The sequence below is a fragment of the Streptomyces sp. NPDC001700 genome (assembly GCF_053596435.1).
In genome coordinates this window covers 112,107-167,095 of sequence record NZ_JBSFGE010000001.1, presented here as the reverse complement: position 1 = coordinate 167,095, position 54,989 = coordinate 112,107, and the positions used below count along the sequence as shown (strand labels likewise).

Here is a 54,989-nt window from a genome sequence, read left to right as displayed (position 1 = left end):
CTGGGCGAGGCGCGCGCCCGGGTCCTGGACGAGCTGGTCACGCTGTGCTCGGGCGACGAGGCGAAGGCGGCCGAGGTGCTGGGCCTGAGCGCGGGACTGCGCGGCGAGGTCGCCAAGAACGCGGCGCTGTGGTCGGCCGGGACGCGTCCCGCCGGGGAGATCTACACCGGTGTGCTGTACGACGCGCTCGGCCTCGCCACCCTCCCTGACGCCGCCCGGCGCCGCGCCGAACGCTCGCTGCTGGTCTTCTCGGGCCTGTGGGGCGCGGTACGGATCGACGACCGCATCCCCTCCTACCGCTGCTCGATGGGCGTCAAGCTCCCGGGCCTCGGCGCGCTCGGCGCCTACTGGCGTACGCCGATGGCCACCGCCCTCCCGGAGGCCGCCGGGAACGGCCTGGTCCTGGACCTGCGGTCGGCGGCGTACGCGTCGGCGTGGAAGCCGAAGGGCGAGGTCGCGGAGCGCACGGCGACGGTGCGGGTGCTGCAGTCGAAGATCGTGGACGGGGTCGAGAAGCGGTCCGTGGTGAGCCACTTCAACAAGGCGACGAAGGGCCGGATGGTACGCGACCTCCTGACGGCCGGGGTCGACCCGAACAGCCCCGAGGAGCTGACGGAGACGCTGCGAGGCTTCGGGTACGTGGTGGAAACGACGCCCCCGCAGCGATCGGCCCGGCCGTGGGCCCTGGACGTGGTGGTGACGGAGCTGTAGCCCCGGTCCGGGCCGGAGCCGGGGAATGGGTGGCATGTGGGCGGGCGAACGCGCCCGCCCCGGCCCGAGAGCGCGGCATGCCGGGTGGGAGTGCCAGCGCGGTTGGCCCGGATGACCGGGGGCGGCCGGGCACGCGGCAGGGGCCGCCGACAGGCGGACGCGTCGAGCCGGGCCGGTCGGGCAGCGGGGCGGGCGGCGGCGCGCAGAGCACGGCCGACCGTCTGCGGCGTACGTCATTGCATCCTCCGCAACGTGCGTTGCGGGTTATGTCGCGCGCCCGCAGAATGGTCGCCGTGACAGACGACAACGCGCCCTCCCCCTCCCTCCTCGACCTCGCCCCCGTCATCCCCGTCGTCGTCATCGACGACGCGGCCGACGCCGTGCCGATGGCCCGGGCCCTCGTCGCGGGGGGTCTTCCCGCGATCGAGGTCACCTTCCGTACCCCGGCCGCCGCCGATGCCATCCGGGCGATCGCGGCCGAGGTGCCGGAGGCGGTCGTCGGGGCGGGGACGGTGCTGGGCCCCGGCCACGTGGACACCGCAGTCGCCGCCGGGGCGCGCTTTCTGGTCAGCCCGGGGTGGACGGACCGGCTGCTGGGGGCCATGCGGGACTCGGGGATTCCGTCGCTGCCCGGCGTCTCGACAACATCCGAGGTCGTGGCGCTGCTGGAGCGCGGGGTGACCGAGATGAAGTTCTTCCCGGCGGAGGCGGCGGGCGGCACCGCCTACCTCGGCTCGCTCGCCTCACCGCTCCCCGACGCCCGCTTCTGCCCCACCGGCGGGGTCAACGCCGCCCGCGCCCCCGGCTATCTCGCGCTCCCCAACGTGGGCTGCGTGGGCGGCACCTGGATGCTGCCCACGGACGCGGTGGCGGCGGGCGACTGGGGGCGGGTCGAGTCCCTGGCGCGGGAAGCGGCGGCGCTGCGGGCCTGACAACTCCGACGGCGGCCACCACAGACCGGCTTGCGCACGACTACGGGAGGCCGAACCTCGCCCGGTACACGGCCGCCTGGACTCCTACCGGTCGGCCTGGGCAGTTCGGAGGGGGCACCCGCCGCTGAACGCGGCGGGGGACCTCCGGAAGGCGATTCACACGGCAACCAGGCGCACCCGGTCGCCGCAGAGCTTGGTCATGTCGTCCACGTCGGAGGTCAGCATGACGACGGGGTACCGCTGTTTGAGGGCGGTCGCCGCCACGGCCGCGTCGATCGCGTACTTGTGACCGTGCAGACCGGCCCCCATCAGCAGCGCCGAGGCCGCCTTCGCTTCCTCCTCCCCCACGGGGAGGACACGGAGACCGGAAAGGACCCAGCCCAGCCGGGCCTTGTCGATGCGTGCGTGAACGGCCTCAATGACGGTGAGCGCACAGACCACGGCTTCCATACCCCGCCTCCGTGCCTCCGCGACCAGGGCGACAACCGATTCGTCATCGCCCAGCAGCTTGGAGAGGCCCTCACTGTCCAGGATGAGCGTCCCGTCGTGGCTCAGCTTGCGGCGGGCCACTGCTCACCCTCGGCGAACACCTCGTCGAAGACCTGACGCGCCCGCTCCTGTGCCTCCGCCGAGACCGGACCCTTGCGCCGTTCGTAATCGGCCAGGTACTCGTCCAGAATCTGACCGCGCAGCTCGCGTTCCACCGCTCCGGTGATGAACGCCGAGAATTCCCGCTTGCCGACGCGGGCACGAATCGCCTCGGCGGTCCCTTCGGGGAGGGAGAGGCTGACCCGCGTGGCCGGCCCCTCACCGATGCTGTACGACTCCTCAGCCTCTGGCATGAGCCCACTTTATCAAACGAGTAGGAAAGTGCCCGGTCGGCAAAGGCCCGGGCCCGCTAGCGCAGGTGGGACGTGTCGTTCAGGAGGCGGACCGACGCGTTCCCGTCGCCGTAGTACGCCACCGCCGACAGCGACGCCGCCGAGAGTTCCATGCGGAACAGGGACTCCGGCGGGGCGCCGAGGGCCAGCCGGGTCAGGGTCTTGATCGGGGTGACGTGGGTGACGAGGAGCACCGTACGGCCCGCGTAGCGCGCGATCAGCTTGTCGCGGGAGAGGGCCACCCGGCGGGCGACCGTCGCGAAGGACTCGCCGCCGCCCGTGGGGGCGGCCTTGGCGGAGGCGAGCCAGGCGTCGAGGTCGTCGGGGTGGCGGTCGCGGACCTCGGCGAAGGTCAGCCCCTCCCAGGCGCCGAAGTCCGTCTCGCGCAGCCCCTCGTCGACGCGGACGTCGAGCCCGAGGCGCGCGGCCACCGCCTGGGCGGTCTCGCGGCAGCGCTTCAGGGGCGAGGTGACGATGTCCTGGATGGTGCCGCGCGCGGCGAGGGACGCCGCGACCAGCTCGGCCTGGCGGTGGCCGACCGGCGAGAGGCCGGGGTCGGTGCCGCCGCTGCCGGAGAAGCGCTTCTCCGGGGTGAGCGGCGTCTCGCCGTGCCGGAGCAGGACGAACGTCGTCGGCGTGCCGAGGTCGGCGGCGCCCCAACCCCGGACGGGGGCCACCGCCGCCGACGGGGCGTCGGGGGCGGCGGGCTCGGCGAGGGTGTCGTCGGCGGCGGAGGCCTCGGGGGCGGCCGTGGCGAGGGTGCCGCCCGGCGGCACCTTCGGCTGCCACTGCTCGCCCCGCTTGCCCGCGTCCATGGCCTCGTTGGCGAGCCGGTCCGCGTGCTTGTTCTTCTCGCGCGGGATCCAGCCGTACGTCACCTGGCCGGGCGGCACGAGCCCCTTGGCCTCGGCGGCGAGCGGCCGCATGTCCGGGTGCTTGATCTTCCAGCGGCCGGACATCTGCTCGATGACCAGCTTGGAGTCCATGCGGACGTGGACGTCCGCCTCCGGGTCGAGGGCGTGGGCGGCCCGCAGACCGGCGATCAGACCCTTGTACTCGGCGACGTTGTTGGTGGCGGTGCCGATGTACTCGGCGACCTCGGCGAGCGCTTCGCCGGTCACCGCGTCCAGGACGACCGCGCCGTACCCGGCGGGCCCCGGGTTGCCCCGGGAGCCGCCGTCGGCCTCGACGATGAAGCGACGCCGTGCCATGGGACTTACAGCCCCGACTCGGGCGTACGGACCAGGATGCGGCGGCAGTTCTCGCACCGGACCACGGTGTCCGCGGCGGCCGAACGGACCTCGGCCAGCTCGGTGATGGCCAGCTCCTGGCGGCAGCCGTCGCAGCGCCCCTGGTAGAGCCGGGCGGCGCCGACGCCGCCCTGCTGCCCGCGCAGCTTGTCGTAGAGCTTCAGCAGATCGGCGGGGACGGTCCCGGCGATGACCTCGCGCTCCTTGGTGATGGTCGCGATCTCGGCGTCGATCTCCTCGGCCGCCGCGTCACGCCGCGCCGTGGCATCGATGATCTTGGCCTGGAGGGACTCCACCCGGCCGGTCAGCTCGGTGGCCCGCTCCTGAGCGGACTCCCGGCGCTCCATGACCTCCAGGACGACGTCCTCCAGGGCGCTCTGGCGCCGGGCCAGGGAGGCGATCTCGTGCTGCAGGTTCTCCAGGTCCTTGGGCGAGGTGACGGCCCCGGAGTCCAGGCGCTTCTGGTCGCGGGCGGCGCGCTGGCGCACCTGGTCCACGTCCTGCTCCGCCTTCGTCTGCTCGCGGGCGGTGTCGCTCTCCTCGGTCTGCGAGGCGACGAGGAGGTCACGCAGCTGGGTGTGGTCGGCGGTCAGGGTGTCGAGTTCGGCGTGCTCGGGCAGCGTCGTGCGCTTGTGCGCGAGCTGCGAGAGCCGTACGTCGAGGCCCTGGACGTCGAGCAGGCGGATCTGGTCTGCGGGCGCGGCGTTCAGCGGGGGGCTCCAGGGGTGGTCGAAGGGGACGAAGGATTACGGGGCCTCAAGCCGGTGAGGCCGATGAGGCCGAGGCGGGGGCGGGCGCGAAGGCCCGGAACGGGGCGGCGGCCGCGGCGTGGGCCGTCCAGGGGTCGGTGACCTTGCGGGAGACATGGGTGCGCAGGCCCCAGCCGTGCCGGTCGGAGACCTCGTCGAGCTGCGCCGCGGCCAGCTCGGTCCAGGGCCACTCGGTGGCCCAGTGCGCGGCGTCGACCAGCGCGAGGTCGCTGTGCTCGCGCGCCTCGGAGGCCGGGTGGTGGCGCAGGTCGGCGGTGAGGTACGCGTCGACTCCGGCCGCGCGTGCCTCGGCGAACAGGCCGTCCCCGGAGCCGCCGCAGACGGCGACCGTACGGATCGTACGGTCCGGGTCGCCCGAGGCGCGGATGCCCTGCGCGGTGGCGGGCAGCCGGGCGGCGGCGCGCTCGGTGAACTCGCGCAGTGTCTCGGGGCGGTCGAGTTCGCAGATCCGGCCGAGCCCCTGGCGTCCGGCCGGGTCGGCCGGGTCCGGCACCAGCGGGCGGACGGCCCGCAGGTCGAGCGCGCCCGCGAGGGCGTCGGAGACGCCGGGGTCGGCGCGGTCGGCGTTGGTGTGCGCGACGTGCAGCGCGATGTCGTGCTTGATCAGGGTGTGCACCACCCGCCCCTTGAAGGTGGAGGCGGCGACCGTGGTCGTGCCCCGCAGATAGAGCGGGTGGTGGGTGATCAGCAGATCGGCGCCGAGCGCCACCGCCTCGTCGGCGACCTCCTGGACGGGGTCGACGGCGAACAGCACGCGGCTGACCTGGGCGTCGGGGTCCCCGCAGACCGTCCCGACGGCGTCCCACTGCTCCGCCCGCTCGGGCGGCCAGAGGGCGTCGAGGGCGGCGAGGACATCGGTGAGAGCGGGCACGGGGCAAGGCTACCTCCCAGATCACCGGGAAGCCTTGCCCCTGCCTTCACTCAGCGCGACCGCCGCTCCGGGAGCGGGGCTGACGGGGGATCAGCGGACGAGGTAGCCGCGGAGGTCGTCCAGCACCCGGTCGGCGGCGGTGACGCCGAGGCCCAGGTACCAGGTCTCGTCCTGCACGTTCTTGGCCTGGCCCGCCTTGACCGCCTTGAGCTTCTTCCACAGCGGGTTGGACTCCGCCTGGTCCTGCTTGGTGGCCTTGGCGTCGCCGTAGACCCCGGTGAAGATCCAGTCCGCGTCGGCCTCGTTGATCCGCTCCGGGCCGATCTCGGTGGCCAGGTCGTCGATCTGCTGGTTCTTGGGCCGCGGCAGGCCGACGTCCTGGAGGATCGTGCCGATGAAGGAGGCCTTGGCGTAGAGCCGGGTCATCTCCGGCATGAAGCGCAGCATGGTGACGGTCGGCTTCTTCGGGCCGATGTCCTCGCCCAGCTGCTTCGCCTTCGTCTCGTACGCGTCCAGCTTGCGCTTCGCCTCGGCGGTGCGGTCCAGGGCCGCCGCGTTGAGGAGGTAGTTCTCCTTCCAGGTGAAGCCGGGGCGGATGGAGAAGACGGTCGGGGCGATCTGCTTCAGCTCGTCGTACAGCGGCTCGGCGCGCAGCTTGCTGCCGAGGATCAGATCGGGGTGGAGGGCGTTGATGGCCTCCAGGTTGAGGTTGTTGATGGTGCCGACGTTCTTCGGGTTCCCGGCCTCCTTCTTGAGGTAGCCGGGGAGGGCCTGGTCGCCCTCGGCGGGCGCGTAGCCGACCGGCTTGAGGCCGAGCGAGACGACGTTGTCCAGCTCGCCGACGTCGAGCACCACGACCCGCTTCGGCTTGCTCTTGATCTCCGTCTTCCCCATGGCCTGGGTGACCGTGCGCGGGAACTGGCCGGGCTTGGCGTCGGTGCCCAGCTTCGCCGTCTGCTCGGCGGCCTTGCCGAAGTCCTTGCCGCCCTGCGCGACGGACTTGCCCCCGCCGCCGTTGCCCTTGGCGCCGTCCTCGCCGCCGTCGGACGCGCCGCAGGCGGCGAGGGAGAGGGCCCCGGCCAGGGCCAGGGCGAGGGCGGCGCTGCCGCGGCGGTGTACGGACATCTGGTGCTCCAGGGGTCGTGCGAACGGTGGCACTGAGGCATGACACTCAGGCGTGGCACTTAGGCAGGCCTTACTTTAATCGCACCGCGGATCGGCCCCTTACAGCACATTCATCCCCGACCTCTCAGGCGAATCGGGCAACAGCCACACGTAAGGGTGGAGCCGACCCCTTATCGGCCACCGGGAGGGGGTACGAAACCTACGTTCAGTGGCCGGAGGTGACTGAACGATGACCGCCTGTGCCTTCGACGCCACCCGCACCACGGCAGTCAGCGCCCGGCCACGAGAAAGGTCCACGGATTTCACCATCACCCCGGACCGCTCGTACGGGGCGCGGCTCACGCTCAGCGGCGACACCGGCTGCTGGTTCCCCGAGCGCTGGACGCTCGACGGACCCGAGCCGTACGCCGTGCCGCTGCCGGGCACCCAGCCCGAGGAGCCGGACAGCGACGTGCTGCCGCTCTCCGACGGGCAGGTGCTGATCCACCGCCGGGTGGCCGGGCACCACGCCTTCTCGCTGCTCTACCCCACCGGCCCGGGGACGGGCGAGCGGGTGCTCGGCGGCATCGACCGCGCCGACGTCTCGCTGCTGCCGCCCGCGCCGGGCGGCACCTGCGCGTACGCCCTGGGGCGCGGCCCCCGGTCCACCTCCGTCTGGCTGATCCACGGCGGCGCCCGAGGGCTCCAGCACCTCGCCGAGGTGCCGGGGCGTTGCACGGGCGGCGCCTGGCTGGACCGCATGGGTCGGCTGCTCGCCCTCGACCGCGAGCTGGACGGCCGTACGAAGACGATCGTCGTCGACCTCGGGCGCGGCGGTGAGACCAGTCCGCTGCTGCAGATCACCGAGCGCAGCAACGACCGGCTGCTCCTCGCCGACCCCGACAGCGGTCTGCTGCTCGTACGGTCCGACGCGCCCGGCGACGAGCGGCTGGGGTGGGGCGTCCTGGGCAGCGCCCTCCCGGTCCGCTTCCCGGACTGCCTGCGCCCGGCCGCCCAAGCGACGGCCGCGCCCTTCGCGATCCAGCCGGGCCAGATGCTGACGCCGGAGGCGTGCGCGGTGGCCTTCCGCATCGACGCGGCGGCGGGCGGGCGGCCGTGGGTGGGCGTCTGGCGCCCGTCCGAGCGGCGGTTGCGCCAGTTCTCGGCCCCGGAAGGCTGGCTGGCCGGGGCCGGGCTGTGGAGCCGGGAGGCCGAGCTGTGGCTGCCGTACGCGACCCGGCAGATCCCCTGCGGCCTGGCCCGCGTCTGGCTCCCGGAGGCCACACGGACGGCCTCCGGCTCCCCCGCACCCCCCCGGGTGATCCGCCGCGTCGCCCGCCCGGAGGCGGCCGGGATCACGCCATGGCGCCAGGTGAGCGGCGCCGACGAGGACACGGAGGCAAGCGCGGCCACGGACCCCCGCGCGACCTGGAGCGCGGGCGCGCGCGGAACCACGCTGCGCGCGGGCGCGAGCACGGATCCTGGCGCGGGTGGGGGCTTGAGTGCGCGCGCGGCCCTGGGCGCGCGCGAGAGCACGGCCCCCGGCGCAGACTTGCGCGCGGGCGGAGGCCCCGGCTCGGGTGCGGGCCTGGGCGTGGTGCCCGGCACGGGCTTGCGCGCGGGCGGGGCCCTGGGCACAGGTGCGGGCGCGGGCTTCCGGGCGGGCATGAGCGCAGACCCCGGCGCGGGCACGGGCTTGGATGCGCGCGGGAGCACGGCCCCAGGCGCGGGCTCTGGCGCGGACCTGGGCGCGGGGCTGGGCGTGGGCCCCGGCGCGGGCTTGCGTGGGGGCATGAGCGCAGACCCCGGCGCGGGCGCGGGGCTGGGTGCACGCCGGAGCACAGACCCGGGCGCGGGGCTGGGCGTGGCCCCCGGCGCGGGCTTGCGGGCGGGCATGAGCCTGGGCGCAGGCGCGGGCTCGGGTGCGGGGGCGCGCTTGGGTGCGCGCGGGAGCACGGACCCGGGCGCGGGCTTGGGCTCGGGTGCGACCTTGGGTGCACGCGCTGGTACGGACCCGAACGCGGGCTTGGGCACGGGGGCGGGTTGGCGGGCGGGCGTGAGCGCAGACCTGGGCTCGGGCACGGATCCCGGCACGGGCGCTGGCGCGGGGCTGGGTGTGGGCCCCGGCGCGGGCTTGCGGGCGGGCGCGGGGCTGGGCTCGGGCGCGCATCCCGGCGCAGCCCCCGGTGCGGGCGGAAGCACGGGGCTGGGCTTGGGCCCGGGGGCGGGGTTGGGGGCTGGGTTGAGTGTGCGGGTGGATATGGGAGGTCGGGGGGAGTCCGGGGTTGAGCCTTGGGTGGGGACGGGGTGTTGGCCCGGGGTTGAGCAGGAGACCGGGCAGGACTCCGGGCTGACCGTGGTCGCTCCCCGGCCCGTTCCGCTGCAGCAGGCGCCTCTCGCCAGGTCAGCGGAGCCCCGCCCACCCCGCTGGGTCCGCGATCACCGCCCTGGTTAGACTCGGCCGCTGGGGCAGCGCAGCCGGTTGGCACGGCGTCTATCGACGTTGTGGCGGGCCCCTCGCGCAGAGTACGGAGCGAACTTACCGGGGTGACTTCCCACATGTCCGAAGCCCGAACCGACACGACCCAGGCGCGCTCGCAGGAGGCGGCCGAGGCCGCCTCAGCCCAGGGCAAGCACCGAGGTCAGCAGGCCGCGTCCGAGGAGCCGCAGGCTCCGGCGCACGGCCGCCACCGCCGTCCGAGCGAGAACGCCTCGTAGGGGCCGCTTCCCCCACCCCTCCCCTTCCCGCAGCACACGCGGCACACGCGGCACACGTGCACGGCTGTGGGGTGGGGAGGGGTGGGTCGTTTCAGCCCCCGCCCAGGCGTCAGCCCCGCTTCAGGCTCAGTACCTCCAGCGCCGCGAACCCCTCCCCCCGCCGTTCGTCGAAGTACGGCGTGAGCAAGCCGTCCAGCTCCTCGAAGCCGAAGACGTCCCCCTTGGCGTCGAGCTTGGCGGCCACCCGTGGCCGTTCCACGATCGCCACCATGCCCCCGTGGACCACGAACACCTGGCCGTTCACCCCCGTCGCCCGAGGGGAGGCGAGGTAGCCGACGAGCGGGGCCACGTGGTCCGGGGAGAGGGGGTCGGGGCGGCCGTCCGCCCCGAGACCGGCGCCGGGCACGTCGGGGAAGACGTCCTCGGTCATGCGGGTGCGGGCGCGCGGGCAGATGACGTTCGCCGTCACCCCGTACTTGGCGAGCGCGCCCGCCGTGGAGAGGGTCAGGCCGACGATGCCGCCCTTCGCGGCCGCGTAATTGGGCTGGCCGGGCGACCCGGCGAGGAAGGCCTCGGACGAGGTGTTCACGATGCGGCCGTGCACCGGCCCGCCCCCGGCGGCCTTGGAGCGTTCGCGCCAGTGCGCGGCGGCGAAGCGGGTGGTGTTGAAGTGGCCCTTGAGGTGGACGCGGATGACCGCGTCCCATTCGTCCTCGGTCATCGAGAAGACCATCCGGTCGCGGAGGATGCCCGCGTTGTTGACCAGGATGTCCAGCGCTCCGTACGTGTCGACCGCGAGCCGGACCAGCCCGCGCGCCGCGTCGAAGTCGGCCACGTCGCCCACGTGGGCGGTGGCGCGGCCGCCCGCCGCGCGGATCTCCTCGGCCACCTCCTCGGCCGGGCCGGACGACGCCTCGCCCGAGCCGTCGCGGCCGCCCTGCCCGTAGTCGTTGACGACGACGGCGGCGCCCAGCCGACCCAGCTCCAGCGCCTCGGCGCGGCCGAGCCCGCGCCCGGCGCCGGTGACGATCGCGGTCTTCCCTGCCAAGGGACGCGTCAGATCTCGATGCATGTGCGCAGCGCCTCCCCCGTCCGCATCTGGTCGAGCGCGTCGTTGATCTCACCGAGCCGCACCCGGTGGGTGATGAGCCCGGCGAGGTCGATGCGGCCCGCCCGCCACAGCGCGATGGTTCGTTCGTACGAGCGCAGCACATCGCCCCCGCCGTACAGGGACGGCAGGATCCGCTTCTCGTCGAAGAACAGCTCGAACATGCTGAGCTGCAGGAAGTCGTCCACCGCGCCCGCCCCGACGACGCACAGCGTGCCGCCGCGCCGCGTGATCTCGTACGCCCGGCGGGCGGTGGCGGACTTGCCGACGACTTCGAAGACGTAGTCGAAGCCCTCGCCCGCCGTGACGCTGTTCTTGGCGTCGTCCAGTCCCTCCGGGGCGACCGCCTCGGTGGCGCCGAAGCGCAGCGCGGCCTCGCGCCGCGAGGTGACGGGGTCGACGGCGACGATACGGGCCGCGCCCGCCGCCCGGGCGCCCTGCACCACGCTGATGCCGACCCCGCCGCAGCCGATGACGGCGACCGACGAACCGGCCTCCACCCGCGCCGTGTTGAGGGCCGCGCCGAGCCCGGTGGTCACGCCGCAGCCGATGAGGGCGGCGATGTCGTACGGGACGTCGTCGGGGATCGGCACGGCGCAGGGCGCCGGGATGACCAGCTCCTCGGCGAAGGTGCCGGTCCCGGCCATGCCGAAGACCTGGTCGGCGCCGTCGCCCGCGCGCTTGAAGTTGGGCGTTCCGGCGTTCATGAACCCGGACAGACACAGCTGGCTCTGACCGCGCTTGCAGGACGGACAGTCGCCGCACGCGGGCAGCCAGCACACCAGCACCCGGTCGCCGGGGCTCAGCCCGGTGACCCCGTCGCCGACCTCGACCACCTCGCCCGCGCCCTCGTGGCCGGGGACGAAGGGGACGGGCTGCGGCAGGACGCCGCTCATCGCGGAGAGGTCGGAGTGGCACAGCCCGGTGGCCCGGATGCGCAGCCGGACCTTGCCGGGGCCGAAGCCCACCGCCTCGATGTCGTCGAGGACTTCGAGCTTGTCCTGTCCCGTCTCGTGCAGTACGGCTGCGCGCACAGCGCCTCCTCTTGAAGAAGTCGGATCACAAGGTCAGGCGTGTTCGACGACCGTGTCGCCGAGGACGGGCGCGTCGTCCCGCTCGACGGCGCTCGCCGTCACCTGGACGCGCCCCGGCTCCCGCCACATCCGGACGCGCAGGGTCTCGCCCGGGTACACCACCCCGGCGAAGCGCGTGGCGTACGAGCGCACCCGGGCGACGTCGCCGCCCAGCTCGGTGTCCACGACGGCCTTGAGGACCATGCCGTACGAGCACAGCCCGTGCAGGATCGGCTTCTCGAACCCCGCGACCTTGGCGAACCCGGGGTCGGCGTGCAACGGGTTCCAGTCGCCGGAGAGCCGGTACAGCAGCGCCTGGTCCTCCCGGATGGCCCGTTCCACCGTGCGGTCGGGCTCGCGGGCGGGGGTCTCCAGCCGCTCGGAGGGGCCGCGCTCACCGCCGAAGCCGCCCTCGCCCCGGACGAAGATGCGGCTGTCGCAGGTCCACAGCGGGCCGTCCGCGTCGGCCGCCTCGGTGCGCAGCACGATGACCGCCGCCTTGCCCTTGTCGTACACCGCCGCGACCCGGGACGTCTGGGTGGCGTCCCCGGTCACCGGGATCGGCCGGTGCACCTCGACGGCCTGGCCGCCGTGCAGGACGGCCGCGAGGTCGACGTCGATCCCCGGGCCGTTCAGCCCCCCGGCGAGCGCCATGCGGCCGCCCGCGACGGTGGCGAAGCTGGGCAGGACGTGCAGCTCGCTCTCCAGCGTGTAGCGCAGCTCATCGGGGTCGGTGGCCGGGATTCCGGCGCCGATGCCCAGGTGGTAGAGCTGGATGTCCTTGTGTCCCCAGGCGAGGGCGGTGGTCCGGGGCTCGGCCGAGACGGCCTCGGCGGCGTCGATGGGCATAGGGCGACAGCACTCCTTGGCCTTGACGGGAGGGGCGGGAAGACCCCGGCCCGCCCGTCCGCACCGTCGGCCGCGCCGGGGTCGTCACTGGTCGGCAGGGCCGCGCCGCGTTTAGAACGCGTTCTAGCCGATGGCACCTGTATAGCCCAATCCCCCTGGAGGCGGAAGACTCCTGACGGATCGTCAGCTCGGCTCGTCGGTTCGGCTCGGGCGCCACCCGGCCGGTGGGCCTTACGGCCCGGGACACATGTCACGCCCATCCCCCGACATCCGCATCTGCCCAGCTCACACCGGGGTCCGTAGGGTCGGAGCCATGTACGCCACCGCCGCGAGTATCGAGCGGCTCAAGCCGCCGGGCCGCCGGGCCTTCCTGCCCTGGCTGCTCATGCTCACCCCCGACGCGAGGCACCTCTTCGACGGCGGGACACCGCTGCCCTGGCTCGGCGCCCTCGGCCTGGTGGTCTTCGCGGGGTTCTACGTGGCCGCCGTCTTCACCGGCCTCGACCCGCGCCGCCGCCCCACCCGGACCCCGGTCCTGGCCCTCGCCGGGCTGGCCACGGTCACCCTCGCGCTGGGCATCGGCTACGCCGGGAACTGGCTGCTGTGCTTTCCGCTGCTGTCCCTGGCCACCGGGATCGTGCTCCGGGGGCGCAGGTTTCTGGGGCCCGTCATCCTCAGCTTCGCCGGTGCCGCCGGGATCATCGCGAGTGTGCGCGGCGGGGCCTCGGACTCGTTGACGGTCGGCTACGGCACCGTCCTGTCCGGCCTGGTGACGGCGGCCATCCTGTCCCTGTTCGAGACCGTCGCCCAGCTCCGCGCGACCCGCCAGGAGCTGGCCCGTACGGCGGTGGAGAAGGAGCGGCTGCGCTTCTCCCGCGATCTCCACGACCTCCTCGGGCACACCATGTCCGTCGTCGTGGTCAAGGCGGAGGCCGTACGCCGCCTGGCCCCGCGCGACCTGGAGGCCGCGCTCGGCCAGGCCGCCGACATCGAGGCGGTCGGCCGCCAGGCCCTGACCGAGATCCGCGAGGCGGTCACCGGCTACCGCGAGGGCAGCCTGGACACCGAGCTGGACCGGGCCCGCTCGGCGCTCGACGCCTCCGGTATCGAGGCCGACGTCCACCGCTCAGGACACCCGCTGTCGCCCCAGGCGGAGGCGCTGCTGGGGTGGGTGGTGCGGGAGGGCGTCACCAATGTGGTGCGGCACAGCGGGGCGACCCGCTGCGAGATCGACGTCCGTGGGGGCATCGACCGGGTACGGCTGGTGATCACCGACAACGGGCCCGGGTCCGGCGTAGGCTCCCGTGCGGCCGAGGAGAGCGACAGCAGTAGCGGCGGCGGTACGGGCCTCAAGGGGCTGGCCGAGCGGCTGGCCGCCGCGGGCGGCTCGCTGGAGTCCGGCCCCGACGGGCGCCGGGGCTTCCGGCTCGTCGCCGAACTGCCGGTGGATACGGAGGATCCGATGGAGAGCGCGGAGGGGGTTCGTACCACGTGATCAAGCTGCTGCTCGCCGAGGACCAGGGCATGATGCGGGGCGCGCTGGCGCTGCTGCTCGGCCTGGAGGAGGACTTCGAGATCGTCGCGCAGGTCGGCGACGGCGACGAGATCGTGCCGCGCGCGCTGGAGTCCGAACCCGATGTCGCGCTGCTGGACATCGAGCTGCCCGGCCGCAGCGGACTGGACGCCGCCGCCGCGCTGCGCCGGGCGCTGCCGGGCTGCCAGGTGCTGATCCTCACCACCTTCGGCCGCCCCGGCTATCTGCGCCGGGCGATGGAGGCGGGGGCCGCCGGGTTCCTGGTCAAGGACGGGCCGGTGGAGGAGCTTGCGGTGGCGATCCGCCGGGTGCTGGCGGGTGAGCGCGTGATCGACCCGGGCCTGGCCGCGGCCGCGCTGAGCGCGGGCCCCAACCCGCTCACCCAGCGCGAGCGCGATGTGCTGTCGGCGGCGGTGGACGGCGCGACGGTGGCCGACATCGCGGCCAAGGTGCACCTCTCCCCCGCCACCGTGCGCAACTACCTCTCCTCGGCCATCGGCAAGACCCAGACCCGCAACCGCATGGAGGCGGTCCGGGCCGCCCGCCAGAACGGCTGGCTGTAGCGCTAGACCTCCACGCGGGTCGCGGCCGGGGTGCGGGGCAGGGCCACGGCCATCAGCACCACCGCCGCCGCGATGATCCCCGTGGCCACGACGAACGCGTGACCGTACCCGGCCGCCAGCGCCTCCGGCCCGCCCCCGCCACGGGCCGCGATCCGCTCGGCCGCGACCGTCGCCAGTATGGTCAGGCCGAGCGCGCCGCCGATCTGCCGCGAGGTGTTGACCAGCCCCGACACCAACCCCGCCTCGCCCGGGGCCGCGCCCGAGGTGGCGGAGGCGGCGAGCGGGGTCATCATCAGCCCGGACCCGAACGACATGATGATCGCGGGGCCCAGCACCGTACCGGCGAAGGTGCCGTCCGCCTCCATCCGGCTCTGCCACGCGTACCCGACGACGGCCAGCGAGCCGCCCGCGATCGCGAGGAGCTTTCCGTCCAGCCTGGCCATCAGCCGGGGTGCGAGCTTCGAGCCGAGGATGATCGACAAGGCGTGTGGGAGGAAGGCGAGTCCGGCCTTGACGGGGCTGTAGTGCAACACGTTCTGCAAGTAGAGCGTCATGAAGTACCACATCGCGAACATGCCGCCGCCGCACACCACCATCACCGCGTTCGCCGCCGTGACGGCCCGGACGCGGAACAGCCGCAGCGGCATCAGCGGTTCCTCCGTACGCGCCTCCACGGCCACGAACACCGCGAGCAGCACCACCCCGGCGAGCAGCGGCCCGAGCGAGGCGGCGGCGCCCCAGCCGTACGGCTCGGTCTGCACGATGCCGTACGCGAGCGCCGCGACGCCCGCCGTGACCAGCACCGCGCCGGGTACGTCGAGCCGTCGCGCCACCCCGGAGCGGCCCTCGGTCAGCCACACCGCCGCGGCCACCAGCACCACCACGCCCACCGGCACGTTGACCAGCAGCACCCAGCGCCAGGACAGGTACTCGGTGAGCACCCCGCCCACCAGCCCGCCCGCCGCGCCGCCGCCCGCGCCGACCGCCGTCCAGGTGCCGATGGCGCGGGTGCGGGCCGCGCCGTGCGGGAAGGCGGTGGTGAGGATGGTGAGCGTGGCCGGGGAGAGCACGGCCGCGCCGAGGCCCTGGAGGGCGCGGGCCGCGACCAGTTGCCAGGGCTGCTGGGCTATGCCACCGGCAAGGCTGGCGGCGGTGAACAGCCCGAGCCCGGTGAGGAAGACCCGTTTACGTCCGAAGAGGTCGGCCGCGCGGCCGCCGAGCAGCAGGAACCCGGCGAAGGTCAGCGCGTACGCGTTGACCACCCACTGCAGCGCGGTCTCGCCGAGCCCCAGGTCGGTGCGTATGGACGGCAGGGCGACGTTGACCACCGAGATGTCGAGGACCACCACGAACTGTCCGGCGCAGGCGGCCAGCAGCACCGCCCAGGCCGGCGGCGAGGCGCGCGGCGGGCGTGGGGCGGGGTCGGTTGTGGAGGGAAGGGCGGGCGGAGGGGGAGTTGGGGTGGGCATGGCGGTGATGCTCGCATTGTGTGCTGGCCCCACGCATCGGCATTTCTGCGCATTTGCGGACGGTTGGTGGTCCTAGGACCAGGGCCCTACGCGGTCGGCGCCGGGTCGCGCGGCAGGCCGAGCAGCCGTTCCGCGACGACGTTCAGCTGTACCTGGGTCGTACCGCCCGCGATGGTCAGACAGCGTGACATCAGGAAGCCATGCAGGGCCCGCTCCCCCGCGCCCTCGCACACCGCGCCGCCGGGCCCCAGCAGTTCCAGGGCGAGTTCGGCGACCTTCTGCTGATGGGCGGTCTGGACGAGCTTGCGCACGCTCGCGCCCGCGCCCGGTTCCACCCCGGACACCTGGCGCAGGGTGGTGCGCAGCCCGATGCACGCGAGGGCGTGCGCCTCGGCCATGAGCCCGCCGACGCGCTCGCGCTCCGGACCGGTGTCCGGTACGCCCGATACGTGGGCGATGAGCGCCTCCAGGCCGGTGTCGAAGGTCAGCTGGTCGGCCATGTGGACGCGTTCGTTGCCGAGGGTGTTACGGGCGACCGCCCAGCCCGCGTCCACGGCGCCCACCACGGCGTCCGGCGGGAGCAGCGCGTCGTCGAGGAACACCTCGTTGAAGAGGGATTCGCCGGTGATCTCGCGCAGCGGGCGGATGGTGATCCCGGCCGTCCGTTTCATGTCGACCAGGAAGTAGCCGAGCCCCTTGTGCTTGGGCGCCTCCGGGTTCGTACGGGCCAGCAGGATGCCGTAGTCCGCCGTCCGCGCCCCCGAGGTCCACACCTTCTGCCCGCTGACCCGCCACCAGCCGTCCGCCGTCCGCTCGGCGCGGGTGCGCAGGGCGGCGAGGTCGGAGCCCGCGTCGGGCTCCGAGAACAGCTGGCACCAGCGCAGTTCGCCACGGAGCGTCGGCAGCAGGAAGCGCTCGCGCTGGGCGTCCGTGCCGTACGCGATGAGTGAGGGCACCACCCAGGTGGCGACGCCCAGATCGCTGAGGACCACGCCCGCGTCGCGCAGCTCGCGTTCGATGGCGAGCTGCTGCAGCGGGCCCGCGCCGAGGCCGTACGGGGGTGGCAGATGCGGGGCGGCGTACCCGGTGGGCGCGAGGGCGCGCCGGGCAGCGGCCGGGTCCAGCCCGCGCGCCGTCGCGATGGCGGCGCGGGCGCCGTGGCGGTGGGTCTCGGCCTCGGGCGGGAGGTCGAGCCGCAGTTCACGGCGGGCGCCGTCGGCGGCGAGGCGGGCGGCGCGTAATCGGTGGTGCGCGCCGGTGCCGAGCAGCGCGCGGGCCACGGTCGCGCGGCGGAGGTGGAGGTGGGCGTCGTGTTCCCAGGTGAAGCCGAGGCCGCCGAGGATCTGGACGCAGTCCTTGGCGCAGCCGTACGCGGCGTCGAGCGCGGTGGCGGCGGCGAGGGCGGCGGTGAGCCCGCGTACGGCGGGGGTCTCGTCCGTCGCTCGGGCCGCGTCCCAGGTGAGGGCGCGGGCCTGCTCGACGCGGACGAGCATGTCGGCGCACAGGTGCTTCACGGCCTGGAACTGCCCGATCGGCCGCCCGAACTGCTCCCGTACTTGAGCGTGCGCGACGGCCGTGTCCAGCGCCCAGCCCGCCGTGCCGCACGCCTCGGCGGCGAACAGGACGGCCGCCAGGTCGGTGATGAGCCCGGGGTCGATGTCCAGCACCCGGTCCTCGGGGACGGCCACGGTGTCGGCTCGCACCTCGGCGGTCGGGCGGGTGGGGTCGGCGCCCTCGTGCGCGCGGAGGGTGAGGTCGGCGGCGTCCACGGCCAGCCATACGGTCACCGTGCCGCGCAGTGCGGCGGCGAGGATGATCACGTCGGCGTCCCCGGCGCCGAGGACCGGCGGCGCGCAGCCGTCGAGGACCACGCGGCCGTCTGGGCCGGGTATGGCGGTGAGCGACCCGGTGCCGAGGGCGACGGCCGCGGTGCGGGTGCCGGTGGCGAGGGCCGCGACGAGGTCGTCTTGTCCGGCCCGGTGGAGGATGGCGGAGGCCAGCACGGTGGGCAGATACGGCCCGGGCAGCGCGGCCCGGCCCGTCTCCTCCAGGACGACGGCGAGGTCCGCGAGGCTCCCGCCGCCTCCGCCGTGTGCCTCCGGCAGGTGCGGCCCCAGCAGCCCTTGCGCGGCGAGCCCGGGCCAGTACGAGGCCCTGCCCCCGCCGCCGGGGGCTCCGTCGAGCACCTTGCGCACCACCTCCGGCGGCACAGCCCGCCCCACCCACCCCCGCGCCGCGCGCGCCAGCTCCCCTTGGTCTTCCGTGACGCCGATGCCCATGCGGGTTCCAATCTGACGGAGGGTCAGCTGTGGTGCGCGCCGGGTTCCTTCCCCACCCCGCCCCTTCCCGAACCTGGAGCTCCGCCCCAGACCCCGCCGGTTTGTGGGCAATCGTTCCGCAGGGCGGAACGGGTGGGCACAAACCGGCCACCGGGCCCGCACCCGGTGACGAGACCCCGGCCACAGGCAGCCTGGGCCGCACCGCCCACCCAGCCGCACCCGGCGGCGAAACCAAGGGCCCCATACGGCAGGATGAGCCCGTGACGCACCCCGCCCCCGCAATACTCACCGCCTTCGAGCGCGCCAAGGGCTTCATGCCGACTGACGAGGGCCTCGCCCTGTACGCAGCCGCCGAGGCAGCCGGACGGATGGGGCTCCCGCTGCTCGAAGTCGGCACGTACTGCGGCCGCTCCACCATCCTCCTCGCCGCCGCCGCCCGCGAAACCGGCACCGTCGCCATCACCGTGGACCACCACCGCGGCTCCGAGGAGCAGCAGCCCGGCTGGGAGTACCACGACCCGGACGTCGTCGACCCCGAGGTCGGCCGGATGGACACGCTGCCCACGTTCCGCCGCACCCTGCACGCCGCAGGTCTCGAAGACCACGTCATCGCCGCCATCGGACGATCCCCGCAGGTCGCCGCCGTCTGGGGCAAGCCGCTCGCGCTCGTGTTCATCGACGGCGGGCACACCGACGAGCACGCCGCCGCCGACTACGAGGGCTGGGCACCCCACGTCGCGCACGACGGGCTCCTCGTCATCCACGACGTGTTCCCCGACCCGGCCGACGGCGGGCAAGCCCCGTACCGGATCTACCGCCGCGCCCTCGCCTCCGGCGCGTTCACCGAGGTCTCCGCGACCCGCTCCCTGCGCGTGCTGCGCCGCACCGGCGCGACCCCGCCCGCCTGACCCGCAGCCGCTACCATCACGTCGTGTCGAACGGCAGCTTCTTCTCCGCCCCCGGCCGCCGTGGCGGCACCCGCACCATCGTCCTCGTACTCGCGGCCCTCGCCCTCCTCGGCTGGCTGCTGTGGGACAACCTGGGACAGCGGGACGACAACAGCGACGGCACCCCCGCCTCCTCCTCCCTCCCGACCGTGTCGTCCACCTCCTCACCGCTGCCCGCGCAGCCCCCGCCGTCCCCCTCAGCCACACCCAAAAGCGACGACAAGACCGACGACAAACCGCTCACCGGCAAGGTCGTCGTCCTCGACCCCGGCCACAACCCGAACAACCGCGATCACCCCTCCGAGATCGCCCGCAGCGTCGACATCGGCACCAACGAGAAGGAGTGCGACACCACCGGCACGGCCACCGAATCCGGCTACGCCGAGGCGTCCTTCACGCTCGACGTCGCCCGCCGCGCCCGCACGCTCCTCGAAGCCCGTGGCGCGACGGTGAAGTTCACGCAGGACGGCGACCGCCCGTACGGCCCGTGCGTGGACGAGCGCGCCCGGATCGGGAACAGCGCGCACGCCGACGCCGTCGTCTCCGTCCACGCGGACGGCGCCCCCGCCGGGGAGCGCGGCTTCCACGTCATCCTGCCCAAGTCCGTACGCGGCGGCGACGCCGACACCGCGAAGATCGCCGCACCCTCCCGGCTCCTCGGCGAACGGGTGCGGAGCGAATTCATGGATGCCACCGGCAGCGAGCCCGCCGACTACATCGGTGACGGCAGCGGGTTGAATGTCCGTGGAGATCTCGGCGGCCTCAATCTCTCCACCGTTCCGAAAGTGTTCATCGAGTGCGGCAATATGCGCGACTCCAAAGACGCCGCGGAACTGATCGATCCGAAGTGGCGTGAGCGAGCCGCCCTCGGGATCGCGCAGGGCATTACGGACTTCTTGAACAGGTAAGTCCCAAACAACCGAACGCGAGGTCACGACCGGGAAACCGATGCCCCACCCCCGGTCTCATCAGCTTGGTTCCCCCGTACGATGGGTCCACCCCCGACGCCTTCGCGCCACCGCGCCTGGCGGCAGCGTTCCGTATACAAGAAAATGACTAAGGACTCACGTTGAACATCCGCTCGCTCACTCGAGGCGACGGCGTGGTGATCGGAGCAGCGGTGTTGCTCTTCATCGCCTCCTTCCTCGACTTTTACTCGGCCGATTGTGACGGCCCGTACTGCACCGACATGCCGAATGGCTGGGACACGGACGTCCTCCTGGTCGTCCTTCCGTCGGTGTTCCTGATCGGACTGATCGGCGCGGGGCTGGTCATCGCGGGGCGGTTCCAGCCCGAGAGCCGTAAGGTCAGCGGACTCACCCTCGACCAGTGGGGCGCCGGTTTCGTCGTCGTCGCCGCCTGGGACTCGCTGTGGTCCCTCATGGTCACACCGGACAAGGGCAGCCCGGGTGTCGGCGCCATCCTGGCTCTGGTGGCGACCCTCGCCAGCGCCGCGGCGGTCATCGCGACCCCGCGCGTCCCGGCCCTCAAGGCGCCGCTGATGAGCGCGCCAGCTCCGGCGGCCCCGTCCCCGTACGGCGCACAGTCCCCGTACGGCGCACCGGCCCCGCAGCCGGGCTACGGCTACCCGGGCCCGGGCGGCGCCCAGCCCGGTCAGCCGGGTCAGCCCGGTCAGCCGCAGGGCGGCCAGCCGGGTGCGCCCTCCTTCGGCGGCGGCGGTCAGCCGGGCCAGCCCGGACCGGCCGCCCCGGCGGCGGGCGGCTCGGACTTCGCGCCGTTCTGGTTCGCGGTGCCGGTGGCCCGGCCGCTGTTCGCCGAGGACGGTTCGTCGAGCACCATCGCCGAACTGGCTCCCGGCACCTGGTACCTGGCGGTCGAGCAGCGCGGTCAGGCGCTCGTCGCGCAGACCCAGGACGGGCGGCGCGGCGTGCTCCAGGACACGACGGGCATCCAGCGCGGCTGAGCCCTCCGCAGCACACGGCCCCTCGCCCGATACACCGGGCGGGGGGCCGTTGCCATGTGCGGACCCGGGCCGTACAGTCCAGGCGCGACCTGACGGCACGTCAGAGAGGGGTTGTCATGCGGCTCGGCCTGGCGCTCGGCTACTGGGGCCGCGGCCCCGACCCCCGCCACCTGGAACTCGCCCGGCAGGCCGAGGATCTGGGCTACCACTCCGTCTGGACCGCCGAGTCCTGGGGCTCGGACGCCTTCACCCCGCTCACCTGGATCGCCGCCCACACCTCCCGCATCAGGCTCGGCACGGCGATCGCGCAGATGGCCGCGCGCACCCCCACCGCCACCGCGATGCAGGCCCTCACCCTCGACCACCTCTCCGGCGGCCGCATGACGCTCGGCCTCGGCCTGTCCGGGCCGCAGGTCGTGGAGGGCTGGTACGGGCGGCCGTTCCCGGCGAGCCCGCTCACCGCCACCCGCGAGTACGTGGACGTCATCCGGCAGGTGCTGCGCCGCGAGGGGCCCGTACGGCTCGACGGGCGCTACCACGCGCATCCGTACGCCGGGGCGGACGCCACCGGGCTCGGCAAACCCCTCAAGCCCATCGTGCACCCGCTCCGCCCCCACCTCCCGGTGCTGCTCGGCGCCGAGGGGCCCAAGAACATCGCCCAGACCGTGCGCATCGCCGACGGCTGGCTGCCGTTGTACTGGTCGCCCCAGCGGACCCCGCTGTACGAGGCGGCCCTCGCCGAGGCGCCCGACGGCTTCATGGTGGCGCCCATGGCCCGGGCGCGGGTGTGCGACGACATCGCGGAGGGGCTGCTTCCGGTGAAGGCGATGCTCGGCTTCTACATCGGCGGCATGGGCCACGCGGCCCGCAACTTCCACGCCGATCTGATGGCCCGCATGGGCTACGAGGACGAGGCGCGCCGGGTCCAGGAACTCTTCCTCGCGGGCCGCCGCGACGAGGCGATCGCGGCGGTGCCGGACGCGTTCGCCGACGAGGTGTCCCTGATCGGCCCGCGCGAACGCGTCGCGGAGCGGCTGGAGCTGTGGCGGAAGGGCCCGGTGACGGACCTGCTGGTGATCGCACCGGACCCGGAGACGCTGCGCGTGCTGGCGGAATTGAACACCTGAGTGGTTTCATAGCGCCCGCCGGGGCAACACGTCCGTCATGTCCCGAAGTTATCGCTACGGAAACAACCAGGCGGCGACCGTCGTGATGGTCGTCGCGGACATCACCGCCGTGATCCTCGGTCTGTGGATCCTCTTCGCCCTCCTCGACGCCAACCCCGCCAACGACCTCGTGTCCGTGGTCCGCGACGCGGCGGGCTGGCTCGCGGGCTGGTCCCACGACCTGTTCACGATGGATACGGACTGGCTGCGGACAGTCCTCAACTACGGGCTGCCCGCCGTGGTCTACCTGTTCATCGGCCACGCCGTGGCGGGCCGCATCCGCCGCGGCTGAACCACAGCCGCTGGCTAGCCGCAGCAGTCCGAGTCCAGCCCCCTCGGCAGGTGTTCCCCGCCGAAGACGGCCGTGGTCGCCTCGTCCCCGCCCAGCGCGGCCACGGCCAGCAGCAGCGAGCCCGCGGTCCAGGTGGTGCGCTCCTCGGGCCAGATGGCGTCGTCCTCGTAGACGTACCCCGTCCAGTACATCCCGTCGTCCGCGCGCAGCCGCTGCTGGACCCAGCGCAGGATGTCCACCGCGCGGTCGGACTCGCCCATCACCCACAGCGCCAGCGCGAGTTCGCAGCTCTCGCCGCCGGTGACCCAGGGGTTCGGGGCGACGCAGCGGATGCCCAGGCCCGGGACGACGAAGCGGTCCCAGCCCGCCTCGATGCGGGCGCTGGCGGCGGGTCCGGTGAGGGCGCCCGCGAGGACCGGGTAGTACCAGTCCATCGAGTACCGGTTCTTGTCGAGGAAGCGCTCGGGGTGGTGGCGTATCGCGTGCCCGAGCAGCCCCGCCGACAGCTCCCAGTCCGGCTGCGGGTCCTCGCGGTGTTCGGCGATGGCGAGCGCGCAGCGCAGGGCCTGGTAGATGGAGGACGAGCCGGTGAGCAGGGCGTCCGGGTCGACGGTGCCGTCCGCCTTGCGCCGCCAGCCGATCTGGCCGCCGCTCTGCTGCAGCCCGAGCACGAACTCGACGGCGGCGACGACGGTCGGCCACAGCCGGTCGAGGAACGTGTCGTCGCCGGTGGCCAGATAGTGGTGCCAGACGCCGACCGCGACGTACGCGCAGAAGTTGGTCTCGCGGGCGCGGTCGGTGGGCGCGTCGGCGGCCACCCCGTCCGGGGTGTCGGGGTAGGCGGCGTACCAGGAGCCGTCCGGGTTCTGATGGTCGGCGAGCCAGCGGTACGCGGCCTCGGCGCGCTGGTGCTCACCCGCCGCGTCCAGCGCCATCGCCGCCTCGACGTGGTCCCACGGGTCGAGGTGGTGGCCGCGGAACCACGGAATGGCGCCGTCCGCCCGCTGGACGGCGGCGATGCCCTCGACGGTACGCAGCGCCTCCTCGGCGGTGAGCACGCCCGGCAGCGTCAGCCGCTCGGTACGGGGACCGGGGCGCGGGCCGCGCGCCGTCACGCCTGGGCCTCGGGGGAGGCGTGGGGCTTGGTCGCGTACGCCACGAAGCTCTTGCCGATCAGCGGGTTGAGCGCCTGTTCGGCGATCCGCGTGGCCAGCGGCTTCTTCATGATGTCCCAGACCAGCAGCTTGTGGTACGCCCGCACCGGCAACGCCTTGTCGTTGTCCACGCCGAACGCGCACTTGAGCCACCAGTACGGGCTGTGCAGACCGTGGGCGTGATGGGTGCCGTACGGCCGCAGCCCGGCCTCCCGCATCCGCTCCAGGAGTTCATCGCCCCGGTAGATGCGGATGTGGCCGCCCTCCACCTCGTGGTACGCGTCGGACAGCGCCCAGCACACCTTCTCGGGCCCGTAGCGCGGCACCGTGACGGCGATCCGGCCGCCGGGGCGCAGCACCCGCACCATCTCGGCGAGCACGCCCTTGTCGTCGGGTATGTGCTCCATGACCTCGGAGATGATGACGACGTCGAAGCTGTCGTCCGGGAACGGCAGCGCCAGCGCGTCGCCCTCCATCGCGGTGGCGGTGGCCCCGGCGGGGGCCTCACCGGCCTCCTCCATGGCGGCGAACCACTTCGCGACCTCGCGTATCTCCTCGCCGTTGCGGTCGAGCGCGACGACCCGCGCACCGCGCCGGTAGCACTCGAAGGCATGGCGTCCCGCGCCACAGCCCAGGTCGAGGACGCGATCGCCGGCGGCGAGGGGGAAGCGGGAGAAATCGACGGTCAGCACGGGGGGTCTGCTTTCGTCAGGCGGGTTCGTTGGGTCCGGTGGAAGCCATGGGGGCGTCAGCGCGCGGCGCGGGTCCGGGCGGCGCGGGCCCCTGTCGCCCGGGCTTGCGCTCCGATCGCGGCGCGGTACTGCTCGACGGTGCCGCGCGCGGCCTGCTCCCAGGTGAAGCGGCGCAGCACCCGCTCGCGCCCGGCGGCGCCGAGGCGCCCGCGCAAGTCGGCGTCGGCCAGCAGCCCGTTGAGGGCGGCGGCGAGGGCGCCCGCGTCGCCGGGCGGCACCGCGAGGCAGGTCTCGCCGTCCGGGCCCGCGACCTCGGGTATCGCGCCGCCGGTGGTGGCGACTAGCGGGGTGCCGGTGGCCATGGCCTCGGCGGCGGGCAGCGAGAACCCCTCGTACAGCGAGGGCACACAGGCGATCTGGGCGCCGCGCACGAGGTCGACCAACTCGGGGTCGCTGATGCCCTTGACGAACTCGACGGCGCCCTGGAGCCCGTAGCGGGCCATGGCGGCGGCCACCGGCCCCTCCTCGGGGCGCTTGCCGACGACCACGAGGTGGGCGGCGGGGTTCTCGGCGCGGACCTTGGCCAGCGCCTCGACCAGGTGGACCAGCCCCTTGAGCGGCACATCGGCGCTGGAGGTGGTCACGATCCGCCCGGGGATGACCGGCACGGCGGGGTCGGGCGAGAACAGTCCGGTGTCCGCGCCGATGTGGACGACGTGCACGCGCCCGGGCCGTACGCCCAGGTCCCGGACGATCTCCCGGCGCGAGGAGCCGGAGACGGTGAGTACGGAGGGCAGTTGCCGGGCCACCCGCTTCTGCATGCGGGTGAAGCCGTACCAGCGGCGTACGGAGAGGCGGCGCTTCCAGCCGTCCGCGGCGTCCAGTTCCAACTGGCGGTCCACGGTGATCGGGTGGTGGATGGTGGTGACGAGGGGGAAGCCGGTGCGCTCCATGCCGAGCAGCCCGTAGCCGAGCGTCTGGTTGTCGTGGACGATGTCGAACGCGCCGCGCCGGGCGGCCAGATGGCGGCGGGCGCGCAGGCTGAAGGTGAGCGGCTCGGGGAAGCCGCCGGTCCACATGGTGGCGACCTCCAGCGCGTCGACCCAGTCCCGGTACTCCGCCATGCCGGGCGTGCGGAACGGATCGGGCTGGCGGTAGAGGTCGAGGCTGGGCAGCTGGGTGAGGGTGACGCCGTCCTCGGCGTCGAGCACCGGGTACGGCTGCGCGCCGATGACCTCGACGGTGTGGCCGAGCCGGGCGAGTTCGCGGGAGAGGTGGCGTACGTAGACGCCCTGGCCTCCGCAGAACGGGTTCCCCTTGTAGCTCAGCAGCGCGATGCGCAGCGGCCGGTCACCCTCCTGGGCCCGGCCCTCCGCGGGGGCGGGGGGCGCCGTCCGAAGCGGGTCGACTCCGGTCTCCTGCGCGGCCTCTGCGGTCACTCGCGCCCCCTCCTTGATGCACGTCAGCGGGAGCGTAGCCGCTCACGATTATCTAGAACAAGTTTCACTAACAGATAGCCACAGAAGTCTCGAAGATACCTGGCGAACCCATCGCCGCCGGAGCCGGAACGGGTGATCCCTACCACTCGGTAGCCCCTTGCGCGTGACGCCCATTTCTGGAGGCGTGACCATATCGGCGCGAGTCCGGCAAACGCCCCTCCGCCGACCGGCCGCCGGGCTCCAGCGACACGCGACCCTAGAACGAGTTTCACTGACTCGCGCCCCTAGGCCGACCCTGCCATCATGCACGGTGTCCGTTTGTCAACCGCAGCGCAGACACTATGCACCCGAAGTGAGACAAATGACCGCAGAAGTCAAGCCAGCCTCCCTGCAGCTGACCGAGCGGCAGGAGGCGCGCCGCCGGCGCATCCTGCACGCCAGTGCCCGGCTGGCCAGCCGCGGCGGCTTCGACGCGGTCCAGATGCGCGAGGTGGCCGAGCACTCCAGCGTGGCGCTCGGCACCCTCTACCGCTACTTCCCCTCCAAGGTCCATCTACTGGTCGCCACCATGCAGGACCAGTTGCAGCACATGCACGAGACGCTGCGCAAGCGCCCGCCGACCGAGGACGACCCGGCCACCCGCGTCGCCCAGACCCTCATGCGCGCCTTCCGCGCGCTCCAGCGCGAACCCCATCTCGCGGACGCGATGGTCCGGGCCCTCACCTTCGCCGACCGCTCGGTGAGCCCCGAGGTGGACATGGTCTCCCGGCTCACCACCGCGATCATCCTCGACGCGATGGGCCTGGAGGGCCCGCCGACCGCCGAGCAGCTGTCCGCCGTGCGGGTCATCGAGCACACCTGGCACTCGGCGCTGATCACCTGGCTGTCGGGGCGGGCCTCGATCGCCCAGGTCAAAATCGACATCGAGACGGTCTGCCGACTGATCGATCTGACGGCGCCGACCGAGCGCGCCTGACGACGCCGACCGAGCGCGCCTCGCGGCGCCATCCGAGCCCGCCTGACGGCGCCAGCCGAGCATGCCCGACGGCGCACGATGCGCCCCGGGGGCGCACGAAAGCAGCAAAAAGTGCGCCCGCACGCCCCCCTTTGGCTCAAATTTCGCGTTCAGCGCCTGGGCAATCCCGGTATTCATGAACGGCGCGCGACAGAGCGACGACGGCGTGCGACGGCTCAACCATCTACAGGGGGTGAAGAACTCCGTGATACGGGTTCTTCTGGTACATGATTCATACCTGCTGCGGTCCGCGTTGGCCGCACTGATACAAGCCGAACCTGAGTTCGAGGTGGCTTCCGCCGCGTGGCGTGACGCGCGTAGCAGAGCCCGCTGCTTACAACCGCACGTCTGCGTGGTCGACACGGACTGCCCCGGCTCCGACAAGGCCGCCCGCAAGGGCGAGTTGGGCAAGCTCATGGCCGAGGCCCCGGCCGTCGAGGTCGGCCCCGAGTCCGGACTGCTCGTCCTCGCCAACGCCGGGCGCCCCGGCCAATTACGCCGCGCGCACAAGGCCCGCGCCCTCGGGTACATCGACAAGAACGCCCCGCCGCAGCGGCTACTGGAGGGCATCCGGCACGTGGCCAAGCAGGAGCGCTTCATCGACGACTCGCTGGGCTACGGCTTCCTCAAGGCGGCCGAGATCCCGCTGACCGAGCGCGAGTTGGGCGTCCTGTCGCTCGCCGCCGACGGTGCCTCCATCGCGGAGATCGCCCGGACCCTGCACCTGTCCAACGGGACGATACGCAACTACCTGGCCGCGATCACCCGTAAGACCGGGGCGCGCAACCGGGTGGACGCCATCCGCATCTCCCGCTGCGAGGGCTGGGTCTGATCCACCATCCGTCGTCACGCGGATGGTGGAGGTCCGCGCGGACGGATAGCGGAGAAGGCCTACGTCATTTGAGGGGCCAGCCCTCCCGGCGCCGGGCGGACCCTGTCGTTCCATGGGAGCGACGGGGCTGCCCGGGTGGCCGGAAACGGCGCGTCGCCCCGCGCCCACCCGCCGGGACCGGCTACTCGTCGGCCGGAAAGATCTGCTCACCGCCCTCCAGCAGCCGGATCGCGATGGCCTCCACCGGGCATCCCTCGGCCGCCACGAGCACCGCCTCGGACGCGTCCGCCTCCGCGTCGACCGGATGCGCCTGCCGGGCCTCGTCCAGCCGGAATCCGCCGGGGGCGCTGCTCACGCAGAAGCCCGAGCCGACGCAGACGCCGCGGTCGACCTCGATCCGCCAGCGGTCCCCCATCAGCCCTGCTCCCCGTCCCACCCCTGCGGCAGGTGGATCATCTTGTGCTCCAGGTAGGCCGCCAGCCCCTCGGGGCCGAACTCCCGCCCCAGGCCGGAGTTCTTGTAGCCGCCGAACGGACCGAGCATGTCCAGGCTGAAGGTGTTCACCGAGTACGTACCGGTGCGGATGCGCCGCGCGAAGTCGATGCCGTGCGCCACGTCGGCCGTCCATACGCTGCCGGAGAGTCCGTAGTCGGAGTCGTCGGCGATCCGGGCCGCCTCCTCCTCGTCCCCGTACGGCAGCAGGCAGATGACCGGGCCGAAGATCTCCTCGCGGGCGACGCGCATCGTATTGGCGACGTCCCCGAACAGCGTCGGCTCCACGTACCAGCCCGTCTCCTGGGCCTCGGGGCGCCCGCCGCCCGTCAGCACCTTGGCGCCCTCGCGCTGCCCGAGCGCGATGTAGTCCAGCGAGCGCCGCTGCTGCCGCTGGGCCACCAGCGGGCCCACCTGGGTCGCCGGGTCCATCGGATCGCCGACCACCAGGGCCGAGGCGGCGGCGGCGAAGCGCTCGGCCAGCTCGTCGTAGTGGGCGCGCGGGGCGAGGATGCGGGTCTGGGCGACGCACGCCTGCCCGTTGTTCATCCACGCGTTGGGCACGATGCCCGCGACCGCCGCCTCCAGATCCGCGTCCGGCAGGATCACCGCGGCCGACTTGCCGCCCAGCTCCAGCGTCACCCGGGTCAGTTGGCGCGAGGCCACCTCCATCACGCGCTTGCCCGCGGGCACCGACCCCGTGAACGACACCTTGTCGACCCCCGGGTGGCCGACCAGGTACTCGCTGATCTCCCGGTCCGCCGGAAGGATCGACAGCACGCCCTCCGGCAGCCCCGCCTCGGTCGCGATCTCCGCCAGCAGATACGCGTCCAGCGGCGTCTCCGGCGAGGGCTTGAGGATCACCGAGCACCCCGCCAGCAGCGCCGGTGCCAGCTTCGCCGCCGCCACGAACTGCGGCACGTTCCACGGCACGACGGCCGCCACCACCCCGACCGGCTCCCGCCGCACCAGCAGCGGCCCGAGCACTCCGGCCCGCCGCTCCTCGAAGGTGAAGTCGCGCGCCACCGTGATCGCCGCGTCCCACACCATCATCGCGCCGAGCGCCTGGGCGAGGACGCTCCAGGAGTACGGCGAGCCGTTCTGCGCGCTGATGACCTTCGCGATCTCCTCGTGCCGCAGGGCCACCGCGTCCTTGATCCGCGTGACGACGGCGATCCGTTCCTCCAGGGAGGTACGCGGCCACTCCCCCTCGTCGAACGCCCGCCGCGCCGCCGCCACCGCCCGGTCCACATCGGCGCGGGCGGCGTGCGGCACCCGCCCGATGACCTGTTCCGTGTGCGGCGAGACGACCTCGATGGTCTCCGCCCCGGCCGGATCGACCAGCGCCCCGCCGATGAAGAGCTGCCCGTACTCGATGAGGTCGCCCATCGCTGATGCCTCCCGCCGAGATCTGACGATGCATCAGAACTAGTACCAGTTCCCGTTATAGTCAGCAATGCATGCGCTGCCGCGGCCCGGCGCCGCACTCGCGAAAAGGGGGAACCCCGTGCCAGAGGCGACCGGTGTCACCGACCACGGCGGCGGGGTGTGGAGCATCCCCGTCCCCATACCGGACAACCCGCTCGGCCACACCCTCGTCCACCTCCTCGACACCGACCGTGGCCCGGTCCTCGTCGACACCGGCTGGGACGACCCGACCGCCTGGGACACCCTCACCGCCGGGCTCGCCGCCTGCGGCGCCGATGTCACCGAGATCCACGGCATCCTCGTCACCCACCACCACCCCGACCACCACGGCCTCTCCGGCCAGGTGCGGGAGGCCTCCGGGGCGTGGATCGCGATGCACGGCGCCGACGCGCACGTCGTACGCCGCACCCGCGAGGCCGACCCCGCCCTCTGGCTCGACTACCTCGCCGAGAAGCTGGCCGCAGCCGGTGCCCCCGAGGACCACCTCGCCCCGCTGCACGCCGCGCGCGCCGAGGGCCGTACGCACCTCCCGGGGCAACGGGCCGCCCTCCCCGACCGCGAGATCGCCCCCAGCGAACTCCTCGACCTCCCCGGCCGCCGCCTCCGCGCCATCTGGACACCGGGCCACACCCCCGGCCACATCTGCCTCCACCTGGAAGAAGCCCACCCGGCGGCGCTCCACGGCCACGGCCGCCTCTTCTCCGGCGACCACCTCCTCCCCGAAATCACCCCGCACATCGGCCTGTACGAGGACCCGTCCGACCCCGCCCCCACCGACCCGCTGGGCGACTACCTCGCCTCCCTGGAGCGCGTCGCCGCCCTCGACCCGGCCGAGGTCCTCCCGGCCCACCAGCACGCCTTCACCGACGCCCCCGCCCGCGTCCGCGCCCTCCTCCACCACCACGAGGCCCGGCTCGCGGACCTCCGCGCCCTCCTCGCCACCCCGCTCACCCCCTGGCAGCTCGCCGAGCGCATGGAGTGGAACCGCCCCTGGCCCGACATCCCCTACGGCTCCCGCAACATCGCCGTATCGGAGGCCGAAGCCCACCTCCGCCGCCTGGTCACCCTGCGCCGGGCCGAACCCGTGCCCGGCACCGACCCGATCACCTACCGGGCCCTGTGACCCCGCTCGGGCACCATGGACGGACCGACGAACGAGAGGGCCACCGATGTCCCGCCAGAATGACCGCAAGCACCGCATCGTCACGATGTTCCAGCGACGCGTCGCCAACCCGATCGCGTCCCGGCTCCCGTTCCAGACCCTCCTGGAGACCACCGGCCGGACCTCCGGACTGCCCCGGCGCACACCGGTCGGCGGACGCCGCGTCGGTGACGCGTTCTGGTTCGTCTCGGAGTTCGGCGACAGGTCGCAGTACGTACGGAACCTCCGGGCCGACCCCCGGGTCCGGGTCCGCGTCAACGGCACCTGGCACACCGGCACCGCCCACCCGCTCCCCGAGGACGACGCCCGCGCCCGCCTCAAGACCCTCCCCCGCTACAACAGCACCGCGGTGCGCGCGCTCGGCATCGACCTGCTGACCGTGCGCGTCGACCTCACCGGCTGAGCGGCACCCCGAGGGGCTATGTTCGGCCCATGTACACCACGAGGGTTTCCGGACATGTACGGGCATCGCGGGCGGCGGTCTACCGGGCGCTGGTGGACGGGCGCGCCATCGCGGAGTGGCGGGTGCCGGACGGGATGAGCGGGCGGGTGCACGAGTTCGATGGCCGCGAGGGCGGGGAGTTCCGCGTCTCGCTCACCTACGACGTGCCGACCGGCACCGGCAAGTCGGCCCCGCACACCGATACGTACCGCGCCCGTTTCGTGACGCTCGTACCGGACGAGCGAGTGGTGGAGACGATCGAGTTCGAGACCGGGGACCCCGCGCTGGGCGGGACGATGACGATGACGACCACGCTCAGCGACGCGGGCGAGGGTGAGGGCGAGGGCACCGATGTGCTGGTCGTGCAGGAAGGGGTCCCCGACGCCGTGCCCGCCGAGGACAACGAGACGGGCATGCGCATGGCGCTCGCGAAGCTCGCCCGGTTCGTGGAAGCGGGCCGGGCGGGCGGCGGCGCCGGGGGGCTTGATGCGGCCGGTTAAAGTGGGCGGGAGAACTTCATCCGCGTCCGATCAGGGGAAGTCGGTGGAAATCCGGCGCTGACCCGCAACCGTGTGTACGCGCCCCGCGCTCTGCGGGCCGTACGAGCCGGAGTACCTGGGCGGGCGCGACGCAGGAGGCTCCCGCCGTCCGGGTGTCCGGCGGCGGCACCGTCGTGGGATGCGGAGCTGAGCCCGGTGCCACCGCGTGGCGGAGTGTTCCGCGCATGCGTGGGCGGCCGTGCGTGGCTGCGTACTGCCCCTGATCGAGAGGCACCCCAGCCATGAACGCACGCCGCAGCGCCGCGGCCCTGGCCATCTGCGCCGCCCTGTGCGCGACCGCCGCCCCCGCCGCTTCCGCCGCTCCCTCTGACGGTCCGGAGGGGCTGTACGGGACGAAGGACCCCAAGTTCGACGGGGTGTGGCGGCAGTCGCTCGCGCTGCTCGCCCAGGACGCGACCGGGGTGAAACCGGCCAAGTCCGCCATCGACTGGCTCGCCGGGCAGCAGTGCGCGGACGGCGGCTTCGCCGCGTACCGGGCGGACACCGGGACGGCGTGCGACCCGAAGAAGGGCGAGTTCACGGACGCGACCGGGGCCGCGATACAGGCGCTGGCCTCGGTGGGCGGCCGCTCGGCGGCGGTCGAGAAGGGCATCGGCTGGCTCAAGCGGAGCCAGAACGAGGACGGCGGCTGGGGCATGAACCCCGGCGGCCCGAGCGACGCCAACTCCACCTCGGTCGCGGTCGGCGCCTTCGCCACGGCCGGAATGGACCCGGTGGAGGTCGCGGCGGCGGCGAGCGGCAAGACGCCGTACGACGCGCTGCTCGGGCTGCAGCTGGACTGTTCGGCGAAGGAGGCGCAGCGGGGCGCGTTCGCGTACACGTCCGGGAAGGGCAAGCCCGCCGCCGCCAACGACCTGGCCACCGTGAGCGCGGCGCTGGGCACCCGGGGCTCGGGCTTCGTCTTCGACCCGGTCGGCAAGGACGACGACAAGAGCCCCAAGCCGCTGGCCTGCGAGGAGAAGGGCGGCGGCGCGGACCGTACACCGGAGGACGCCTCCGAGGCCGCGCTCGCCTACCTCTCCACCACCATGTCCGGCAACGGCATGCACCTGAAGTCCACGACGCCCGGCGCCAAGGCGCAGCCCGACTTCGGCGCCACCGCCGACGCGATCATGGCGCTCGCCGCCGGTGAGCACAGCGCGGCGGCGGCCCGCCCGTTGCAGTGGCTGCAGGGCAAGGACAGCGGCGCGGCGGCCTGGGCGAAGGGCGACCCGGGCGCGCTGGCCAAACTGGTGCTCGCGGCCCACGCGGCCGGTGCCGACCCGCGCCACTTCGGCGACGCCGACCTCGTACAGCAGCTCAACGCCACCGGGCCGAAGCCGGCCGAGGAGCAGGCGTCGAAGAGCGACGCGAAGGGTGACGACGACGGCGGGACGGGCAGCGTCTGGTGGATCGTCGGGAGCTGCGCGGTGGCCGGTATGGGCATCGGTTTCCTGCTCAGCGGCCGTAAGAGGCAGCAGCTTTGATGTTCGGCCGCTCGGTGATCCGGCTGCCGCTCGTGGCCCTGCTCGCCGTGCTCGCCGTCGCCGCCCCCGCCCATGCCGAGGGGTACCGCTACTGGTCGTTCTGGCAGCGGGGCGGGGACGGCGGCGGCTGGACGTACGCGTCGGAGGGCCCCTCCGCGGCCCGCCCCGGCGACGGCGACATGATCGGCTTCCGCTTCGCCGTCAGCGAGGACTCCCGCGATGCCGCCCGACCGCGCGGCACGGCCCGCTTCGGCACGGTCTGCACCGCGGATACGCCCGCCAAGAGCGGCACGAAACGGATCGCGGTAGTCCTGGACTTCGGCACCCCCCAGGACGCCCCGGACGGCCGTACGCCCCCGAAGCCCCGCACCGCGTGCGCGCGGGTCGGCGAGGACGCGACGGCCGGGGAGGCGCTGGCGACGGTCGCGAAGCCACTGCGCTACAACTCCTCGGCGCTGCTGTGCGCGATAGCGGGCTACCCGAAGTCGGGCTGCGGCGAGGCGGTGACCGCCCACAAGGCTGCTGAAGGCGGCGACGGCGGCCCATCGGCAGGCCTGATAGGCGGAGTAGCCGCCGTGGCCGTCCTCGGGGCAGCGGCGGCATGGCAAACCCGCCGCCGCAGGTCGTGACGGCGATGGGCGCGCGTATGGCACTCGGCGCGGTCGGAGCACGGGCGGCGGACCGCCCGGCGGGTTCGCGACCGTACCGTACCGGCGGCCCCGGTGGCGGGGGCGCTGCCCCGGCAGGGGCCACCCCCGCGATCGGGCGGGGGCGTGGGGCTGCCGCGTCCGGCCCGCCGCGTCCGCGTCGCGGGAGCGCGCTGCATGCCGGGGCGTGGTGGGTGTGGGCGCTGGGGCTGGGTGCGGCCGCTTCGCGGACCAGCAATCCGCTGCTGCTCGGGCTGATCGTCGCGGTCGCCGGGTATGTGGTGGCGGTGCGTCGTACCGATGCGCCCTGGGCGCGGTCGTACGGCGCGTTTCTGCGGCTCGGGCTGGTCGTGCTCGCGATCCGGCTCGTCTTCGCGGTGTTCTTCGGCTCGCCGATCCCCAGTACGCGGGTGCTGTTCACACTGCCCGAAGTGCCGTTGCCCGGCTGGGCGCAGGGGGTGCGGATCGGGGGGCGGGTCACCGCCGAGGGGCTGGTGTTCGCGCTGTACGAGGGGCTGCGGCTGGCCACGCTGCTGGTCTGCGTCGGGGCGGCGAACGCGCTGGCCAGCCCGGCGCGGCTGCTCAAGTCGCTGCCGGGCGCGCTGTACGAGGCGGGGGTGGCGGTGGTCGTGGCGATGACCTTCGCGCCGCATCTGGTGGCGGACGTCCAGCGGCTGCGCGCGGCGCGCCGGTTGCGCGGGCGGCCCGACCGTGGGGTGAAGGCGCTGCTGCAGGTGGGACTGCCGGTGCTGGAGGGCGCGTTGGAGCGGTCCGTGGCGCTGGCGGCGGCGATGGACGCGCGCGGTTACGGCCGCACCGCGCAGGTCCCGCCCGCGGTGCGCCGTACGACCGCCGCGCTGACGCTGGGCGGGCTGCTCGGCGTCTGCTGCGGTACGTACGGGCTGCTGGCCTCGGAGGGCGCGGGGTACGGGCTGCCGCTGCTGCTGGCCGGGCTCGCCGCCGCGCTGGGCGGGCTGTGGCTGGGCGGGCGCCGGTCGGTCCGCAGCCGCTACCGGCCGGACCGGTGGGGCGTGCGGGCCTGGCTGGTGTCGGGGTCGGGGGCGGCGGTCGCGGCGCTGATGATCTGGGCCGCCTCGTACGCGCCGGAGTCCCTGAATCCGCCCGCCGTGCCGCTCACCGCACCGGACTTGCCGCTGTGGCCGGCGGCGGGGGTCCTGTTGGGGCTGCTCCCGGCGTTCGTCGCGCCAGCACCGGCTATACGGTACGAAACCGAGGAGGTCACCCAGTGATCCGCTTCGAGCAGGTGTCCGTCACCTACGACGGCGCCGCCCGGCCCGCCCTCCACGGGGTGGAACTCACCGTTCCGGAGGGCGAGCTGGCCCTGCTCGTCGGCCCCTCCGGAGTCGGCAAGTCGACTCTTCTGGGTGCCGTTTCCGGGCTGGTGCCGCACTTCAGCGGGGGCACGCTGCGGGGCAGGGTCACGGTCGCGGGGCGGGACACCCGTACCCACAAGCCGCGCGAGCTGGCCGACGCCGTCGGCACCGTGGGCCAGGACCCGCTCGCCCACTTCGTCACCGACACCGTCGAGGACGAACTCGCCTACGGGATGGAGTCGCTGGGCCTGCCGCCCGACACGATGCGCCGCCGCGTCGAGGAGACCCTCGACCTCCTCGGCCTCGCCGAGCTGCGCGACCGGCCCATCGCCACGCTCTCCGGCGGGCAGCGGCAGCGGGTCGCGATCGGGTCGGTGCTCACCACCCACCCCAAGGTCCTGGTCCTGGACGAGCCCACCTCGGCACTCGACCCGGCCGCCGCCGAAGAGGTGCTGGCCGTGCTGCAGCGGCTGGTGCACGACCTGGGCACGACCGTGCTGATGGCCGAACACCGTCTTGAGCGGGTGGTGCAGTACGCGGACCAGGTGATCCTGCTGCCCGCCCCCGGCGCGGCCCCGGTCGTCGGCGAACCGGCCGAGATCATGCCGGTCTCGCCCGTGCAGCCGCCGGTCGTGGCGCTGGGCGGCCTCGCGGGGTGGACGGCCCCGGTCCCGCTGTCCGTACGGGACGCGCGCCGCAAGGCGGGGACGCTGCGGGAGCGGCTGGCGGACCTCACTCCACCTACCCGGCACACAGCGCCGGACGGCTCACCGGCCGGGCAGGCCGAGCGGCTGTCCGTACGGCACGGGCGCGTCGAGGCGCTGCGCGACGTCAGCCTGTCGGTGCGGCCCGGCGAGACGGTGGCGCTGATGGGCCGCAACGGGGCCGGGAAGTCGACCCTCCTCGCCACGTTCGTCGGGATGCGGGAACCGGCCGCCGGAACCCTGCGCATCGGTGCGGAACGCCTCGTACCGCACCGCACCCGCCCCGCCGAACTCCTGCGCCACGTGGGCCTCGTACCGCAGGAGCCGCGCGATCTGCTGTACGCGGACACGGTGGCGGCCGAGTGCGCGGCCGCCGACGAGGACGCGGGGGCGGCGTCCGGCACCTGCCGGGCGCTGGTCACGGAGCTGCTGCCCGAGGTGGCGGACGAGGCGCATCCGCGCGATCTGTCCGAGGGGCAGCGGCTCGCCCTCGCGCTGTCCGTCATCCTCACGGCCCGCCCGCCGCTCCTGCTGCTGGACGAGCCGACGCGCGGGCTGGACTACGCGGCGAAGGCACGGCTGACGCGGGTGCTGCGCGGGCTGGCGGCGGACGGCCACGCCATCGTGCTGGCCACGCATGACGTGGAGCTGGCGGCCGAACTCGCCCACCGGGTCGTCATCCTGGCCGACGGCGAGGTGGTCGCGGACGGCCCGACGGCGGAGGTCGTGACGTCCTCCCCCGCCTTCGCCCCACAGGTCGCGAAGATCCTCGCGCCGCTGCCGTGGCTGACGGTGCCGCAGGTGCGCGAGGCGCTGGAGGGGGCGCGATGAACGGACCCCACCCATCCCGGGTACGGGCCGTCCGGCTTGGGCCCCGCTCGGTCGTCGCCCTCGTCCTCGTCTCGGCGGTCGGCGTCGCCGCGTTCGTCTGGCCGCTCGTCGCGCCCGCCCACTCCGGCGTCGCCGCCCACGCCGCCGACGCGCCCTGGCTGTTCGCCGCGCTGCTGCCGCTGCTGCTGGCGGTGGTCGTGGCGACGATCGCCGACACCGGTCTGGACGCGAAGGCCATCGCGATGATCGGGGTGCTGGCGGCGGCGGGCGCGGCGCTGCGGCCGCTGGGCGCGGGCACGGCGGGCATCGAGCCGATGTTCTTCCTGATGGTGCTCTCGGGGCGGGTGCTCGGCCCCGGTTTCGGGCTGGTGCTCGGCTCGGTGACGATGTTCGCGTCGGCGCTGCTCACGGGCGGCGTCGGGCCCTGGATGCCGTACCAGATGCTGGCGATGGGGTGGGTCGCGCTGGGCGCGGGGCTGCTGCCCGGCGCCGGACGGCTGCGCGGCCGCCGCGAACTGGCGCTGCTGGCGGGGTACGGGGCGCTCGCGTCCGTGGCGTACGGGACGGCCATGAACCTCCAGGGCTGGACGCTGACGCAGGGGATGTCGTCGGGGATCAGCTATGTGCCGGGCGACGCGGTCGGCGCGAACCTGGCCCGTTTCGTCACGTACTGCCTGGCGACGTCGCTCGGCTGGGACCTGCCGCGCGCGGTGGTGACGGTGGTGCTGACCCTGACCCTCGGCGGGCCGATCCTGCGGGCGCTGCGGCGCGCGACGCGGCGGGCGGCGTTCGAGGCGCCGGTGGCGTTCGAGCGCGGATGACGAAGCGGGCCCGGTGCGCCGCGTACGGCACCGGGCCCGCTCGTCACCACCGGCTTACTGGTGGAACACGCTCACGTTCCACTGCGCGACCCACCGGCCGTCGCCGAACTGGAGGTTGGCCGTGCACTTGTAGGTGTCGCCATCACACTTCAGGGCCGTCACCGGGACCGGCGCCTTCACCGACTTCACCGCTGCCCCCTGCCGGGCCGGGCTCTGGTGGAACACATTCGCGTTCCACTGCGCGACCCACCGGCCGTCACCGAACTGGAGGTTGGCCGTGCACTTGTAGGTGTCACCATCACACTTCAGAGCCGTCACCGGGACCGGCGCCTTCACCGACTTCACGGACGCCGACTTCACGGCCGCCGCCTGCCGGGCCGGGCTCTGGTGGTACACGTTCACGCCCCAGTCCGCGATCCACCTGCCGTCACCGAACTGAAGGTTGGCCGTGCACTTGTAGGTGTCGCCATCGCAGTTGAGCGCGGTGACGGGGACGGGCGCGGCCCCGGCGGCCGGGGCGACCGCGGCCTGGGCCATGAGCAGGGCTCCGAGCCCCAGAAATGTACCGGTGAGCATTCGGCGAGCTGACATAACGTCGCTTCCCTTCGACTCCGACCGCATGACGTGGCGTATGACGTGCCGTATGACGCGCCGCATCATGTCGCCCACCGGTCGAGCACAACTTGAAGCATCTACCTACAGCCGCTGAATGATCGTCCCCGTCGCCAGCGCCCCGCCCGCGCACATCGTGATGAGCGCGAACTCCTTGTCCGCCCGCTCCAGTTCATGCAGCGCCGTAGTGATCAGCCGCGCACCCGTCGCCCCCACCGGGTGGCCGAGCGCGATGGCGCCGCCGTTGACGTTCACCTTCTCCAGATCCTGTTCGAAGACCTGCGCCCAGGACAGCACGACCGACGCGAACGCCTCGTTGATCTCGACCACGTCGATGTCCTTGAGCGTCATCCCGGCCTTCCCCAGCACGGCCCGCGTCGCGTCGATCGGACCGTCCAGGTGGTAGTGCGGATCGGTGCCGACCAGGGCCTGGGCCACGATCCGGGCGCGGGGCCGCAGCTTCAGCGCGCGGGCCATCCGCTTGGACGCCCACAGCACCGCGCACGCGCCGTCCGAGATCTGGGAGGAGTTGCCCGCCGTATGCACGGCCGTCGGCATGACGGGCTTCAGCCCGCCCAGCGCCGCCATGCTGGTGTCGCGCAGCCCCTCGTCCCGGTCGACGGCCCGCCACATGCCCTCTCCGGCCGCCTGCTCCTCCTCGGTCGTGGGCACCTGCACCGCGAAGGTCTCGCGCTTGAAGCGCTCCTCGGCCCAGGCCCGGGCCGCGCGCTCCTGGGAGAGGAGGCCGAGCGTGTCGACGCCCTCCCGGGTGAGCCCGCGCCGCCGGGCGATCCGCTCGGCGGCCTCGAACTGGTTGGGGAGGTCGACGTTCCACTCGTCGGGGAACGGCTTGCCAGGACCGTGCTTGGAGCCGCTGCCGAGCGGCACCCTCGACATGGCCTCGACGCCGCAGCCGATGCCGACGTCGATGACCCCGGTGGCGACCATCGTGGCCACCATATGGTTCGCCTGCTGCGACGATCCGCACTGGCAGTCCACGGTCGTCGCGGCCGTCTCGTAGGGGAGACCCATGGCCAGCCAGGCGGTGCGCGCGGGGTTCATGGACTGCTCTCCCGCGTGGGTGACCGTGCCGCCGACAATTTGTTCGACGCAGTCGGGCTGGATGCCGGTGCGGGCGAGGAGTTCGCGGTAGGTTTCCCCGAGGAGATACGCGGGGTGGAGGTTGGCGAGCGCGCCTCCGCGCTTCCCGATGGGGGTGCGTACGGCTTCGACGATGACGGGTTCCGCGGCCATGACTCGTCCTCTTCTCCATCGCGTCCGCGGGGGCTCCCGGCAGCGCGCCCGCGCCAGAACTAGTACGCGTTCTAGTTCCCTCGCTCAGTCTGCTGAGGCCCGACCTGACGGCGCAAGGGTTGTGCACATCTTGTGCACAGGGCGAGTTGGAGCATCCGGCCCCAAGAAGGCCCGCCATGGCCCTTGCTACTTGTAGAACCCGTTACTACCTTCTGGACACTTTCTGATAGGCCGTCAGATCTGGAGTGGCCGATGTCCTGTCCAGCGCTCCCCGAAGGCTTTGACTTCACCGACCCCGACCTCCATGAGCACCGGGTGCCACTCCCCGAGTTCGCCCAGCTGCGGCAGACGGCCCCCGTGTCATGGATCCCCCAGCGGCACGGCATCGCCGGTTTCGACGACGACGGCTACTGGGCCGTCACCCGGCACGCCGACGTCAAGGAGGTCTCGACCCGGCCCGAGATCTTCTCCTCGCACCGCAACACCGCGATCATCCGCTTCAACGAGCGCATACAGCGCGAGCAGATCGAGGTCCAGAAGCTGATCATGCTCAACATGGACCCGCCCGAGCACACCCGGGTCCGCCAGATCGTCCAGCGCGGCTTCACCCCGCGCGCGATCCGCTCCCTGGAGGACGCCCTCCACGACCGCGCGGAACGCATCGTGGCCGGGGCCAAGGAGAACGGCACCGGCGACTTCGTCACCGACATCGCCTGCGAACTCCCGCTCCAGGCCATCGCCGAGCTGATCGGCATCCCCCAGCAGGACCGGATCAAGATCTTCGACTGGTCCAACAAGATGGTCGCGTACGACGACCCGGAGCTGGCCATCACCGAGGAGATCGGCGCCGAGTCGGCCATGGAGCTGATCTCGTACGCCATGAACCTGGCCTCCGACCGCAAGCAGTGCCCGGCCAAGGACATCGTCAGCGCGCTGGTCGCCGCCGAGGACCAGGGCAACCTGGGCTCGGACGAGTTCGGCTTCTTCGTCCTGCTGCTGTCCGTCGCGGGCAACGAGACCACCCGCAACGCCATCAGCCACGGCATGCACGCCTTCCTCACCCACCCCGACCAGTGGGAGCTGTTCAAGCGCGAGCGCCCCGCCAGCGCCGCCGACGAGATCGTCCGGTGGGCCGCTCCTGTGATGTCCTTCCAGCGCACCGCCACCCAGGACACCACGCTCGGCGGCCAGACCATCCGGGCGGGCCAGCGGGTCGGCGTGTTCTACGCCTCCGCCAACAACGACCCCGAGGTCTTCGACCGCCCCGAGGTCTTCGACATCACCCGCGACCCCAACCCCCACCTCGGCTTCGGCGGCGGCGGACCGCACTTCTGCCTCGGCAAGAGCCTCGCCGAACTGGAGATCCGGCTGATCTTCAACGCCATCGCGGACACCCTCCCCGGCATCCGCCTCACCGGCGCGCCCCGGCGGCTGCGGTCGGCGTGGCTGAACGGGATCAAGGAGCTACGGGTGTCGTACGCGTAGCGCGTGACCGCCGCCGCATGAACCGCACTACGTGACCGGCCCGCCTACTTGAACGGCACGTTGATGCAGGCCACCCGGTCCCCGGCCATGCCCGCCCGCCCCATGTGGGTGGAGGTGCCATGCTCGTGGATCACCACCGAGCGCGCCTCACCGGCCCTGAAGTGCCACTTCACCATGGACTTGGTGCGGGCGTCGCCACGGCTGTTGGTGGTGGCGTCGAGCCACATCTCATTGCGCGCGTTGGCGTACTTGGGGTTGGTCGACGGCTGCTTCGGGTCCTTGACGTTCTGGTAGTGCGGGCCGGACGAATCGGGCTGGGCACCGCACGGCCTGGTGTGGACGTGTATCCCGAAGTGGTGGTCCGGTTCGACCCCGCGCAGGGCCAGGAAGACGAACGTGCCGCGCGGCGGCATGCCGTGCTTCCCGTGCTCCCCCTGCTCTCGCATCTCGTGGTCCCGCATCTCGCCGTGCCACTTCCCCGGGAGCCGCAGCTCCGCGACGAGCGCGACGGCGGTCGTGGGGACCAGCGCGCTGTCGTACGTCACCGCGCCACGGTCGCCCTGGGCCTGTGAGGCGGGCCGGAACCGCTCCAGGACGAACGCCGTGGGGTTCGGCGAGGGATCGGCCGTGGCGCTCGGCGCGGCGGCCGCGGGTGAGATGACGGTCATCGATACGGCCAGCGCTGCGGCGGCCGCCGTTACCAGGGACATCCTCAGATCCCTCCTTGGTCGGGACCCCCGAGACTTCCTGGCGTTTATACCGCTTTCCTCAACGCTAGACCGGTGCACCGGACCCTTCAACGCGAGGCGTCGGCCGCCTCCGCGGCCTCCTTCGGATGGGGGACCTCCGCCACCTGCGACGTCTCCCCCGACTCCCCGGCGCGTGGCCTCCGCAACCGCGCCCGGACGCGCTCCCGTGCGCCCCGGGCGCCCGCCGTCAGCATCTCGGTGACCGAGCCGTTCGCCTCCTCGGTGGGCTTCCGGCCGACGCCGAGCAGCACGTACTGCAGACCGAATCCGGCCGCGACGACGGCCGCGCCGCCGACCGCGTCCAGCACGTAGTGGTTCGCCGTGCCGACGATCACCGCGACGGTGAGCAGCGGGTACAGCATGCCGAGGATCTTCATCCACAGGTACGGCGCCACCAGCGCGATGACCACGCCGCACCACAGCGACCAGCCCACGTGCAGCGACGGCATGGCCGCGTACTGGTTGGACAGCTTGGTGAGCGCGCCGAAGTCCGGGTTGTTCAGATCCTGCGGGCCGTGCGCCGTGTCGACGTACCCGAGGCCCATCAGCCTCGGCGGGGCCAGCGGGTAGAGCCAGAAGCCGACCAGCGCGAGCATCGTGGCGAACGCGAGCGGGGTGCGGGCCCAGCGGTAGGTCGCGGGGCGGCGCAGATAGAGCCAGCCCAGCAGGGACAGCGGGATGAGGAAGTGGAAGGTGCTGTAGTACCAGTTCATGCCGTCCTTCAGCCACGGGGTGTCCGCGACGAGGAGGTTGAACCAGTGCTCGATGTCGATATACAGGAAGCGCTCGATGGCCAGCACCTGGTGGCCGTGGCCCTCGGCGATGCCGCGCTCGTCGGGCGCGTGGGCGCGGATCCACGAGTAGGCGAAGTAGCCGACGCGGATGAACATCAGCTCCAGCAGCAGGTTCGGCCGGGACAGCGGCCGCCGTACGAAGCGCAGCAGCGGGATCCAGGCGAACCGGCCCTGGTGCGGCTCCAGCACCGGCGTCGGCTCCGGGCTGTCCCACTGCGGGGACGTGCGGGAGACGAACGGCACCAGGCAGGCGGCGGCGAGCGCGGCCAGTAGCGGGGCGTTGTAGCCGATATGCCCGGCGATCTCGATGTCGGGCAGCAGCGCGGTCCGGCTCAGCGTCATCACCAGCACCACCAGCACCGGCCACACCAGCCGGTCGGTGGCCCGGCGGCCCACCCGGCCGACGACCGCGAGCAGGATCCACAGCTGCTGGTACTGCCAGGAGGTGGGCGAGACCGCCAGCGCCACACAGCCGGTGATCGCCGCGGCCAGCAGCAGCTGCCCGTCCCGCGCGTAGCGCACCGCGCGCCGCAGGCCGACGACCGCGACCGCGACCGCCAGGACCGCGAGCAGCGCCAGCTCGACCGGCCCTTCCAGACCGATGCGCAGCAGCAGCCCGTGCAGCGACTGGTTGGCCAGGCTGTCGGCGGGCTCGCCGAGCCCGGCGCCTCCGAGGTGGTGGATCCAGTACGTCAGGGAGTCGCGCGGCATGGCGGCCCACGCCAGCGCGGTGCACGCGGCGAACGTCGCGCCCGCGAGCGCGGCCGAGCGCCGCCGCCCGAGGAGCCACAGCACGACGCCGAACAGCAGCAGCGCGGGCTGCAGGGCGGCGGCCACGCCGATGAGGACGCCCGCCTGCCGTCCGGAGGTGCGGGGCAGCACGGTGAGCACGACGAGCAGCACCGGGATGATGCTCGTCTGCCCGAGCGTGAAGGTGTTGCGGACCGGGAGGGACAGCGTCAGCAGGCAGATCGCCAGCGGCGCGGCCAGCAGCGCGGTGCGGCGCGAGACCGGCCCGGGCAGGGCGCGCGCGGCGGCCAGCCCGAGGACCACCACGAGCAGCAGGGTGCCGAACGTCCAGGCGACGCCCAGACTCTGCTCGGCGGCCCGGGTCAGCGGCTTGAGCACCAGCCCGGAGAAGGGGGTGCCGGTGAACGCGTCCCCGTCGTACAGCGAACCCCTCACATGGAGGACGCCCTGCTCGCCGATCCAGGTCTCCAGGTCGGTCAGCCGCTCGTCCGGTGGCAGCCGCAGCACCGCCGCCGCCTGCCGCGCGGCGAGCAGACCGGCCAGCAGCCAGAGCGCGCCGAGCACCATCATCGTCCGTGACGTCCGCGCCCCGACGGCACCGGACCCCGCCCCCGTGCCCGCGGCACTCCGCAGTCCGCCTCGCTCTACGTTCGCCACGCCCTGCCGCTCCCCCACTCGCCCTCTTTACCTGTTCGGAATGTTTGAGACTACTGAGCCCAAATACTCAGACGCGTCACACCCCCTCGTCACCTGACTGTCGTCCCCGGTTGTCCGAAAGCTGTCAGACTTTGGCGGAAGTGCGTCTGTACGGAGGGATCCGTACGGTCCCGGCCAATTTCACCAGGACCGCGCGGCACCCCGCGAATCGCGACGGCCGTGGCCGCACCGCCGGGTGGCAGGATGGGCCCATGAGCATCGTCAAGATCAACGTGCTGACCGTTCCCGAAGAGCAGCGCGAGGTACTGGAGAAGCGCTTCGCCTCCCGCGCCGGGACCGTGGAGAACTCCGACGGCTTCGAATGGTTCGAGCTGCTGCGCCCCGTCGAGGGCACCGACCAGTACCTCGTCTACACGCGCTGGCGCAGCGAGGAGGACTTCCAGGCCTGGATGGAGGGCCCCATGAAGGCGGCCCACCAGCGCGGCGGCGAAGACGCCCCCCAGCAGAAGCCCGCCGCGGCGGGCTCCACCCTCTGGTCCTTCGAGGTAGTCCAGCAGGCCGCCCCCAAGGGCTGAATAGGCCGCACCGCCCGACGCCCTGTGCCCCGCGCCCGGATCGCTCCGGTGCGGGGCACAGCGCGTCGGAGCAGGTCGCGGCCAGCGTCACCACCTCGGCCCTGTCCTGAACTCATCGGTCGTGGTCAGGGCCCTGGTGCCGCGGAACGGGGGGTTCAGTAGGGTCACCTTGTGTACGGGAGTGTCAGCGAGAAGCCGGTGCCCGCCCGCGGGGACGGGCAGCGCATTCTGGTCGTGGACGACGAGGCCAGGATCGCCGAACTGCTCTCGACCACCCTGGAGCTGGCCGGTTATCAGGTCGGCACCGCCGCCACCGGGGGTGAGGCGCTGGACCGGGTGGGGCGGGAGCGGCCGGATCTGGTGATCCTGGATGTGATGCTGCCCGATCTGGACGGGTTCACCGTGTGCCGGCGGCTGGTGGCCGCCGACGAGGACCATCCGCCCGTTCTCTTCCTCACCGCCCGCGACTCCCTGGACTCGCTCGTCACCGGGCTCGGCATCGGCGGAGGCGACTACGTCACCAAGCCGTTCCGGATCGCCGAGGTGCTGGCCAGGGTGCAGGTGCTGCTGCGCGGGCGGCGGCGGAGAGCCCGGGAGGAGGAGGCGCCGCCGAGCTACGCGGACCTGGTGCTGGACGATACGACCCGGCAGGCCCTGCGGGGCCGCCGCACGCTGGACCTCACCCCGGCCGAATACCGGCTGCTGCGCTATCTGCTGGCCAACGCCGGGCGGGTGCTGTCCAAGGAGCAGATCGGCGAACACCTGTGGTTCAAGGACCACAAGAGCTACGGGGACAACGCCATCGAGAAGCTGATCTCCCGGCTGCGGCACAAGGTCGACGAGGAGGAGCCCGCGCTCATCCACACCCGCCGCGGCTTCGGCTACTGGCTCGGCAAGCTCACCACCGTATGAACAGCGACGACGATCTCTACGGTGACGAGCGGCAGCGGCTGGTCGAGGTGCTGCTGCACGAGCTGCGCACCTCGCTGACGACTATCCGCGGCTGGGCCGAACTCCCCTTCCAGGGCCTCAGCGACGACCCCGCGCTGATGGTGCGCGCCCTGCGGCGCATCCAGGACGAGGCGGACCACATGTACGAGGCGACCCAGCGGGCGTTCCCCCGCTCGGACGCCTCGTGGGAGCGGCCGCCGCGCCTGGCGCCGGTGGATCTGCGGGACGTGGCCGACGAGGCGGTGGCGGATCTGGGGCTGCTCGACCCCGAACGCCCCATCATCCGCGAGAACTCCGGCCGCACGGCCCTCGTCGCCGACAACCGGATGCTGCGGCACGCCGTCCGCAACCTGCTGGGCAACGCCCTGCAGCACACCCCCGCCGGAACCCCGGTGACCGTGGCGGTGCGCGGTCCGGTGAGCGGGCCCGGCGGGGAGCCGTGGGTCGAACTGTCGGTCGGCGACCGGGGGCCGGGCATGGACCCGCGGGCGGTCGCCCGGCTGACCACTCCGTACACCGCGCCCGACCGCGGCGCGCCCGGCGGCGGCGGGCTCGGGCTCACCATCGTGCGGCGGGTGGTCGAACGGCACGGCGGCGAGGTGACCGTGAGCAGCGCGCCGGACCTCGGGACGACGGTCACGGTGGCCCTGCCCACTGTCAGCGTTTCGTCAGGCAACTGACCGGGCGGCGTCAGGTCGGGGAGGTTCGCTGGTCATCACGTCCCCGGTGCACGCAGGTTCACGCTCCGCTCCTGTCGGAATCCCCCACCCGAGGAGAGACATGACCGAGACGCTGGCAGAAGACACGGCCCAGGCCGATCAGCAGATTCCGGCGTACCCCATGCCGCGGGCCGCCGGATGCCCCTTCGACCCGCCGCCGACCGCGCAGGCGATGCACGCCGAACGGCCGGTCGCGAAGGTGCGGATGTGGGACGGCAGCACCCCGTGGCTGGTGACCGGGTACGCCGACGCGCGCACCCTGCTCGCCGACCCGCGCGCCAGCTCCCGGGCCACGCTGCCCGGCTTTCCGCACCCGAGCGCCGGTTTCCGCGAGAACGCCAAACACCGGCGTTCCTTCATCTCCATGGACGACCCCGAGCACGCCCGGATCCGCCGCATGGTGACCGCGCCATTCGCCATCAAGCGGGTCGAGGCGATGCGGCCCGCCATCCAGAAGATCACCGACGATCTGATCGACGCGATGCTGGCCGGGCCCTCCCCGGCCGATCTGGTGCGCTCGCTCGCGCTGCCGCTGCCGTCCCTGGTGATCTGCGCCCTCCTCGGGGTGCCGTACGAGGACCACGAGTTCTTCCAGCGGAACAGCTCGCTCATGATCAACCGCTACTCGTCGGCGGACGACGTGGTCGCCGCCAACAACGCGCTGACCGACTATCTGGACGACCTCGTCGGGGTCAAACTCGCCGAGCCCGCCGACGACATGCTCTCCGAGCTGGCCGTCCGGGTCAGGAACGGTGAGCTGACCCGGCGCGAGGCCGCCTCCATGGGCGTACTGCTGCTGATCGCCGGTCACGAGACCACCGCCAACATGATCGCCCTCGGCACCGTCGCCCTGCTGGTCCACCCGGACCAGCTCGCCACCCTGCGGGAGACCGACGACCCGAAGGTGGTCGCCAAGGCCGTCGAGGAGCTGCTGCGCTACCTGACCATCGTGCACAACGGGCGCAGCCGGGTCGCGCTGGAGGACATCGAGATCGGCGGCGAGACCATCCGCGCCGGGGACGGCATCATCATCTACACCGGCACCGGCAACCGGGACGCGGAGGTCTTCCCCGAGCCCGACCGGCTGGACATCGGCCGCGACGCCCGCCGCCACATGGCGTTCGGCTTCGGCGTCCACCAGTGCCTGGGCCAGCCGCTCGCCCGGGTGGAGCTGCAGGTCGTCTACAGCACGCTCTACCGCCGTATCCCCACCCTGCGGCTGGCGACCGGCGTCGACGAGCTGCCGTTCAAGCACGACGGCCTGGTGTACGGCGTCTACGAGCTGCCCGTGGCCTGGGAATCATAAGAAGCGAGGGAGTCACCATGCGCGTGGAAGTCGATGTTCCGAAGTGTGTCGCGTCCGGTCAGTGCGTGATGATCGCGCCCGATGTGTTCGACCAGCGCGACGAGGACGGGATCGTCGTGCTGCTGGACGACCACCCCGCCGCCGAACTCCACACCGACGTAAGGGAGTCCGCCGTCATCTGTCCGGCGGCGGCGATCCGGCTGGTGGAGGAGGAGTGAGACGCGTCGTCGTGGTCGGCGCCTCCGCCGCCGGGCTCGCGGCGGCGGAGACGCTGCGCCGGGAGGGGTGTCAGCTGCTCTCGGGATACTGTGCATGAGGTCGAGTTAGCTCGATCGTGTGATGGTCGACTCGTGGGCTTGCGGCGCCGTGGGCCAGGCGGGTTAACGTGCTCGTGCGATCTGGGACGCCGGTACGGCGCCAGTGTGCGGGGCCCCCGCTCCACCAGAGGATGGTTCGGGGCCTCCCCGCCGCCTCTGGCCGTACCACCTGGCCAGGTCGCGCAGGGAACCGACCTCCCGGGCCCGGACCACGCACAGGATGCGTGTCACCGTCCCGGGGCTGAGTACGCCGGGGACCAGCACGCTCACAACCGTTCGGGGCGTGCGGCTGATCAGGGCTCACTCCTGCTCAGTCCCCAGGAACGGTACGACGGCGCCGTCACCCTCGTCGGTGACGAGCCGCGCGGCCGACGGGGCCGAAGTGCCGTACGACGGGCTGGTAATCGCCACCGGCGTACGGCCACGGCGGCTGCCCGGCGATCAGCGGGGCTGCCACGTGCTGCGCACCCTGGACGACGTGCTGGCGCTGAAGGACCGGCTGGCAAACGGCGGCCGGGTGGAGGCGGACGAGGTGCTGGTCGCCGTCGGGTCCGTACCCAACACCGAGTGGCTGGAGGACAGCGGCCTCCCTGTGGGCGACGGCCTGGAGTGCGACGAGTTCAGCGCCGCCGCCCCCGGCGTCTACGGGGCGGGGGACGTCGCGCGCTGGCAGCACCCGCTGTTCGGTACGGCGATGCGGATCGAGCACCGTACGAACGCCACCGAGCAGGGCATGGCGGCGGCCCGCAACCTGCTCGCCCCGGCGCCGGAGGCCCGGCGTCCGTATCAGCCGGTGCCGTACTTCTGGTCGGACCAGTACGGGCTGCGCGTCCAGGCGTACGGCCACCTGCGCGGCCATGAAGAGGTGGCCGTGGTGGAAGGCGGGCTGGACGAGGGCGCGTTCCTGGCCGCGTACCGGTGCGGGGACCGGCTGACCGGGGTGCTGGCCGTGGGCGTACCGCCCCGGGTGCTGCGCACCTGGCGGCAGTCGATCACCGCCGGGTCGCGCTGGACGGACACGGTGCGTCGGGCCACGACCGTGGTGTGACGCCCTGTGGGGGCGGGCGCGGCTCAGACCGCGTCCGGCCCCCGCTCCCCCGTGCGGACGCGCACGAAGTCGTCCACCGGGACGGCCCACACCTTGCCGTCGCCGATCCGCCCGGTGCGCGCGGCGGTCACGATGGCCTCCATGACGGCCTCGGCCTCGGCGTCCTCCACGACCACCTCGATGCGCGCCTTGGGCACGAAGTCGATGCGGTACTCGGCGCCTCGGTAGACCTCGGTGTGGCCGCGCTGCCTGCCGAAGCCGCTGGCCTCGGTGACGGTGAGGCCCTGCACACCGATCTCCAGCAGCGCCGTCTTCACGTCGTCCAGCTTGAACGGCTTGACGATCGCCGTGATCAGCTTCATGGGGTCGGGGTCCTGTCGGGGTGATGCGGCGGGCGATGGGCGGCGTTCTGCGGCACGCCGTGGCCCAGAACCCCGTGATCATAGGCGCTCTCGGCGTGCACGGCGAGGTCGAGCCCGGAGCGTTCGTCCTCCTCGGCCGCCCGGAAGCCCATGAACCGGTCGATGAGCTTCCCGATGCCGTACGTCATGACGAACGCGTACGCGCCGACCGCCAGCACCGCCACGATCTGCTTGCCGAGCTGGCCCGCGCCGCCGCCGGACAGCAGCCCGGCCGGGCCGCCGGTCATCGCGGAGGTGGCGAACACGCCGATCAGCACGGTGCCGACGATCCCGGCGACCAGGTGGACGCCGACGACGTCGAGCGAATCGTCGTAGCCGAAGCGGAACTTCCAGCTCACCGCGTACGAGCAGAGCACCCCGGCCGCGAGCCCGATCAGCAGCGCCCCGGCGACGCCCACGGAACCGCACGACGGGGTGATCGCGACCAGTCCGGCGACCGCGCCGGACGCGGCGCCGAGGGTGGTGGCGTGGCCGTCGCGGACCTTCTCGACCACGAGCCAGCCCAGCAGCCCGGTGCAGCCCGCCGCCTGGGTGTTGAGGAACGCGGCGGCAGCGAGGCCGTTGGCCCCCATCGCCGACCCGGCGTTGAACCCGAACCACCCGAACCACAGCAGCCCGGCGCCGAGCAGCACCAGCGGCAGGTTGTGCGGCCGCATGGCCTCCTTCTTGAAACCGATGCGCGGCCCGAGCAGCAGGGCCAGCGCGAGCCCGGAGGCGCCGCAGTTGACCTCCACGACGGTGCCGCCCGCGAAGTCCAGCGCCCCCAGCTTCTCCAGGATCCAGCCGCCCGGCCCGAACACCCAGTGCGCCACCGGAACGTATACGAGCAGCGTCCACACCGCGACGAACGCCACCCACGCCCCGAACCGGGCCCGGTCCGCGATCGCCCCGCTGATCAGCGCGGCCGTGATGATCGCGAAGGTGAGCTGGAAGGTGGCGTGGAGCAGCGTCGGCACAGAGCCGGTCAGGTCGGTAGGCCCGATGCCGCGCATCCCCGCGTACTCAAGACCGCCGAGCAGTCCGGCGCCGCCGAGGTCCTTGCCGAAGGCGAGGCTGTAGCCGGCGAACAGCCAGACCACGGTGACGACGGCGATGGAGACGAAGCTCATCATCAGCATGTTCAGCGCGCTCTTGGCCCGCACCATGCCGCCGTAGAACAGGGCGAGCCCGGGCGTCATGAGCAGCACGAGCGCGGTGCTGGCCAGCAGCCAGGCGGTGTCTCCGGCGTCGAATCCGCTCGGCATATCGATATGTCACCTTCTTGGTCGGCAGGGGTCGGCATCGGTGGGTGCTCGATGGCCGCCCAAGGAAGGGTCACGTCCGGTCGTTACCACGCGCGCACGGACGTGTTTCCCCCATGTTTCGCGTTGCGTCGGCGTTTCCACACGCTCACCGCGCACCGCCTAGCGAACACGGAGCCCCCGCGCGTCAAAAGCGTGACGTTTTCACCCTTCCGGGCAGCACGACCCGGGCATTGGGGTACTTTTCCGCCCATCCCGCATCGCCTCGCAGGCGACTTGAGCCATTCTCTGTTCGTGGCGCACGCCACATGGGTACTCTCCGTGAGGGGGTGGTGACATGGCAGGGATGCTGCGGTTCAGGCAGCCGCCGGTGCATGAGGTCACGTTAGGGCTGATGTTCCAGCCGTTGTCGCGACTGCAGTCGCTCGACCTGGCCTCACTGCGGGTCGACTGGCGCAGCGAGTATCCCAACCTGCGGGAGTCCACGCCGCTGACCCCATGGCAGCCCTCCAGCCAGGACGACGTGGAGTTCATGCGCTCCGGATTGCCCTGGCCGATGGGGCTCTGCTCCCTGTCCACCGAACTCGGTGACCGGAAGATCAAGTTCCAGCAGGACCGCTTCATCCTGACCTGGAAGTCCACCGGGGACGAGCAGCCCTATCCCGGCTATGACTCCCTCAAGACGGAACTGCTCGGGAAGTTCGACCACTTCTCGAAGCTCTCGCAGAACATCTGCGGCACGCTGCCCGAGGTGAGGCGGGCCGACGCCCAGTATCTCAACAGACTTCCGGAGATTTCCGCGTACCAGGCCATGGCCGGGGTCCTGACCGGCTGGTCGTCCAAATCGGCCTTCCCGTTCCGGGCGCCCGATTACTGCGGCTTCCGGGTGCAATACCAGCAGTCCGAGCGCGACGACCGGGTCTCCGTTCTCATCGGGGTCGATTCGGCGGTGACCGAGCCGTCGGTCGGCGAGTTCTCCGAGGGCTCGTCCCTGATCATCGACGCGGAGTCGCAAGTCGACCTGGGGGACGACTTCGCCCTGCGCATGGACGCGGCACATGAGGTGGTGAGCGGCGCATTTGTGGAGGCGACGAGCGCGCAGATGCGGCAGCAATGGGGGGAAATGAAATGATTGCGTCCGAGGCGTGCCCCACCGGGCAGTTCTCACCCGTCCGCAAGGACGAACCACGCGAGGCGGGGGTGTGGCTGATCAGGCGCGGGGACCGGGGCGGCGCGGAATCGCGCGCGCTGGAGAAGCAGACCAAGCTCGAATTACAGACCTATGTCAGCGGCAAGTTGCACGAGTTGAGGACGCTGCCCGACGACTGGGACGACGCCGGAGGCAGCGCACCCTCCCAGGCCGTCACCCACGCGGCCTACCGCACCCTGGACCGGATCTCCGACTACCGCACGGTCTTCCCCTTCATCACCCCCGGGGAAGAGGGCGCCATCCTCTTCGAGTGGCGGGCGGGCAAGGAGCGGCTGGAGCTTGAGTTCTCCCCCGACGAGCCCCCGTTCGTGCGTTACATCGACGCGGCGGGCGATCTGAAGGCAAACGGGGACCTGGGGGCCGAGGGCATCGGATACGAGAACATCCGCCGCTTCCTCTCAGCCCTCTCGACGCGCGTCTGGTCGGTCAATCCGAACTGGAAGAGGCTTTTCTCTTAAGCGGCGCTGAGAGGGTATTGAGGGGGGAGTGCTCTTTGAGCGCACGTGACGAAAACAACTCCGACAGCGAGCTGATCTATCGGCGGATACCGGAGGCACCGGGCTTCCTGGTGCCCGACCTGGAAACCGGGAGACGGGTGCCCACCCATACGGCGTTCCGATGGGACCCCGATGGAATCTCCGTCCACCGGAGTTCCCTGCTCACCGAGTACGGGCTGGGCCCCGAAGCGATGGTCAAGAAGCCGGGGCAGATGGTCTACGGCTTCCCGGCCCGGGCCACCCGCCCCTGCAAGGCGAAGATCATCGACGCGCCCGACCCCGAGGACCCGCCCATCGGGATGGCGCACGCCCTGATCCAGTGCGAGGTCCCCCGGCCGGACAAACCACGCCGCCGCGAGATCTCCGAGGCGCTGGCCGAGGAGTCCCGATTATGTTTCCCGGCCGAGTGACACCTGCCGAGTGACGCCTGCCGAATGACGGCGGACGGCTCTCGCGTTCAGGCGCGCTGGGCCGCTCGGTGGGCGGCGATGCGGCCCGCCACGATGTCCACCGCTAGGAAGGCGACCAGGGGGATGCCCAGCAGCGGCAGGTAGTAGCCCACCACGGCGACTCCCACGGCCAGCGGGGCCAGGACGTACCCCGGCACCTGCCGCCAGGTGCCGCGCGGGAGGGGGCGGCCGAAGGCGCCGGTGCGGCCGCGCTGCCACCACATGCGGTAGCCCCACACGATGAGCAGGATCAGGGAGAGGGCGAGTGCCGCCAGGGCGAGTTGGTTGACGATGCCGAAGAGGACTCCGGTGTGGAGGTCGATGCCCCACCGGCTCAGCTTGGCCAGCAGCGGATAGTCGGCGAACCGCACGGTGTCGGTGACCTCGCCGGTGGCCGGGGCGATGGCGACCGCGTCCTGCTTCTCCGGCCAGCTGCGCTGGATCTGGCTGACCGTGTACGCGGCGCTCGGGCCCGAGGGCGGCACGATCTCCACCGGGTCGCCGAGGCCCTTCGCCCGGGCGGCCTTCAGCACGGCGTCGTAGCCCACGTCGGTGGTGGCCTTGTGCCCGCCGTCCGAACCGCCCATGTCCATCCCCGGCATGGCGCCGTGACCGGCGTGTTCGCCGGAGAGCCCGGAGGCCACGGCCGGGGTGGTCTGGCCGACGGCGGCGCGCAGGTCGGTGACGTTCGCCCCGGCGTACGTGGACCAGGTGAGCCCGGTGGCGGACAGGAAGAACAGCCCCACCGCCACCCAGACGCCGACGCCGCTGTGCAGGGCGAGGGTGCGGCGGCGGCCGGTGGCGGGAGCGGCGGCCTCGGCTGCGGCGGCGCGCTTGTTACGGCGGCGGCGGGCGAACCAGAGCAGCAGCCCGCCTCCGGTGATCACCCACAGCCAGCTGGCGGCGAGTTCGCTGTAGAGGCGGCCGCTCTGGCCGAGGTGCAGATCGCGGTGGAACTCGTCGATCCAGGTGCGCAGCGGCAGGGCGCCGGTGCTGCCGTACTGCTCCAGCGCGCCGCGCACCTTCGCGGTGTACGGGTCGACGAAGACGGCACGGGTGTGGCCCTCGGCGACCCCCTGCACGCCGGAGAGCAGCACCCGGGTGGTGCCGGTGTCGTCCGGCGACGGGCGCACCGCGCTGATCGTGCCCTCCGGGTGGGCCTTGCGGGCGGCGTCGATCTGCCGGGAGAGCGGCAGCTTGGTGTCACCGGCCGGGACGCGCAGCTCATGGCCGTACATGACCTTCTCGGCCTGGTAGGAGCCCGCGTACAGCAGTCCCGTGGTGGCCGCGATCAGCAGGAACGGGGCCACCAGGACACCGGCGTAGAAGTGCAGCCGCAGCACCAGGGGGCGCAACACGGACCAGGCCGAGCGGGCAGAAGTCTCCCGGTCGGCCACGTCGCCCGCCGCATCGGCGGCCGGGGCGACGTGTTCGTCGGTGGACATGGCGGCCCTCCTGGATCGGGGGTGGTGCGAGGCGTGCTCGTCCAGTAGTCGGAGCGGAGGAGGGTTGAGTTCCGGCGCGTTTTGTGACCTGCGCCACATGTGCGCTCGTTTTATCAACTTGGGACGAGTTCACACCGTCACCCGGCGCGACTGGCACGATGACCGGCATGACACCCGGCCCAGCTCTCCGCACGACACGTGCCGCGATCTTCGCGGTGGTGTGCGTGGTGATGGCGGCCCTGGGCCATGCGGTGATGTCCGGCGGAGCCGTGTCGTGGCAGATGCTGGGCGCGGCCTTCCTCGCCACCGCCTCCGCGGCGTGGTGGCTGGGCGGGCGCCAGCGCGGGGGCGCGGTCGTGACCGGGGCGACGGTGGGGGCGCAGCTCGTGCTGCACCTGCTGTTCCACTTCTCGCAGTCCGTGCCGCTCCCGAGGGCGCCCATGGCGCATGGCGCGCACGGTGGGGCCGGAGGCATGAGCGGCGGCCACGGCGCGCACGGCACGCAGGGCATGAGCGGCATGGAGGGCATGGCCGGGATGGCCGACGCGCATCTGGCGTCGGCGGCGGGCGGCATCACCCCCGGCATGCTGCTGGCCCACGCCCTGGCCGCGCTGGTGTGCGGGCTGTGGCTGTGGCGCGGCGAGGCCGCCGCGTTCCGGCTGGGCCGTACGCTCGCGGCCGCCGTCTACGTACCGCTGCGCCTGATCCTGCGCCTGCTCGGCGCGGACGCCCTGCCGCTGCCCGCCCGCCGCCGTCCGGCGCGGCCGGGGGCCGGGCGGGCGCTGCGCGCGGCGCTCCTCCACTACGTGGTCGTCCGCAGAGGTCCCCCAGCGAGTCCGGTGCCCATCTGACCCGCCTGTCCCGACCGGTGACGGGCGGAAGCCCGTGACTTCCGGAGGACAACAGGCGATGACCCCTGCCCTCGTACAGGACCGCGACCAGCAGATCACCGCATGGGCGCTGGCCGCCCGCGACGGCGACGCGGACGCCATCGAGCACTTCATCCGCGCCACCCATCTCGACGTCTGGCGCTTCGTCGTCCATCTGA

General features: G+C 72.8%; 56 protein-coding genes (2 of these 56 cut by a window edge). 33 read left to right on the top strand and 23 right to left on the bottom strand.

Features of this window, described 5'->3' with window-relative positions; translation table 11 throughout:
• Together yaaA and eda are read left to right on the top strand one after the other, a co-directional pair.
• A protein-coding gene (yaaA, locus tag ACWC5C_RS00825; RefSeq protein WP_450872435.1) for a peroxide stress protein YaaA crosses the window boundary here: on the top strand, positions 1-711 show its 3' portion. Its footprint begins 87 nt before the window's first position; 711 of the gene's 798 nt are visible here — the last part of the coding sequence; its start codon lies beyond the left edge, outside the window; the stop codon is at positions 709-711.
• Positions 712-995: 284 nt separating this feature from the next.
• Positions 996-1,643 (top strand): bifunctional 4-hydroxy-2-oxoglutarate aldolase/2-dehydro-3-deoxy-phosphogluconate aldolase, encoded by a 648-nt coding sequence (gene eda, locus ACWC5C_RS00820; protein WP_450872433.1) that lies wholly within the window; start codon positions 996-998, stop codon positions 1,641-1,643.
• Positions 1,644-1,799: 156 nt separating this feature from the next.
• Here eda and ACWC5C_RS00815 read toward each other — a convergent pair whose 3' ends face one another.
• From ACWC5C_RS00815 to ACWC5C_RS00790, 6 genes are all read right to left on the bottom strand, one after another.
• On the bottom strand, positions 1,800-2,213 hold the full coding sequence (locus ACWC5C_RS00815) for a DNA-binding protein (protein ID WP_450872431.1): 414 nt from the start codon (positions 2,211-2,213) through the stop codon (positions 1,800-1,802).
• Complete coding sequence (locus tag ACWC5C_RS00810; protein WP_450872430.1) at positions 2,195-2,485, bottom strand: hypothetical protein; 291 nt, start codon at positions 2,483-2,485, stop codon at positions 2,195-2,197. The genes ACWC5C_RS00815 and ACWC5C_RS00810 overlap by 19 nt, the downstream gene beginning before the upstream one ends.
• A 56-nt stretch (positions 2,486-2,541) precedes the next feature.
• Complete coding sequence (locus ACWC5C_RS00805; RefSeq protein WP_450872428.1) at positions 2,542-3,735, bottom strand: bifunctional RNase H/acid phosphatase; 1,194 nt, start codon at positions 3,733-3,735, stop codon at positions 2,542-2,544.
• 5 nt (positions 3,736-3,740) lie between these two features.
• Entirely contained in the window at positions 3,741-4,484 is a 744-nt protein-coding gene (locus ACWC5C_RS00800) for a zinc ribbon domain-containing protein (protein ID WP_450873214.1), read from the bottom strand.
• Positions 4,485-4,530: 46 nt separating this feature from the next.
• A complete protein-coding gene (locus tag ACWC5C_RS00795; RefSeq protein WP_450872426.1) occupies positions 4,531-5,415 on the bottom strand; it encodes a Nif3-like dinuclear metal center hexameric protein in 885 nt (294 codons plus the stop codon).
• A gap of 90 nt (positions 5,416-5,505) precedes the next feature.
• Positions 5,506-6,540, bottom strand: coding sequence for an ABC transporter substrate-binding protein (locus ACWC5C_RS00790; protein WP_450872424.1), 1,035 nt, complete (start codon positions 6,538-6,540; stop codon positions 5,506-5,508).
• A 229-nt stretch (positions 6,541-6,769) separates the two neighbouring features.
• On the opposite strand from ACWC5C_RS00790, the gene ACWC5C_RS00785 reads away from it, so the two are divergent.
• Both ACWC5C_RS00785 and ACWC5C_RS00780 read left to right on the top strand, forming a co-directional pair.
• A complete protein-coding gene (locus ACWC5C_RS00785; RefSeq protein ID WP_450872422.1) occupies positions 6,770-8,974 on the top strand; it encodes a hypothetical protein in 2,205 nt (734 codons plus the stop codon).
• A 104-nt stretch (positions 8,975-9,078) separates the two neighbouring features.
• Positions 9,079-9,237 (top strand): hypothetical protein, encoded by a 159-nt coding sequence (locus ACWC5C_RS00780; RefSeq protein ID WP_450872420.1) that lies wholly within the window; start codon positions 9,079-9,081, stop codon positions 9,235-9,237.
• A gap of 109 nt (positions 9,238-9,346) precedes the next feature.
• Here ACWC5C_RS00780 and ACWC5C_RS00775 read toward each other — a convergent pair whose 3' ends face one another.
• Genes ACWC5C_RS00775 through ACWC5C_RS00765 form a run of 3 tightly spaced genes read right to left on the bottom strand, consistent with a single transcriptional unit; the run spans position 9,347 to position 12,267 of the window.
• Positions 9,347-10,309, bottom strand: a complete 963-nt coding sequence (locus ACWC5C_RS00775) for a 3-oxoacyl-ACP reductase (protein ID WP_450872418.1) — start codon at positions 10,307-10,309, stop codon at positions 9,347-9,349.
• Positions 10,294-11,379: a Zn-dependent alcohol dehydrogenase gene (locus tag ACWC5C_RS00770; RefSeq protein ID WP_450872416.1), complete on the bottom strand. Its 1,086-nt coding sequence runs from the start codon at positions 11,377-11,379 to the stop codon at positions 10,294-10,296. The genes ACWC5C_RS00775 and ACWC5C_RS00770 overlap by 16 nt, the downstream gene beginning before the upstream one ends.
• Positions 11,380-11,412: 33 nt before the next feature.
• Complete coding sequence (locus ACWC5C_RS00765) at positions 11,413-12,267, bottom strand: MaoC/PaaZ C-terminal domain-containing protein (RefSeq protein WP_450872414.1); 855 nt, start codon at positions 12,265-12,267, stop codon at positions 11,413-11,415.
• Positions 12,268-12,580: 313 nt separating this feature from the next.
• Here ACWC5C_RS00765 and ACWC5C_RS00760 point away from each other — a divergent pair, with 313 nt between their 5' ends.
• Both ACWC5C_RS00760 and ACWC5C_RS00755 read left to right on the top strand, forming a co-directional pair.
• Positions 12,581-13,762 carry a sensor histidine kinase gene (locus ACWC5C_RS00760; protein ID WP_450872412.1) on the top strand — a complete coding sequence of 394 codons (1,182 nt, stop codon included), beginning with the start codon at positions 12,581-12,583 and terminating at the stop codon, positions 13,760-13,762.
• On the top strand, positions 13,759-14,364 hold the full coding sequence (locus ACWC5C_RS00755; RefSeq protein WP_450872410.1) for a response regulator transcription factor: 606 nt from the start codon (positions 13,759-13,761) through the stop codon (positions 14,362-14,364). The genes ACWC5C_RS00760 and ACWC5C_RS00755 overlap by 4 nt, the downstream gene beginning before the upstream one ends.
• A gap of 2 nt (positions 14,365-14,366) precedes the next feature.
• Here ACWC5C_RS00755 and ACWC5C_RS00750 read toward each other — a convergent pair whose 3' ends face one another.
• Entirely contained in the window at positions 14,367-15,833 is a 1,467-nt protein-coding gene (locus ACWC5C_RS00750) for an MFS transporter (RefSeq protein WP_450872408.1), read from the bottom strand.
• An 86-nt stretch (positions 15,834-15,919) separates the two neighbouring features.
• Entirely contained in the window at positions 15,920-18,112 is a 2,193-nt protein-coding gene (locus ACWC5C_RS00745) for an acyl-CoA dehydrogenase (RefSeq protein ID WP_450872406.1), read from the bottom strand.
• A gap of 314 nt (positions 18,113-18,426) precedes the next feature.
• Here ACWC5C_RS00745 and ACWC5C_RS00740 point away from each other — a divergent pair, with 314 nt between their 5' ends.
• The 5 genes from ACWC5C_RS00740 (at position 18,427) to ACWC5C_RS00720 (ending at position 22,441) form a co-directional block, all read left to right on the top strand.
• Complete coding sequence (locus tag ACWC5C_RS00740) at positions 18,427-19,020, top strand: class I SAM-dependent methyltransferase (protein WP_450873212.1); 594 nt, start codon at positions 18,427-18,429, stop codon at positions 19,018-19,020.
• Between the two features lie 23 nt (positions 19,021-19,043).
• Entirely contained in the window at positions 19,044-19,967 is a 924-nt protein-coding gene (locus ACWC5C_RS00735) for an N-acetylmuramoyl-L-alanine amidase (protein ID WP_450872405.1), read from the top strand.
• 161 nt (positions 19,968-20,128) lie between these two features.
• Positions 20,129-20,983, top strand: coding sequence for a hypothetical protein (locus ACWC5C_RS00730; RefSeq protein WP_450872403.1), 855 nt, complete (start codon positions 20,129-20,131; stop codon positions 20,981-20,983).
• 116 nt (positions 20,984-21,099) lie between these two features.
• A complete protein-coding gene (locus ACWC5C_RS00725) occupies positions 21,100-22,110 on the top strand; it encodes an LLM class F420-dependent oxidoreductase (protein WP_450872401.1) in 1,011 nt (336 codons plus the stop codon).
• A 37-nt stretch (positions 22,111-22,147) separates the two neighbouring features.
• Positions 22,148-22,441, top strand: a complete 294-nt coding sequence (locus ACWC5C_RS00720) for a hypothetical protein (protein WP_450872399.1) — start codon at positions 22,148-22,150, stop codon at positions 22,439-22,441.
• A 14-nt stretch (positions 22,442-22,455) separates the two neighbouring features.
• On the opposite strand, the gene ACWC5C_RS00715 is transcribed toward ACWC5C_RS00720, so the two are convergent.
• The 3 genes from ACWC5C_RS00715 to ACWC5C_RS00705 are packed head-to-tail and all read right to left on the bottom strand — an operon-like array spanning position 22,456 to position 25,726.
• The gene (locus ACWC5C_RS00715) at positions 22,456-23,556 is read right to left on the bottom strand and encodes a prenyltransferase (RefSeq protein ID WP_450872397.1); all 1,101 of its coding nucleotides are present in this window, start codon (positions 23,554-23,556) and stop codon (positions 22,456-22,458) included.
• Entirely contained in the window at positions 23,553-24,287 is a 735-nt protein-coding gene (locus ACWC5C_RS00710; protein WP_450872395.1) for a methyltransferase domain-containing protein, read from the bottom strand. The genes ACWC5C_RS00715 and ACWC5C_RS00710 overlap by 4 nt, the downstream gene beginning before the upstream one ends.
• Before the next feature lie 56 nt (positions 24,288-24,343).
• Complete coding sequence (locus ACWC5C_RS00705; RefSeq protein WP_450872393.1) at positions 24,344-25,726, bottom strand: glycosyltransferase family 4 protein; 1,383 nt, start codon at positions 25,724-25,726, stop codon at positions 24,344-24,346.
• Positions 25,727-26,087: 361 nt separating this feature from the next.
• On the opposite strand from ACWC5C_RS00705, the gene ACWC5C_RS00700 reads away from it, so the two are divergent.
• Positions 26,088-26,702: a TetR family transcriptional regulator gene (locus ACWC5C_RS00700; protein WP_450872391.1), complete on the top strand. Its 615-nt coding sequence runs from the start codon at positions 26,088-26,090 to the stop codon at positions 26,700-26,702.
• Positions 26,703-26,946: 244 nt separating this feature from the next.
• Positions 26,947-27,573: a response regulator transcription factor gene (locus ACWC5C_RS00695; RefSeq protein WP_450873211.1), complete on the top strand. Its 627-nt coding sequence runs from the start codon at positions 26,947-26,949 to the stop codon at positions 27,571-27,573.
• A gap of 181 nt (positions 27,574-27,754) precedes the next feature.
• On the opposite strand, the gene ACWC5C_RS00690 is transcribed toward ACWC5C_RS00695, so the two are convergent.
• Positions 27,755-27,988, bottom strand: a complete 234-nt coding sequence (locus ACWC5C_RS00690) for a ferredoxin (RefSeq protein WP_450872389.1) — start codon at positions 27,986-27,988, stop codon at positions 27,755-27,757.
• Positions 27,988-29,454 (bottom strand): aldehyde dehydrogenase, encoded by a 1,467-nt coding sequence (locus ACWC5C_RS00685; RefSeq protein ID WP_450872387.1) that lies wholly within the window; start codon positions 29,452-29,454, stop codon positions 27,988-27,990. The genes ACWC5C_RS00690 and ACWC5C_RS00685 overlap by 1 nt, the downstream gene beginning before the upstream one ends.
• A gap of 67 nt (positions 29,455-29,521) precedes the next feature.
• Here ACWC5C_RS00685 and ACWC5C_RS00680 point away from each other — a divergent pair, with 67 nt between their 5' ends.
• The 8 genes from ACWC5C_RS00680 to ACWC5C_RS00645 all read left to right on the top strand — a co-directional run bounded on the left by ACWC5C_RS00680 (position 29,522) and on the right by ACWC5C_RS00645 (position 37,460).
• The gene (locus tag ACWC5C_RS00680; protein WP_450872385.1) at positions 29,522-30,616 is read left to right on the top strand and encodes an MBL fold metallo-hydrolase; all 1,095 of its coding nucleotides are present in this window, start codon (positions 29,522-29,524) and stop codon (positions 30,614-30,616) included.
• 46 nt (positions 30,617-30,662) lie between these two features.
• Complete coding sequence (locus ACWC5C_RS00675; protein ID WP_450872383.1) at positions 30,663-31,058, top strand: nitroreductase/quinone reductase family protein; 396 nt, start codon at positions 30,663-30,665, stop codon at positions 31,056-31,058.
• 29 nt (positions 31,059-31,087) lie between these two features.
• On the top strand, positions 31,088-31,597 hold the full coding sequence (locus tag ACWC5C_RS00670; protein WP_450872381.1) for an SRPBCC domain-containing protein: 510 nt from the start codon (positions 31,088-31,090) through the stop codon (positions 31,595-31,597).
• 281 nt (positions 31,598-31,878) lie between these two features.
• Positions 31,879-33,123 (top strand): prenyltransferase/squalene oxidase repeat-containing protein, encoded by a 1,245-nt coding sequence (locus tag ACWC5C_RS00665; RefSeq protein ID WP_450872379.1) that lies wholly within the window; start codon positions 31,879-31,881, stop codon positions 33,121-33,123.
• Positions 33,123-33,752, top strand: a complete 630-nt coding sequence (locus ACWC5C_RS00660; RefSeq protein ID WP_450872377.1) for an SCO2322 family protein — start codon at positions 33,123-33,125, stop codon at positions 33,750-33,752. The genes ACWC5C_RS00665 and ACWC5C_RS00660 overlap by 1 nt, the downstream gene beginning before the upstream one ends.
• Positions 33,725-35,020, top strand: coding sequence for an energy-coupling factor transporter transmembrane component T (locus tag ACWC5C_RS00655; protein WP_450872376.1), 1,296 nt, complete (start codon positions 33,725-33,727; stop codon positions 35,018-35,020). The genes ACWC5C_RS00660 and ACWC5C_RS00655 overlap by 28 nt, the downstream gene beginning before the upstream one ends.
• The gene (locus ACWC5C_RS00650; RefSeq protein WP_450872375.1) at positions 35,017-36,639 is read left to right on the top strand and encodes an ABC transporter ATP-binding protein; all 1,623 of its coding nucleotides are present in this window, start codon (positions 35,017-35,019) and stop codon (positions 36,637-36,639) included. Before ACWC5C_RS00655 ends, ACWC5C_RS00650 begins: the two co-directional genes overlap by 4 nt.
• On the top strand, positions 36,636-37,460 hold the full coding sequence (locus tag ACWC5C_RS00645) for an ECF transporter S component (protein WP_450872373.1): 825 nt from the start codon (positions 36,636-36,638) through the stop codon (positions 37,458-37,460). Before ACWC5C_RS00650 ends, ACWC5C_RS00645 begins: the two co-directional genes overlap by 4 nt.
• 54 nt (positions 37,461-37,514) lie before the next feature.
• Here the strand turns inward: ACWC5C_RS00645 and ACWC5C_RS00640 are convergent, their stop codons facing one another.
• A complete protein-coding gene (locus tag ACWC5C_RS00640; protein WP_450872371.1) occupies positions 37,515-38,051 on the bottom strand; it encodes a hypothetical protein in 537 nt (178 codons plus the stop codon).
• 105 nt (positions 38,052-38,156) lie between these two features.
• Positions 38,157-39,326: a steroid 3-ketoacyl-CoA thiolase gene (locus ACWC5C_RS00635; RefSeq protein ID WP_450872370.1), complete on the bottom strand. Its 1,170-nt coding sequence runs from the start codon at positions 39,324-39,326 to the stop codon at positions 38,157-38,159.
• A gap of 252 nt (positions 39,327-39,578) precedes the next feature.
• Between ACWC5C_RS00635 and ACWC5C_RS00630 the strand changes: the two genes are divergently transcribed.
• Positions 39,579-40,811, top strand: a complete 1,233-nt coding sequence (locus ACWC5C_RS00630; RefSeq protein WP_450872368.1) for a cytochrome P450 — start codon at positions 39,579-39,581, stop codon at positions 40,809-40,811.
• Between the two features lie 44 nt (positions 40,812-40,855).
• On the opposite strand, the gene ACWC5C_RS00625 is transcribed toward ACWC5C_RS00630, so the two are convergent.
• Positions 40,856-41,521: a superoxide dismutase family protein gene (locus ACWC5C_RS00625; protein ID WP_450872366.1), complete on the bottom strand. Its 666-nt coding sequence runs from the start codon at positions 41,519-41,521 to the stop codon at positions 40,856-40,858.
• Between the two features lie 86 nt (positions 41,522-41,607).
• A complete protein-coding gene (locus ACWC5C_RS00620; protein ID WP_450873210.1) occupies positions 41,608-43,671 on the bottom strand; it encodes a bifunctional glycosyltransferase 87/phosphatase PAP2 family protein in 2,064 nt (687 codons plus the stop codon).
• A 341-nt stretch (positions 43,672-44,012) separates the two neighbouring features.
• Between ACWC5C_RS00620 and ACWC5C_RS00615 the strand changes: the two genes are divergently transcribed.
• The 6 genes from ACWC5C_RS00615 (at position 44,013) to ACWC5C_RS00590 (ending at position 48,677) form a co-directional block, all read left to right on the top strand.
• Positions 44,013-44,336 carry an antibiotic biosynthesis monooxygenase family protein gene (locus tag ACWC5C_RS00615; RefSeq protein WP_385444832.1) on the top strand — a complete coding sequence of 108 codons (324 nt, stop codon included), beginning with the start codon at positions 44,013-44,015 and terminating at the stop codon, positions 44,334-44,336.
• A 171-nt stretch (positions 44,337-44,507) separates the two neighbouring features.
• Positions 44,508-45,248, top strand: a complete 741-nt coding sequence (locus ACWC5C_RS00610) for a response regulator transcription factor (RefSeq protein ID WP_450872364.1) — start codon at positions 44,508-44,510, stop codon at positions 45,246-45,248.
• Positions 45,245-45,967 carry a sensor histidine kinase gene (locus tag ACWC5C_RS00605; protein ID WP_450872363.1) on the top strand — a complete coding sequence of 241 codons (723 nt, stop codon included), beginning with the start codon at positions 45,245-45,247 and terminating at the stop codon, positions 45,965-45,967. Before ACWC5C_RS00610 ends, ACWC5C_RS00605 begins: the two co-directional genes overlap by 4 nt.
• 100 nt (positions 45,968-46,067) lie before the next feature.
• Positions 46,068-47,312: a cytochrome P450 gene (locus tag ACWC5C_RS00600; RefSeq protein WP_450872361.1), complete on the top strand. Its 1,245-nt coding sequence runs from the start codon at positions 46,068-46,070 to the stop codon at positions 47,310-47,312.
• A gap of 17 nt (positions 47,313-47,329) precedes the next feature.
• Positions 47,330-47,530 carry a ferredoxin gene (locus ACWC5C_RS00595; RefSeq protein WP_385444824.1) on the top strand — a complete coding sequence of 67 codons (201 nt, stop codon included), beginning with the start codon at positions 47,330-47,332 and terminating at the stop codon, positions 47,528-47,530.
• Positions 47,531-47,981: 451 nt separating this feature from the next.
• Positions 47,982-48,677, top strand: coding sequence for an FAD-dependent oxidoreductase (locus tag ACWC5C_RS00590; RefSeq protein WP_450872359.1), 696 nt, complete (start codon positions 47,982-47,984; stop codon positions 48,675-48,677).
• A 23-nt stretch (positions 48,678-48,700) separates the two neighbouring features.
• Here ACWC5C_RS00590 and ACWC5C_RS00585 read toward each other — a convergent pair whose 3' ends face one another.
• Both ACWC5C_RS00585 and ACWC5C_RS00580 read right to left on the bottom strand, forming a co-directional pair.
• On the bottom strand, positions 48,701-49,039 hold the full coding sequence (locus ACWC5C_RS00585) for a P-II family nitrogen regulator (RefSeq protein WP_450872357.1): 339 nt from the start codon (positions 49,037-49,039) through the stop codon (positions 48,701-48,703).
• Positions 49,036-50,343, bottom strand: a complete 1,308-nt coding sequence (locus tag ACWC5C_RS00580) for an ammonium transporter (RefSeq protein ID WP_450872355.1) — start codon at positions 50,341-50,343, stop codon at positions 49,036-49,038. Before ACWC5C_RS00580 ends, ACWC5C_RS00585 begins: the two co-directional genes overlap by 4 nt.
• Before the next feature lie 334 nt (positions 50,344-50,677).
• Between ACWC5C_RS00580 and ACWC5C_RS00575 the strand changes: the two genes are divergently transcribed.
• The 3 genes from ACWC5C_RS00575 to ACWC5C_RS00565 are packed head-to-tail and all read left to right on the top strand — an operon-like array spanning position 50,678 to position 52,457.
• Positions 50,678-51,472: a TIGR04255 family protein gene (locus ACWC5C_RS00575; RefSeq protein ID WP_450872353.1), complete on the top strand. Its 795-nt coding sequence runs from the start codon at positions 50,678-50,680 to the stop codon at positions 51,470-51,472.
• Positions 51,469-52,008, top strand: a complete 540-nt coding sequence (locus tag ACWC5C_RS00570) for a hypothetical protein (RefSeq protein ID WP_385444816.1) — start codon at positions 51,469-51,471, stop codon at positions 52,006-52,008. The genes ACWC5C_RS00575 and ACWC5C_RS00570 overlap by 4 nt, the downstream gene beginning before the upstream one ends.
• Positions 52,009-52,043: 35 nt before the next feature.
• Complete coding sequence (locus tag ACWC5C_RS00565) at positions 52,044-52,457, top strand: hypothetical protein (protein WP_450872350.1); 414 nt, start codon at positions 52,044-52,046, stop codon at positions 52,455-52,457.
• Positions 52,458-52,504: 47 nt separating this feature from the next.
• Here ACWC5C_RS00565 and ACWC5C_RS00560 read toward each other — a convergent pair whose 3' ends face one another.
• A complete protein-coding gene (locus ACWC5C_RS00560) occupies positions 52,505-53,941 on the bottom strand; it encodes a PepSY-associated TM helix domain-containing protein (protein ID WP_450872348.1) in 1,437 nt (478 codons plus the stop codon).
• Between the two features lie 167 nt (positions 53,942-54,108).
• On the opposite strand from ACWC5C_RS00560, the gene ACWC5C_RS00555 reads away from it, so the two are divergent.
• On the top strand, positions 54,109-54,792 hold the full coding sequence (locus ACWC5C_RS00555) for a hypothetical protein (protein ID WP_450872346.1): 684 nt from the start codon (positions 54,109-54,111) through the stop codon (positions 54,790-54,792).
• Positions 54,793-54,850: 58 nt separating this feature from the next.
• Positions 54,851-54,989 carry the beginning of a sigma-70 family RNA polymerase sigma factor gene (locus ACWC5C_RS00550; protein ID WP_450872344.1) on the top strand. Its footprint extends 470 nt past the window's final position, so 139 of the gene's 609 nt are visible here — the first part of the coding sequence; its start codon is at positions 54,851-54,853; its stop codon lies off the right edge, out of view.

What these genes read in the sequence shown, in the direction of transcription:
- ACWC5C_RS00700 (WP_450872391.1), top strand. Translation starts at nt 26,088, where the DNA reads ATGACCGCAGAAGTCAAGCCAGCCTCCCTGCAGCTGACCGAGCGGCAG.
- ACWC5C_RS00680 (WP_450872385.1), top strand. Translation starts at nt 29,522, where the DNA reads ATGCATGCGCTGCCGCGGCCCGGCGCCGCACTCGCGAAAAGGGGGAAC.
- ACWC5C_RS00555 (WP_450872346.1), top strand. Translation starts at nt 54,109, where the DNA reads ATGACACCCGGCCCAGCTCTCCGCACGACACGTGCCGCGATCTTCGCG.
- ACWC5C_RS00640 (WP_450872371.1), bottom strand. Translation starts at nt 38,051, where the DNA reads ATGTCAGCTCGCCGAATGCTCACCGGTACATTTCTGGGGCTCGGAGCC.
- ACWC5C_RS00780 (WP_450872420.1), top strand. Translation starts at nt 9,079, where the DNA reads ATGTCCGAAGCCCGAACCGACACGACCCAGGCGCGCTCGCAGGAGGCG.
- ACWC5C_RS00585 (WP_450872357.1), bottom strand. Translation starts at nt 49,039, where the DNA reads ATGAAGCTGATCACGGCGATCGTCAAGCCGTTCAAGCTGGACGACGTG.
- ACWC5C_RS00660 (WP_450872377.1), top strand. Translation starts at nt 33,123, where the DNA reads ATGTTCGGCCGCTCGGTGATCCGGCTGCCGCTCGTGGCCCTGCTCGCC.
- ACWC5C_RS00670 (WP_450872381.1), top strand. Translation starts at nt 31,088, where the DNA reads ATGTACACCACGAGGGTTTCCGGACATGTACGGGCATCGCGGGCGGCG.
- ACWC5C_RS00570 (WP_385444816.1), top strand. Translation starts at nt 51,469, where the DNA reads ATGATTGCGTCCGAGGCGTGCCCCACCGGGCAGTTCTCACCCGTCCGC.
- ACWC5C_RS00725 (WP_450872401.1), top strand. Translation starts at nt 21,100, where the DNA reads ATGCGGCTCGGCCTGGCGCTCGGCTACTGGGGCCGCGGCCCCGACCCC.
- ACWC5C_RS00775 (WP_450872418.1), bottom strand. Translation starts at nt 10,309, where the DNA reads ATGCATCGAGATCTGACGCGTCCCTTGGCAGGGAAGACCGCGATCGTC.
- ACWC5C_RS00605 (WP_450872363.1), top strand. Translation starts at nt 45,245, where the DNA reads ATGAACAGCGACGACGATCTCTACGGTGACGAGCGGCAGCGGCTGGTC.
- ACWC5C_RS00625 (WP_450872366.1), bottom strand. Translation starts at nt 41,521, where the DNA reads ATGTCCCTGGTAACGGCGGCCGCCGCAGCGCTGGCCGTATCGATGACC.
- ACWC5C_RS00690 (WP_450872389.1), bottom strand. Translation starts at nt 27,988, where the DNA reads ATGGGGGACCGCTGGCGGATCGAGGTCGACCGCGGCGTCTGCGTCGGC.
- ACWC5C_RS00655 (WP_450872376.1), top strand. Translation starts at nt 33,725, where the DNA reads ATGGCAAACCCGCCGCCGCAGGTCGTGACGGCGATGGGCGCGCGTATG.
- ACWC5C_RS00595 (WP_385444824.1), top strand. Translation starts at nt 47,330, where the DNA reads ATGCGCGTGGAAGTCGATGTTCCGAAGTGTGTCGCGTCCGGTCAGTGC.
- ACWC5C_RS00615 (WP_385444832.1), top strand. Translation starts at nt 44,013, where the DNA reads ATGAGCATCGTCAAGATCAACGTGCTGACCGTTCCCGAAGAGCAGCGC.
- ACWC5C_RS00645 (WP_450872373.1), top strand. Translation starts at nt 36,636, where the DNA reads ATGAACGGACCCCACCCATCCCGGGTACGGGCCGTCCGGCTTGGGCCC.
- ACWC5C_RS00630 (WP_450872368.1), top strand. Translation starts at nt 39,579, where the DNA reads ATGTCCTGTCCAGCGCTCCCCGAAGGCTTTGACTTCACCGACCCCGAC.
- ACWC5C_RS00620 (WP_450873210.1), bottom strand. Translation starts at nt 43,671, where the DNA reads ATGGTGCTCGGCGCGCTCTGGCTGCTGGCCGGTCTGCTCGCCGCGCGG.
- ACWC5C_RS00745 (WP_450872406.1), bottom strand. Translation starts at nt 18,112, where the DNA reads ATGGGCATCGGCGTCACGGAAGACCAAGGGGAGCTGGCGCGCGCGGCG.
- ACWC5C_RS00580 (WP_450872355.1), bottom strand. Translation starts at nt 50,343, where the DNA reads ATGCCGAGCGGATTCGACGCCGGAGACACCGCCTGGCTGCTGGCCAGC.
- ACWC5C_RS00760 (WP_450872412.1), top strand. Translation starts at nt 12,581, where the DNA reads ATGTACGCCACCGCCGCGAGTATCGAGCGGCTCAAGCCGCCGGGCCGC.
- ACWC5C_RS00600 (WP_450872361.1), top strand. Translation starts at nt 46,068, where the DNA reads ATGACCGAGACGCTGGCAGAAGACACGGCCCAGGCCGATCAGCAGATT.
- ACWC5C_RS00810 (WP_450872430.1), bottom strand. Translation starts at nt 2,485, where the DNA reads ATGCCAGAGGCTGAGGAGTCGTACAGCATCGGTGAGGGGCCGGCCACG.
- ACWC5C_RS00750 (WP_450872408.1), bottom strand. Translation starts at nt 15,833, where the DNA reads ATGCCCACCCCAACTCCCCCTCCGCCCGCCCTTCCCTCCACAACCGAC.
- ACWC5C_RS00805 (WP_450872428.1), bottom strand. Translation starts at nt 3,735, where the DNA reads ATGGCACGGCGTCGCTTCATCGTCGAGGCCGACGGCGGCTCCCGGGGC.
- ACWC5C_RS00575 (WP_450872353.1), top strand. Translation starts at nt 50,678, where the DNA reads ATGGCAGGGATGCTGCGGTTCAGGCAGCCGCCGGTGCATGAGGTCACG.
- ACWC5C_RS00665 (WP_450872379.1), top strand. Translation starts at nt 31,879, where the DNA reads ATGAACGCACGCCGCAGCGCCGCGGCCCTGGCCATCTGCGCCGCCCTG.
- ACWC5C_RS00740 (WP_450873212.1), top strand. Translation starts at nt 18,427, where the DNA reads ATGCCGACTGACGAGGGCCTCGCCCTGTACGCAGCCGCCGAGGCAGCC.
- ACWC5C_RS00635 (WP_450872370.1), bottom strand. Translation starts at nt 39,326, where the DNA reads ATGGCCGCGGAACCCGTCATCGTCGAAGCCGTACGCACCCCCATCGGG.
- eda (WP_450872433.1), top strand. Translation starts at nt 996, where the DNA reads ATGGTCGCCGTGACAGACGACAACGCGCCCTCCCCCTCCCTCCTCGAC.
- ACWC5C_RS00720 (WP_450872399.1), top strand. Translation starts at nt 22,148, where the DNA reads ATGTCCCGAAGTTATCGCTACGGAAACAACCAGGCGGCGACCGTCGTG.
- ACWC5C_RS00560 (WP_450872348.1), bottom strand. Translation starts at nt 53,941, where the DNA reads ATGTCCACCGACGAACACGTCGCCCCGGCCGCCGATGCGGCGGGCGAC.
- ACWC5C_RS00675 (WP_450872383.1), top strand. Translation starts at nt 30,663, where the DNA reads ATGTCCCGCCAGAATGACCGCAAGCACCGCATCGTCACGATGTTCCAG.
- ACWC5C_RS00785 (WP_450872422.1), top strand. Translation starts at nt 6,770, where the DNA reads ATGACCGCCTGTGCCTTCGACGCCACCCGCACCACGGCAGTCAGCGCC.
- ACWC5C_RS00790 (WP_450872424.1), bottom strand. Translation starts at nt 6,540, where the DNA reads ATGTCCGTACACCGCCGCGGCAGCGCCGCCCTCGCCCTGGCCCTGGCC.
- ACWC5C_RS00685 (WP_450872387.1), bottom strand. Translation starts at nt 29,454, where the DNA reads ATGGGCGACCTCATCGAGTACGGGCAGCTCTTCATCGGCGGGGCGCTG.
- ACWC5C_RS00765 (WP_450872414.1), bottom strand. Translation starts at nt 12,267, where the DNA reads ATGCCCATCGACGCCGCCGAGGCCGTCTCGGCCGAGCCCCGGACCACC.